General features: G+C 50.0%; 50 protein-coding genes, 1 tRNA gene and 5 pseudogenes (2 of these 56 only partly in view). 31 read left to right on the top strand and 25 right to left on the bottom strand.

The window, feature by feature from the left end; all coding sequences use genetic code 11:
* The 5 genes from cas8c to pip form a co-directional block, all read right to left on the bottom strand.
* A protein-coding gene (cas8c, locus tag FAH66_RS02875; protein ID WP_137040619.1) for a type I-C CRISPR-associated protein Cas8c/Csd1 crosses the window boundary here: on the bottom strand, positions 1–70 show its 5' end (the start). Its footprint begins 1,934 nt before the window's first position; only the first 70 of its 2,004 coding nucleotides appear in the window; its start codon is at positions 68–70; the stop codon falls past the left edge of the window.
* On the bottom strand, positions 67–804 hold the full coding sequence (gene cas5c / locus FAH66_RS02870) for a type I-C CRISPR-associated protein Cas5c (RefSeq protein WP_137040618.1): 738 nt from the start codon (positions 802–804) through the stop codon (positions 67–69). The genes cas8c and cas5c overlap by 4 nt, the downstream gene beginning before the upstream one ends.
* Before the next feature lie 7 nt (positions 805–811).
* Positions 812–3,283, bottom strand: a complete 2,472-nt coding sequence (gene cas3, locus FAH66_RS02865) for a CRISPR-associated helicase Cas3' (RefSeq protein WP_137040617.1) — start codon at positions 3,281–3,283, stop codon at positions 812–814.
* Positions 3,280–5,208 (bottom strand): CRISPR-associated helicase Cas3', encoded by a 1,929-nt coding sequence (cas3, locus tag FAH66_RS02860; protein WP_244284986.1) that lies wholly within the window; start codon positions 5,206–5,208, stop codon positions 3,280–3,282. Before cas3 (FAH66_RS02860) ends, cas3 (FAH66_RS02865) begins: the two co-directional genes overlap by 4 nt.
* Before the next feature lie 121 nt (positions 5,209–5,329).
* On the bottom strand, positions 5,330–6,259 hold the full coding sequence (gene pip / locus FAH66_RS02855) for a prolyl aminopeptidase (RefSeq protein WP_036491443.1): 930 nt from the start codon (positions 6,257–6,259) through the stop codon (positions 5,330–5,332).
* A gap of 124 nt (positions 6,260–6,383) precedes the next feature.
* Here pip and yciA point away from each other — a divergent pair, with 124 nt between their 5' ends.
* Complete coding sequence (gene yciA / locus FAH66_RS02850) at positions 6,384–6,818, top strand: acyl-CoA thioester hydrolase YciA (protein WP_003680677.1); 435 nt, start codon at positions 6,384–6,386, stop codon at positions 6,816–6,818.
* A 796-nt stretch (positions 6,819–7,614) separates the two neighbouring features.
* Positions 7,615–8,406 (top strand): annotated as a pseudogene (locus FAH66_RS02845) (formate/nitrite transporter family protein).
* Positions 8,407–8,560: 154 nt separating this feature from the next.
* Here the strand turns inward: FAH66_RS02845 and FAH66_RS02840 are convergent.
* Together FAH66_RS02840 and FAH66_RS02835 are read right to left on the bottom strand one after the other, a co-directional pair.
* Positions 8,561–8,637: transfer RNA gene (locus tag FAH66_RS02840), tRNA-Pro, on the bottom strand.
* Between the two features lie 153 nt (positions 8,638–8,790).
* Positions 8,791–10,314 carry a fumarate hydratase gene (locus tag FAH66_RS02835; protein ID WP_003746217.1) on the bottom strand — a complete coding sequence of 508 codons (1,524 nt, stop codon included), beginning with the start codon at positions 10,312–10,314 and terminating at the stop codon, positions 8,791–8,793.
* A gap of 854 nt (positions 10,315–11,168) precedes the next feature.
* Here FAH66_RS02835 and FAH66_RS02830 point away from each other — a divergent pair.
* From FAH66_RS02830 to trkA, 5 genes and pseudogenes are all read left to right on the top strand, one after another.
* The gene (locus tag FAH66_RS02830) at positions 11,169–11,807 is read left to right on the top strand and encodes a 2Fe-2S iron-sulfur cluster-binding protein (RefSeq protein WP_137040616.1); all 639 of its coding nucleotides are present in this window, start codon (positions 11,169–11,171) and stop codon (positions 11,805–11,807) included.
* Positions 11,807–13,435 carry an FAD-binding protein gene (locus FAH66_RS02825; RefSeq protein WP_137040615.1) on the top strand — a complete coding sequence of 543 codons (1,629 nt, stop codon included), beginning with the start codon at positions 11,807–11,809 and terminating at the stop codon, positions 13,433–13,435. Before FAH66_RS02830 ends, FAH66_RS02825 begins: the two co-directional genes overlap by 1 nt.
* Positions 13,432–14,685: pseudogene (locus FAH66_RS02820) on the top strand (complex I 51 kDa subunit family protein). Before FAH66_RS02825 ends, FAH66_RS02820 begins: the two are co-directional and overlap by 4 nt.
* Positions 14,686–15,143: 458 nt before the next feature.
* Positions 15,144–16,597, top strand: a pseudogene (locus FAH66_RS02815) (DASS family sodium-coupled anion symporter).
* 97 nt (positions 16,598–16,694) lie between these two features.
* A complete protein-coding gene (gene trkA, locus FAH66_RS02810) occupies positions 16,695–18,107 on the top strand; it encodes a Trk system potassium transporter TrkA (RefSeq protein WP_137040614.1) in 1,413 nt (470 codons plus the stop codon).
* A gap of 77 nt (positions 18,108–18,184) precedes the next feature.
* On the opposite strand, the gene lgt is transcribed toward trkA, so the two are convergent.
* Together lgt and FAH66_RS02800 are read right to left on the bottom strand one after the other, a co-directional pair.
* Positions 18,185–19,045: a prolipoprotein diacylglyceryl transferase gene (gene lgt, locus FAH66_RS02805; RefSeq protein ID WP_137040613.1), complete on the bottom strand. Its 861-nt coding sequence runs from the start codon at positions 19,043–19,045 to the stop codon at positions 18,185–18,187.
* 74 nt (positions 19,046–19,119) lie between these two features.
* On the bottom strand, positions 19,120–20,250 hold the full coding sequence (locus tag FAH66_RS02800; protein WP_137040612.1) for a M14 family metallopeptidase: 1,131 nt from the start codon (positions 20,248–20,250) through the stop codon (positions 19,120–19,122).
* A gap of 174 nt (positions 20,251–20,424) precedes the next feature.
* Here FAH66_RS02800 and argB point away from each other — a divergent pair, with 174 nt between their 5' ends.
* From argB to FAH66_RS02775, 5 genes are all read left to right on the top strand, one after another.
* Positions 20,425–21,312 (top strand): acetylglutamate kinase, encoded by an 888-nt coding sequence (gene argB / locus FAH66_RS02795; RefSeq protein ID WP_137040611.1) that lies wholly within the window; start codon positions 20,425–20,427, stop codon positions 21,310–21,312.
* A 261-nt stretch (positions 21,313–21,573) separates the two neighbouring features.
* Positions 21,574–22,860, top strand: coding sequence for a phosphopyruvate hydratase (gene eno, locus FAH66_RS02790; RefSeq protein WP_049328681.1), 1,287 nt, complete (start codon positions 21,574–21,576; stop codon positions 22,858–22,860).
* A 23-nt stretch (positions 22,861–22,883) separates the two neighbouring features.
* Entirely contained in the window at positions 22,884–23,159 is a 276-nt protein-coding gene (gene ftsB, locus FAH66_RS02785; protein ID WP_003679613.1) for a cell division protein FtsB, read from the top strand.
* Positions 23,160–23,260: 101 nt separating this feature from the next.
* Complete coding sequence (locus FAH66_RS02780) at positions 23,261–23,752, top strand: DUF1841 family protein (RefSeq protein WP_063068729.1); 492 nt, start codon at positions 23,261–23,263, stop codon at positions 23,750–23,752.
* Between the two features lie 112 nt (positions 23,753–23,864).
* A complete protein-coding gene (locus FAH66_RS02775) occupies positions 23,865–24,572 on the top strand; it encodes an SIMPL domain-containing protein (protein WP_137040610.1) in 708 nt (235 codons plus the stop codon).
* Positions 24,573–24,645: 73 nt separating this feature from the next.
* On the opposite strand, the gene FAH66_RS02770 is transcribed toward FAH66_RS02775, so the two are convergent.
* The 3 genes from FAH66_RS02770 to FAH66_RS02760 form a co-directional block, all read right to left on the bottom strand.
* A complete protein-coding gene (locus FAH66_RS02770; RefSeq protein ID WP_137040609.1) occupies positions 24,646–25,179 on the bottom strand; it encodes a single-stranded DNA-binding protein in 534 nt (177 codons plus the stop codon).
* A gap of 1 nt (position 25,180) precedes the next feature.
* Positions 25,181–26,563 carry an MFS transporter gene (locus FAH66_RS02765; RefSeq protein WP_003685608.1) on the bottom strand — a complete coding sequence of 461 codons (1,383 nt, stop codon included), beginning with the start codon at positions 26,561–26,563 and terminating at the stop codon, positions 25,181–25,183.
* A 201-nt stretch (positions 26,564–26,764) separates the two neighbouring features.
* Positions 26,765–27,388 (bottom strand): lytic transglycosylase domain-containing protein, encoded by a 624-nt coding sequence (locus tag FAH66_RS02760; RefSeq protein WP_039863563.1) that lies wholly within the window; start codon positions 27,386–27,388, stop codon positions 26,765–26,767.
* A 173-nt stretch (positions 27,389–27,561) separates the two neighbouring features.
* Between FAH66_RS02760 and ppx the strand changes: the two genes are divergently transcribed.
* From ppx to FAH66_RS02740, 4 genes are all read left to right on the top strand, one after another.
* Positions 27,562–29,070, top strand: coding sequence for an exopolyphosphatase (ppx, locus tag FAH66_RS02755; protein WP_137040608.1), 1,509 nt, complete (start codon positions 27,562–27,564; stop codon positions 29,068–29,070).
* 87 nt (positions 29,071–29,157) lie between these two features.
* Positions 29,158–29,529, top strand: coding sequence for a 30S ribosome-binding factor RbfA (gene rbfA / locus FAH66_RS02750; protein WP_003685554.1), 372 nt, complete (start codon positions 29,158–29,160; stop codon positions 29,527–29,529).
* A 67-nt stretch (positions 29,530–29,596) separates the two neighbouring features.
* Positions 29,597–30,511, top strand: a complete 915-nt coding sequence (truB, locus tag FAH66_RS02745; protein WP_137040607.1) for a tRNA pseudouridine(55) synthase TruB — start codon at positions 29,597–29,599, stop codon at positions 30,509–30,511.
* Positions 30,512–30,533: 22 nt separating this feature from the next.
* Positions 30,534–31,160: an NAD(P)H-hydrate epimerase gene (locus tag FAH66_RS02740; protein WP_137040606.1), complete on the top strand. Its 627-nt coding sequence runs from the start codon at positions 30,534–30,536 to the stop codon at positions 31,158–31,160.
* 49 nt (positions 31,161–31,209) lie between these two features.
* On the opposite strand, the gene FAH66_RS02735 is transcribed toward FAH66_RS02740, so the two are convergent.
* Positions 31,210–31,569: a CrcB family protein gene (locus FAH66_RS02735; protein ID WP_137040605.1), complete on the bottom strand. Its 360-nt coding sequence runs from the start codon at positions 31,567–31,569 to the stop codon at positions 31,210–31,212.
* An 81-nt stretch (positions 31,570–31,650) separates the two neighbouring features.
* Positions 31,651–32,328: an energy-coupling factor ABC transporter permease gene (locus FAH66_RS02730; protein WP_208648081.1), complete on the bottom strand. Its 678-nt coding sequence runs from the start codon at positions 32,326–32,328 to the stop codon at positions 31,651–31,653.
* Between the two features lie 164 nt (positions 32,329–32,492).
* Between FAH66_RS02730 and FAH66_RS02725 the strand changes: the two genes are divergently transcribed.
* The 4 genes from FAH66_RS02725 (at position 32,493) to FAH66_RS02710 (ending at position 37,346) form a co-directional block, all read left to right on the top strand.
* Complete coding sequence (locus FAH66_RS02725; RefSeq protein ID WP_137040603.1) at positions 32,493–35,546, top strand: DNA translocase FtsK; 3,054 nt, start codon at positions 32,493–32,495, stop codon at positions 35,544–35,546.
* Between the two features lie 373 nt (positions 35,547–35,919).
* Positions 35,920–36,612 carry an aquaporin Z gene (gene aqpZ / locus FAH66_RS02720; RefSeq protein ID WP_137040602.1) on the top strand — a complete coding sequence of 231 codons (693 nt, stop codon included), beginning with the start codon at positions 35,920–35,922 and terminating at the stop codon, positions 36,610–36,612.
* A gap of 147 nt (positions 36,613–36,759) precedes the next feature.
* On the top strand, positions 36,760–37,092 hold the full coding sequence (locus tag FAH66_RS02715; RefSeq protein ID WP_137040601.1) for a general secretion pathway protein GspG: 333 nt from the start codon (positions 36,760–36,762) through the stop codon (positions 37,090–37,092).
* Positions 37,080–37,346: an NF038104 family lipoprotein gene (locus FAH66_RS02710; RefSeq protein ID WP_137040600.1), complete on the top strand. Its 267-nt coding sequence runs from the start codon at positions 37,080–37,082 to the stop codon at positions 37,344–37,346. Before FAH66_RS02715 ends, FAH66_RS02710 begins: the two co-directional genes overlap by 13 nt.
* Positions 37,347–37,417: 71 nt before the next feature.
* Here the strand turns inward: FAH66_RS02710 and radC are convergent, their stop codons facing one another.
* Entirely contained in the window at positions 37,418–38,092 is a 675-nt protein-coding gene (gene radC / locus FAH66_RS02705) for a RadC family protein (protein WP_070633389.1), read from the bottom strand.
* A gap of 37 nt (positions 38,093–38,129) precedes the next feature.
* A complete protein-coding gene (locus FAH66_RS02700) occupies positions 38,130–38,783 on the bottom strand; it encodes an IS1595 family transposase (RefSeq protein ID WP_137040599.1) in 654 nt (217 codons plus the stop codon).
* Between the two features lie 509 nt (positions 38,784–39,292).
* Here FAH66_RS02700 and FAH66_RS02695 point away from each other — a divergent pair.
* The 5 genes from FAH66_RS02695 (at position 39,293) to trxB (ending at position 44,788) form a co-directional block, all read left to right on the top strand.
* On the top strand, positions 39,293–40,417 hold the full coding sequence (locus FAH66_RS02695; RefSeq protein WP_070823535.1) for an ABC transporter ATP-binding protein: 1,125 nt from the start codon (positions 39,293–39,295) through the stop codon (positions 40,415–40,417).
* Positions 40,418–40,432: 15 nt separating this feature from the next.
* Positions 40,433–41,398 carry an ABC transporter permease subunit gene (locus FAH66_RS02690; RefSeq protein ID WP_070592028.1) on the top strand — a complete coding sequence of 322 codons (966 nt, stop codon included), beginning with the start codon at positions 40,433–40,435 and terminating at the stop codon, positions 41,396–41,398.
* A complete protein-coding gene (locus FAH66_RS02685) occupies positions 41,398–42,285 on the top strand; it encodes an ABC transporter permease subunit (protein WP_063076460.1) in 888 nt (295 codons plus the stop codon). Before FAH66_RS02690 ends, FAH66_RS02685 begins: the two co-directional genes overlap by 1 nt.
* A gap of 148 nt (positions 42,286–42,433) precedes the next feature.
* Positions 42,434–43,729, top strand: coding sequence for an NAD(P)/FAD-dependent oxidoreductase (locus tag FAH66_RS02680; protein ID WP_137040598.1), 1,296 nt, complete (start codon positions 42,434–42,436; stop codon positions 43,727–43,729).
* A gap of 108 nt (positions 43,730–43,837) precedes the next feature.
* Entirely contained in the window at positions 43,838–44,788 is a 951-nt protein-coding gene (trxB, locus tag FAH66_RS02675) for a thioredoxin-disulfide reductase (RefSeq protein WP_137040597.1), read from the top strand.
* 209 nt (positions 44,789–44,997) lie between these two features.
* On the opposite strand, the pseudogene FAH66_RS02670 reads toward trxB, so the two are convergent.
* The 3 genes and pseudogenes from FAH66_RS02670 to FAH66_RS02655 all read right to left on the bottom strand — a co-directional run.
* Positions 44,998–45,606, bottom strand: a pseudogene (locus tag FAH66_RS02670) (IS5 family transposase); the annotation flags it as partial.
* A gap of 122 nt (positions 45,607–45,728) precedes the next feature.
* On the bottom strand, positions 45,729–47,705 hold the full coding sequence (locus FAH66_RS02660) for a transferrin-binding protein-like solute binding protein (RefSeq protein WP_167480308.1): 1,977 nt from the start codon (positions 47,703–47,705) through the stop codon (positions 45,729–45,731).
* 212 nt (positions 47,706–47,917) lie between these two features.
* Positions 47,918–48,541, bottom strand: a complete 624-nt coding sequence (locus tag FAH66_RS02655) for a biliverdin-producing heme oxygenase (RefSeq protein ID WP_137040596.1) — start codon at positions 48,539–48,541, stop codon at positions 47,918–47,920.
* A 452-nt stretch (positions 48,542–48,993) separates the two neighbouring features.
* Here FAH66_RS02655 and FAH66_RS02650 point away from each other — a divergent pair, with 452 nt between their 5' ends.
* From FAH66_RS02650 to FAH66_RS10790, 3 genes are read left to right on the top strand one after another with little or no spacing between them, the layout of a single operon-like run.
* Positions 48,994–49,521 carry a gamma carbonic anhydrase family protein gene (locus FAH66_RS02650; RefSeq protein WP_137040595.1) on the top strand — a complete coding sequence of 176 codons (528 nt, stop codon included), beginning with the start codon at positions 48,994–48,996 and terminating at the stop codon, positions 49,519–49,521.
* Positions 49,522–49,569: 48 nt separating this feature from the next.
* Positions 49,570–50,169 (top strand): Maf family protein, encoded by a 600-nt coding sequence (locus FAH66_RS02645; protein ID WP_003685469.1) that lies wholly within the window; start codon positions 49,570–49,572, stop codon positions 50,167–50,169.
* A 25-nt stretch (positions 50,170–50,194) separates the two neighbouring features.
* Positions 50,195–50,467 carry a hypothetical protein gene (locus FAH66_RS10790; protein WP_003685529.1) on the top strand — a complete coding sequence of 91 codons (273 nt, stop codon included), beginning with the start codon at positions 50,195–50,197 and terminating at the stop codon, positions 50,465–50,467.
* A gap of 62 nt (positions 50,468–50,529) precedes the next feature.
* Here the strand turns inward: FAH66_RS10790 and FAH66_RS02635 are convergent.
* Positions 50,530–51,503 (bottom strand): annotated as a pseudogene (locus FAH66_RS02635) (IS5 family transposase).
* 208 nt (positions 51,504–51,711) lie between these two features.
* On the opposite strand from FAH66_RS02635, the gene FAH66_RS02630 reads away from it, so the two are divergent.
* Positions 51,712–52,197: a DUF4189 domain-containing protein gene (locus tag FAH66_RS02630; RefSeq protein WP_137040593.1), complete on the top strand. Its 486-nt coding sequence runs from the start codon at positions 51,712–51,714 to the stop codon at positions 52,195–52,197.
* Positions 52,198–52,269: 72 nt separating this feature from the next.
* Here the strand turns inward: FAH66_RS02630 and FAH66_RS02625 are convergent, their stop codons facing one another.
* From FAH66_RS02625 to FAH66_RS02610, 4 genes are all read right to left on the bottom strand, one after another.
* Positions 52,270–52,710 (bottom strand): hypothetical protein, encoded by a 441-nt coding sequence (locus FAH66_RS02625; RefSeq protein WP_003682952.1) that lies wholly within the window; start codon positions 52,708–52,710, stop codon positions 52,270–52,272.
* A gap of 71 nt (positions 52,711–52,781) precedes the next feature.
* Positions 52,782–53,228 carry an SsrA-binding protein SmpB gene (gene smpB, locus FAH66_RS02620; RefSeq protein ID WP_003679566.1) on the bottom strand — a complete coding sequence of 149 codons (447 nt, stop codon included), beginning with the start codon at positions 53,226–53,228 and terminating at the stop codon, positions 52,782–52,784.
* 84 nt (positions 53,229–53,312) lie between these two features.
* Positions 53,313–53,528, bottom strand: coding sequence for a hypothetical protein (locus FAH66_RS02615; protein WP_003679564.1), 216 nt, complete (start codon positions 53,526–53,528; stop codon positions 53,313–53,315).
* A 75-nt stretch (positions 53,529–53,603) separates the two neighbouring features.
* On the bottom strand, positions 53,604–53,807 hold the full coding sequence (locus tag FAH66_RS02610; protein WP_002217533.1) for a cold-shock protein: 204 nt from the start codon (positions 53,805–53,807) through the stop codon (positions 53,604–53,606).
* Positions 53,808–54,064: 257 nt separating this feature from the next.
* On the opposite strand from FAH66_RS02610, the gene clpS reads away from it, so the two are divergent.
* Together clpS and clpA are read left to right on the top strand one after the other, a co-directional pair.
* Positions 54,065–54,376, top strand: a complete 312-nt coding sequence (gene clpS / locus FAH66_RS02605; RefSeq protein ID WP_137040592.1) for an ATP-dependent Clp protease adapter ClpS — start codon at positions 54,065–54,067, stop codon at positions 54,374–54,376.
* A 3-nt stretch (positions 54,377–54,379) separates the two neighbouring features.
* Complete coding sequence (clpA, locus tag FAH66_RS02600) at positions 54,380–56,659, top strand: ATP-dependent Clp protease ATP-binding subunit ClpA (RefSeq protein ID WP_003682906.1); 2,280 nt, start codon at positions 54,380–54,382, stop codon at positions 56,657–56,659.
* A 66-nt stretch (positions 56,660–56,725) separates the two neighbouring features.
* Here the strand turns inward: clpA and tkt are convergent, their stop codons facing one another.
* Positions 56,726–57,671, bottom strand: the final stretch of a protein-coding gene (gene tkt, locus FAH66_RS02595; RefSeq protein WP_137040591.1) for a transketolase. 1,034 nt of this gene lie beyond the right edge of the window; only the last 946 of its 1,980 coding nucleotides appear in the window; its start codon lies beyond the right edge, outside the window; the stop codon is at positions 56,726–56,728.

Below are 57,671 nucleotides of genomic sequence, written 5' to 3'. Positions count from 1 at the left end.
CGGCATGATCGGTAACCCCCTGTTCCAAAATGCTTTCATAAGTTCGATAAAGTTTCTGCATCCAGCTCATAATCCCAGCTCCTTGGCTTCGTCTTCCACAGGCTTGACATTTTCGCCGCGCTTGAACGGTTTTTCAGGCTGCATTTTGCGGATAAATCGGGTTTTTAGACGACCTTCTGTATCGTCGATGCTTGGAAACTCAATCCTACCCTTTTTCATATTTGCCATCCAAAAACGGCTGACCAATTCGGGCTTTCCGGTTTCTTCGGGATAGCCAAAACTGTGGAACATTAAACCAAAATCTAAGTTGTCGATTTCATCATAAAAGCCTGCTTTTCCATCTCGACTTGGGCTGCCAAACTCGCAAGGCTCGACATAGCCTTGGCAATCGCGCGTGCCGAGAAAAATATCCTGCCGCCCGCCGCGTTCCAACATTCTTCTGGCAATGGCGATATGTTTGCCGAAATTACGGTCGCCAGCCAATTCTTCCCAATGCTCGTTCCATTCAAAATGAGCTTCCACTTGGTATTCTACGTCCTGCAAAAAGGTGTAAATCGCCAAAGTGTTGCCGCCGTTCCAATCCAGCGGTTTGGTGGATTTGCTTTGGGTGCGGATGGGCTTCATTACGCGGATGCGGTCGATATGCCATATCAAAGTTGGCTTCCAGTAAATGCTTTTGACAATGCCTTTAATGGCTTCGTATGTCGGCACTTGATAGCTGAATTTTTCACCACCGATTTTGGTAACTGGGTCGGTAAACAAGGCTTGCCGCCCCCATACGCGGAAACTGATTTTGCTGTCCATATTGCTCCTATAAGTCGTAAAAAGTCATTTCGCTTGTTTCGTCCAAAGACAAGCCGAATTCATCGTTGTAATAGCGTTCATTCAGATAATAAATGCCCGAGCCTTCAATGGTTTCATGCAGGGCGTTTTCTTTTTGCAATTTACCCCAAACGTTGGGGAAGACGTTCACACTGTAACGCTGGGCTTTTTGCAAAGTGCGGTGCATTTCTTTCGGATCCCATTCGCCACAGAGTTTGGCAATGAGTTCCGCGCCTTCGCCATACGGCACAATCACGGCATGGGTCGGCGCGTCTATGGCTTGGAAAGCACGTCCTGCACTTTTGAAGGATTGCATCAGCAGCGGCAACGGTTTGCTTCTTTTATCGTTTTTTTCGCCATAAGGATTCAGCGCGTTATCGCTCAACCAATCCAGCAGAGAACCTGTTGCGCTGTTTTTAACAGAATATACCATTTCATCGCTGCGTTGGTAAAAATAGTATTCAAAATATCGCTGCATGGCGGCGGGTTGCAAAATGTCCTGCCCGGTAAAATCGCGAAATACGCGTTCGGCATGGGTTTTGCCTACCTGAATATCGGGTAATATCCGCGTAAAATCCTGTTCTTGCAAATTCAACACCCAAACCTGCCCTTTACCTTCTTTCTCGCCGTGCCGGTTGCAACGCCCCGCCGCCTGAGCAATGCTATCCAGCCCGCCCAAGGCGCGAATCACGCAAGCCATGGAAATATCCACACCGGCTTCAATCAACTGGGTGCTGATGCAGATAACGGGTTGTTTGTTTTTTAGACGAGCTTTGATGGTGTCAAAAATCGCTTTGCGGTGCGCCGCGCATTGGTTGGTACTTAAATGAAACAGGGCTTCAGGCGGTACGTTCTGTGCCTTGCAATATTGATAAAGCTCCTGCGCCCATTTTTTGGTATTGACGATAAACAGGCAGCTTGGGGTTGTCTGAAACTGTTCCAGCAAAAACGCGCCCGCTTCTTCCACATTCCAACCGCCTGCTTTTTCGTTGAATCGGATTTCCACGCGTGATAAATCAGCAAATAATCTATCTAAATCCTGATGCTTGCCCATGATTTCGGCGTTTTCAGGCAGCCTTAACAAACCGCGCGCGGCAATACTTTCCCTTTTGCCTTCAGGGAAATTCTGCAAACCCGATTCACCGAGCAAAGGCTGCGTCGCCGTACACAAAACTGCCGTGCTTTTGCCAAATGCCGTCAACCAGTTCAGCACATTGCAAAACAAATGTACGCATTTCACGGGCAGGGTTTGGATTTCATCGAAAATCAGCACCGCATTGGTCATCGGGTGGATATGGCGTGCGCCGCGCGTACCGCCGCCGAACCATGCATCCAAAAACTGCACCATCGTGGTAAACACAATGGGCTTGTCCCAGTTTTCGGATAGCAGTTTGTCCTGCCAGCTTTGTTTTTCGGGTTCCAAATTGGAATGGTGTTCCAGCACCCAATCTTCGCCGAGAATTTCGCGCACGGCTTGAGCGTTTTGGTCGATGATGGAAGTATAGGGAATGATGTAGATAATACGGTCGAGATTGTGCTTTTGCGCATGATGGAGGGCATAGCGCAGACTGGCCAATGTTTTGCCGCCACCGGTCGGCACGGTCAGCGTATAAATACCTTGAGAATCGGCTGCTCTTTTTAGGCAGTCGTCTGAAATTCGACGGCGGATTTCGTCAATGGGATAACGGTTTTCAAAACCTGCTAATTTGGCTTCCAATTTATCAATCGCCGGTTGCCAATCTGGTTTTTCGGTCAAGCGGTGGACTTCTTTTTGCGCTTCCCGCTCAAAATCCGAGCTGTTGATACGGTCGGCATCAATCAGGCAACTGAATAGGAAACGGGTCAGGCAGCCGAGATAGAATTCTTTGATTTTGCTGTTGGTCGTTTGGTCGAAAAGAATCGGCTTCACCGCTTTGAGCAGACTGCGAATCAGGTTTTCTCCTGCCAATTCACGTGCTTTCTGTTGAACGGCTTCATCGGCATTTTGCTCGCATTCTGTCAAATGCGTCAGTTCATCAGTTTTATTAAACCGCTCAATCCATTTCGGATTACCTTCTCCATCTAAACAGTCAATCAAGCCTTCGCCGTGGTGCGATGCAATGCACAACCCCAGCGTTTGCCCGAATAATTCGCCGATACCCTGCGCCACACCGAATTTTCTTAATTCACGGTAAACCCATTGTGCTCCGGCGGTGGAATGGTCTACTTTACTACCGTTCGGCGTACTTTCTTCATCATCCAAATCAGGATTAAACAAACCTGTTTCATCGTGGATATATTTTTGGAATTTTCGGGAATATTTACCGAAATCGTGCATGAGTCCGAGTAACTCGCCCGCCTGATCCAAATCCAGTTTGGCTGCCAATGATTTGGCGATCTCGGCGGTTTCAGTTAGATGCGTTTGTAAAAATTGAGGCTGCCCGTCTGCTTTGCGGACATGGGCTATATAGTTGAAATTCACATCGATTCTCCAAATTTGAAACGCGCAAAATTTAACGAACAAGCCATATAAATGGCTTGAAGTGTTAAAAAATCGAAAATCTGTGGAATGAGGTTGTCTGAAAAGCTGTCGGCGGTCAGTCGCATAACGGCGGCTTGTGCGGCAAGTTCGGGCGGGGCTTTCCATTTATCTTCGGGCGTGAATATCCAGACAAAGCTGTTTTCAGACGGCCTTTTGCCTTCGCGGTTGCAACGTCCGGCGGCCTGGGCAATGCTGTCTAAACCTGCCTCGGCGCGCATTACCAGCGGAAAATCGACATCAACGCCGGCTTCAATTAAAGAGGTGGCGATGACGCGGCAAGGTTCGCCGTTTTTCAGATGGCCTCGAATCTCATCAAGCTTTTGGCTGCGGTGTTTGGCACACATTAAGGTGGTCAGGTGGAACGTGCCGTCAAGGTGTTTGGCTTGGTCGTACAGGCTGCGGGCGTGGCGGCGATTGTTGACGATGACGAGCATTTGCGGGTGTTCGCCAAGTTTGGCGAGCAGGTCGGCGTCGGTTTGTGTGCCGATGTGCTGCACGGTGGTGCGGCGCAGTTTGTCGAAAAGTGCGGTCGGTTTTGGAGCTATTTCGCGCACGTTCTCAAAGCCGCGATAGAAGCCGTTTTCGGCTTGCACGGCTGGCTGGGTGGCGGTGCACATAACGACGCTGCAGTGGTAGTTTTGCGCCAATTCTTTGATGGCTTGCATGATGGGCAACAACAGATTGAGCGGCAGCATTTGCGCTTCGTCGAGAATGATGACGGAGCCTGCGATGTTGTGTAGCTTGCGGCAGCACGAGGAGCGGTCGGCAAAGAGGGATTCGAAGAATTGCACGGCGGTGGTCACGACAATTGGCGCGTCCCAGTTTTCCGAGGCAAGGCGCAATTTATCTTTGGTGACCTCATTTTGCAGTTTGTCGTCGAAGGTGCTGTGGTGTTCCAACACGGCTTGTTCGCCCAATTCGCCAAAGGCTTTGCGAAATTCGGCGGCGTTTTGTTCGATGATGCTGGTAAACGGGATGACGTAAATCACGCGCCGCATACCGTGCCGTTTGGCGTGTTCCAGCGCAAATGCCATGGAAGTGAAAGTTTTGCCGCCTCCGGTCGGCACGGTGAGCGTGAACAGCCCTTGCGCTTGTGCCGCTTGTTCTACGGCATGATCAAGAATTTCGCTGCGCAGGCGGTTTAAAGCGGCATTGCGTTTTTCGGCTTCGGTTTGCGCTGTAGCTTGGGCGATACGTTGTCTGAAATCGTTGATAAATTGATTGAAATTGTGTTGTAGGGCATTTAAATCGGGGGAGCTGCCGCGCTCGACGGCTTTGTTTTCTAGCTTTAGATAAAAGGCTTCGGTGTCGAGATAATCGGCATCCACCAAGCAGGAATAGAGCATTCGTGTGAAGAAGGCGTAGGAGAAAAAAGGATGATGTGCGTCGGCCTTGAGTGATGGTGCGGACAGGTTTTGAGGGAGCTTGATTTCTTGTTGCCACAGATTATCGAGGGCAGGAATATCTGCGCCGAATTGTAACGCCAAACGCTGCTTTAACGTGCGGCGGTTATCACCTTCACCACTCCCGTTGGCTAGCCCTGCATGATGCCCTGCAATGCAAAACGCCATCAGCTTGCCGATCACATTTCCCCAGCGTTCTACCGCAATCTTTGCTCCGGCAGTAGCATGATCGACTGATGGGCCACCATGCAATCGGTGATTAAAGGGTTCCGAATATTTCCCCGCGTCATGGAGTTGCCCCGTTTGACAGGCAATTTCCTGCGCACCAAATACCCGAGCAAACTCCGCCGCCATTTCACCAACATTGACCGAATGGCTTTGTAAGGTTTGCCAATGTTCGTAAGGCAAGAGATTGCCGAGTTTGTCTTGGGTGGAATGGGCGTAGTAAATTAGAGGTTTCATATTGAAATTCTAAAAAATTCAAACTGATATCATGCAATGATAATATGATATTAAATTTAATATGTAAATAGAAAAAATGCCGTCTGAAACTTTTTCAGACGGCATTATCATTTATTAACCTTTATAACTTGCTTCTAATATCCTCCACTGCTTTCACCAAAGCCTCGGAAAGCGAAGGATCAAAAGAAGAGTGGCCTGCTTGGACGATTCTCAATTCCGCTTCAGGGAAGGCTTGCGAGAGTTCCCACGCGCTTTGCATCGGAGTGCATAGGTCGTAGCGGCCTTGAACGATGATGGTTGGGATATGGCGGATTTTATCGATGTTTGCCAAAATGGCTTTATCGCCCTGTAACCAGCCTTCGTTCACGAAGTAATGATTTTCCATTCTTGCGATGGCAAGGGAGGCTTGCGGGTCTTCATCTACGTCTTTAGGTTCAAACTGAATAAGATAGCTTTCCCAGTCTGCCCATGATTTAGCTGCTTTGAGGCGTGTGGCTTCATCTTCGCTGAACAGCATTTCATGGTAGGCTTTAATTAGGGCTTGGCGTTTGTTTTCGGCCACGGGGGCAATGAATTTTTGCCATTGGGCCGGATAAATTTGGCTGACGCCGCCTGCTTCGTTCAACCATGCCATTTCAGACGGCCTACACAGGAAAATACCGCGCAAAACTAAGCCGCTGACGCGATCGGGATGAGTTTCGGCATAAGTCAGCGACAAGGTACTGCCCCATGAGCCGCCGAAGACTAACCATTTTTGAATACCGAGCATTTCGCGTACTTTTTCAATATCGGCAACCAAATCCCATGTAGTGTTGTCTTCGATACAGGCATAGGGTTTGGAACGTCCGCAACCGCGTTGGTCGATGATGACGATGCGGAAATGCTCTGGATTGAAAAAGCCGCGACAGGCAGGTGATGCCCCTGCTCCGGGGCCGCCATGCAGGAAAATCACGGGGTGGCCATCAGGATTGCCTGATTCTTCCCAGTAGATTTCGTGAATGTCGGATACGCGCAAAAGGCCGCTATTTCTTGGTTCTTGAATCGGATGCATGAACTTTCTCCTTTGTCTGATGAATATGTTGATTGTAACACTTTGCCTGCTGATTTTTCAGACGGCCTACATAGGTTTATTGCTACAAATGGCGTAAAATAGCACTTTTTTGACAGGATTATTTATGTCTGACAACAAACAAACACATGCTGCACCCGAAGGACAACTTTTATTGCGTACGGTAGCCATGCCGCGCGATACCAATCCTAATCAGGATATCTTCGGCGGCTGGATTATGTCGCAAATGGATCTGGGCGGCGGTATTTTGGCGGCAGAAATCGCACAGGGACGAATTGTAACCGTGGCCGTTCAAGAAATGAATTTCATCAGACCAGTAAAGGTCGGCAACGTCGTATGCTGCTACGGTCATTGCGTCCGCGTAGGCAATACTTCTTTGCAACTGAAAATCGAAGTGTGGGTGAAGACTTTGATGAACGATATGGTAACGGAAGACCGCCAACTGGTCACCGAAGCCGTATTCACTTACGTCGCCATCGATTCACAAGGCAATCCGCGCCCTATTCCTCGCGAAGGCAATGCAAAGCTGGCACATTTGTAAGTTTAAAAATTCAAAACAAGGCCGTCTGAAACCTCAACGTTCAGACGGCCTTTTTTAATACAGAAGCAAAATGTAATAATATTTCTTTTGAGCTAAAGCAGGGCGACGTATCTGTTTTTTAGATTTAATTCAGGCTGATTGGTAAAACAAAGACCGTACACCGGCTCCTTATTGACAAACCAAACCATATCGCTGGTCAGTTTTGACATTTTTTTGGCGGTTAAGTTAAATTAACGTATTTGTTGAGAAGAGTAAATTTAAAGTGCGGTTAGTTTTTGAGAGGTTTTAAAACCCTTTGAAAATTGACCGCACTTTATAGATTTCCGCTATCTTTAAAAAGAAATCCACATACCATTTTAATGATATTTTTGGCACTATCATTTTTTCATGGTGTGCATACAATCCATAACTTTCAAACTTATGACCTCTCGTTCCTCATTTGTCTTATCAGGAAGATTTTTATATTTCTCATAACATGATTCAAAAATTTTTTGTTCCTCATATGGCCTTTCAGGTATCACATCCCCATTCCAGAACCGAACAAAATAACTATTAGAAGAAACACACGAGGTTAAAATAAAGCACAAAAATAAAATGGATATATTATTCATTATTCCCTCTTTGAATATTAACTGATTTAGGTAGAGATAAATTTCGATTAGTGTCTCCCCAAATTTTATCAAAATCTAGGAAATATTTATTCTTTGCTTGATTAGCTTTATAACACTGCCCTACCGCGACAGTTTGCGCCACTTTTGAAACGGCGTTCCCTCCTCAACCCACTTTAAGGAACATCATGGCTTCGCGCGATTTATACCCACAGGAAATTTTACAGGTTGTTCTCGACAAAAGCTGCGCCAAAGCACAATCCAGCATTCCCACACTGGCAATCTTGAGCGTTTTAGCCGGCGGATACATCGGCTTTGGATATCTTGCCTATTTAAAAGTAGTCAGCGGCATACCTCATGAATGGAGTGGTTTTGCCACTTTACTCGGCGCAGCCGTGTTCCCTATCGCCTTGATTTGTATCCTACTTGGCGGCGGCGAGCTGGTAACCAGTAACATGATGATCATGTCTTTAGGCAGATTGGCCGGACGGATTTCCTCCAAAATGCTGCTGCGCAACTAGGTTATCGTCTGCATGGGCAATTTGGTGGGTACGCTGGCGATGGCGTTTTTCCTCGGATACTATGTCGGCATGATTGAAGGCAGCGTAGCAGAAAAAACCATTGTCGTCGCGGAAGCAAAAGTCCATATGGATTTCGGTCGCGCTTTTGTATCGGCGGTCGCATGTAACTGGATGGTCTGCATGAGCGCGTGGCTGCACTTTGCTGCTAAAAACACAACCGGACGAATGCTGGCCATTTGGTTCCCCGTCATGATTTTCGTATTAAACGGCTTCCAACACCTTGTCGCCAATATGTTCGTTATCCCCGCAGGTATTTTGGCAGGCGCAAACATCACATGGGGACAATTTTTCTTCAATATGATTCCCGTATTTCTGGGCAATGTCGTCGGTGGCGCATCATTTGTTGGTGCATCTTATCTTTATACTTATCGAGACACGCTGAAAGATAGTACCGAATAGCCTGCTCTATAAACAACAAAACCTGCTTTTGAGAAAGCAGGTTTTGTTTCAGACAGCATTGGTATCAAGTTTTAAAATCCATTCGGACACATTATTCAGATAAATCATCCAAACAAAAAAAGAGCCGTTTTTAAAACGGCTCTTTCCAATTCTTTGGTCGGAGTGAAAGGATTCGAACCTTCGACCCCTTGCACCCCATGCAAGTGCGCTACCAGACTGCGCCACACTCCGACTCGATAAGCCGTGAATTTTAGTTTCAAACGCTGATTTTGACAAGTGCTTTTTAGAAAGGGAAATTTACTTGTTTGAAAACATTTGAATTATTTGCAAGCAAAAAAGGCCGTCTGAAATCGTTCAGACGGCCTTTGATTATTCAGTCAAATATCAAGCTTCAACCGGAATAATACCGATTTTGGCCTGCCATTGTTTTGGCGCAATGGCGTGAACCGATTCGCCGTTGCTATCCACCGCAACAGTCACAGGCATGTCTTTGACTTCAAATTCGTAAATCGCTTCCATACCTAATTCTGGGAACGCCAAGACTTTAGATGCTTTAATGGCTTTGGCAACCAAATATGCCGCGCCGCCGACAGCCATCAGGTAAACAGCTTTGTTATCGGCAATGGCTTGACAAGTCGCTGCGCCGCGTTCGGATTTACCGATCATACCCAGGAGGCCGGTTTGTTCCAGCATTTGGCGGGTAAATTTATCCATACGAGTGGAAGTAGTCGGACCGGCCGGGCCAACAACTTCGTCACGGACTGGATCAACCGGGCCGACGTAGTAAATCAGTTTGTTGGTGAAATCTACCGGCAATTCTTCGCCTTTATTGAGCATATCAACCAAACGTTTGTGCGCGGCATCGCGGCCGGTCAGGATTTTACCGTTTAGCAACAATACGTCGCCGGTTTTCCATGTGGCCACTTCTTCTTTGGTCAGGTTGTTGACATCGACTCGTTTGCCGTTGTCAGGGCTGTAAGTCAGATCCGGCCAGTCTTCCAAAGACGGGGCTTCCAATTTGGCCGGGCCTGAGCCGTCCAATTCAAATTCGATGTGGCGAGTAGCCGCGCAGTTTGGAATCATGGCAATCGGTTTGGAAGCCGCGTGGGTTGGGTAGTCAAGGATTTTGACATCCAGCACGGTGCTCAAACCGCCCAAACCTTGTGCGCCGATGCCCAAGGCATTTACTTTTTTGTAAAGTTCCAAGCGCAGGGCTTCGGTAGTAGACAATTCTGCACCGGAATCGGCTTTTTCTTTAAGCTCCTGAATATCGATATGGCTCATCAGGCTTTCTTTGGCCATCAACACTGCTTTTTCAGGCGTACCGCCGATGCCGATACCCAAAATGCCCGGAGGACACCAGCCTGCACCCATTTGAGGGACGGTTTTCAAAACCCAATCAACGATATTGTCTGAAGGGTTGAGCATGGCAACTTTGGTTTTGTTTTCAGAACCGCCGCCTTTGGCTGCGCAAGTGACTTCGACTTTGTCGCCTTTTACGATTTCCATGTGTACAACGGCAGGGGTGTTGTCTTTGGTATTTTGACGTTTGCCAGCCGGGTCGGCCAATACAGAGGCACGCAGTTTGTTGTCAGGATAGGTGTATGCACGGCGTACGCCTTCGTTAACCATTTCCTGTACGCTCATCTCGGCATCCCACTGTACATCCATACCCACTTTCAAGAATACGGTTGCAATACCGGTATCCTGACAAATCGGACGATGGCCTTCAGCACACATACGGCTATTGACCAAAATTTGCGCCATCGCATCTTTGGCCGCAGGGTTTTCTTCTTTTTGATAAGCCTTATACAAAGCCTGAATGTAGTCTTTAGGATGGTAGTAGCTGATGAATTGGAAAGCGTCAAAAATACTTTGGATAAAGTCTTCTTGCTTGATAACGGTCATGATTGTGTTCCTTTTCGGAGTCATGGTAGGGAGGATTTGTTTATTTCTTTAAGAGACCGATTTTTTCAGACGGCCTTCAATAGTGTAATAGTGCTTTCAAATGAATGACCCAGACAATATCATTTTCATACCTTATTGATTTAAATGAAATTTAATATCGCATTAAATTACTTGGTTATTGATAATCTATATCCACTAGCCATTCACTTAAATAGAAGTAAAATTACATTGTTTTTAAATGATAATTTTATTGCAAGGCCGTCTGAAAATATTTGCCTTAAGTATCTGAGAAAGAAATTTAGTAGCTTGTATTTAAAAGGAAACTACCAAAATTTCAGACAGCCTTTCTTATTTTCCAATACAATACACAATTGTAAAATCCGTATCATTTTCTCCCTCAATCTTCTTGACTGATATCAAACTTGTTTGATTTTCTGAAATTTTATAACAGTCTTTTCACTTGCTTACGCAACAAAATATTATTCAATATATACAACAATCTATGCAAAATTATCTAATATATAACAATGATTTTTACTAGCAAATAGACGAATATTTTAAAATTTATATTAAAAAAGTAATTTTATTTTATATTTAAAATCAAATAATTGAAATGAATTTGTCTAAATAATAGGCATATTTTGTTTATAATCATTCCTCTATAAAACCTTAGGTTATCCCTATCATCAAAACCACTAAATTCTAATACACTTCGACTCATACAGATAAATATTGATTTTAAAAGAATTTCTGAGTAAATAACTTGGATATTTCCTCACACGCAATAAATGTAATAAAAATACAATTAATTAAATTATCCACTATTCCAACTTCCAATTTCACAGGAACAAACCATGAGTGAAAACTTGTTAACCCTGACCATAGACGGCCATGAAGTCAAAGCCTCCGCCGACTCGTCAATCATTCAGGCCTATGCCCGTTCCGGCAGCGCGATTACCGCCAACGTCGGCTGCATGGGGCAAGGCGTGTGCGGTTCGTGCCGCTGCATGATCCGCAAGGAAGGCGAGCGCGAGGTAACGACTGCGTTGGCGTGTGAAACCAAAGTCGAAGAAGGGATGCAGGTCAGCTTCTTGGACTACTTTATCCCCGAGCATATCCAATATTACGACGTGAGCGAGGTCGGCGACGGCTGGAACTGGCTGGACGACACCGCCAAAGCCTTCCCCGAAGCGCAACACTGCCGTCATTGCGGCGGCTGCAACCGCGCCTGCCCCAAAGGTTTGGAAGTGGAAAACGGCGTGGCGCAAGTGGTATCGGGCGATTTCGGCGCGGCTGCGCTGACCTTCGACCAATGCGTGATGTGCAACCTCTGCACCCTTTCCTGCCCCGAACACATCCGTCCGAACCACTTAGGCTTGTTCGCCCGCCGTATGAAAGCGGCGCGCACGCTGCGTCCGGTGGATTTGATGCGCCGCCTGCAAGAAATCGACAGCGGCAAAATGAAAGTCGAATTTGAAGAGGAGGCAATGTGATGGCGAACAAAATCCAAGGCATAGACTACGAAACCGCCCTTGCCAACCTGCGCGCTTCCTCATTGGAACTGCGCGGCGACTTGCCGGAAAAAAACGAATTGTTGAGTCAGTTTCACCCCGACTATCAGGCAAATGCGCGTGTCAAACTGCCCATCGGTCCGAACACGGGCGATTACTGCCATCCTGATTTGGCAAAACTGCTGATCAGTCATCCCCTGATTGACGACTATGATTTGTCAGGCGAGGAACATTTGAACACCGACGTACTGGTTATCGGTGGCGGCGGTGCGGGTGCGGCGGCAGCGTTATCTGCGACCGAAGCAGGCGCGCGCGTGATTATGGCGAACAAGCTGCGTATCGGCGACAGCAATACCGTAATGGCAGAAGGCGGCATTCAGGCGGCGGTTGGCGCGGAAGACAGCTTGCAGCAGCACTTTGACGACACCATCAAAGGCGGCCACAACGCAGGCAAGAAAGAATTGGTGGCGCAAATGGTTACCGACGCGCCGTCCGCCATCCGCTGGCTGATCGGTTTGGGCATGACTTTCGACCTTGCCAAAGGCGCGGACAGCAACGGCATGTTGAGCCGCAAACGTGCAGGCGGTACGACCGTGCCGCGCATCCTGAGCTACCGCGACTTTACCGGCCTCGAAATGATGCGCGTGCTGCGCGAGGCGGTCGAACTCGACGAAAATATTATCCAGCTCAACCGCCACCCCGCCATCGAATTATTGTCGGACGAACACGGCCGCTGCGTCGGCGCGATTTTGTACGATTTGGAAAAACGCTCTTTGGTATTGGTTCACGCCAAAGCCGTGGTCTTGGCAACCGGCGGCAGCGGACGGCTGCATTTGCAGGGTTTCGCCACTTCCAACCACTACGGCGCAACCGCCGACGGTCTGGTGATGGCATACCGCATCGGCGCGAAACTGCGCGACATCGATTCCTTCCAATACCATCCGACCGGCGTCGCCCATCCGCCGCACTTGGCAGGCGCGCTGATTTCCGAAGCCGTGCGTTCCGCAGGCACCAAACTGGTCAACGGCTTGGGCGAACGTTTCGTTGACGAATTGCAGCCGCGCGACGTCGTTGCCGCCGCCATTTTGCGCGAGTGCCGCGAAGGCCGCGGCGTAGTACGTGATGGTCAAGTCGGCGTATTCCTCGACACCCCGCGCCTGATTGCTAACGACCCTGACGTATTGAACCGTTTGGTAACACTCGGCCACGTTGCCCACAAATGCGGCCTCGACCCTGCTGTTGAACCGGTCATGATTCATCCGACCCTGCACTACCAAAACGGCGGCGTCGAAATCAACGGCGACGGAGCAACCTGCGTCGAAGGCCTCTATTGCGCCGGCGAAGTAACCGGCGGTATTCACGGCCGCAACCGCCTGATGGGTAATGCGCTTTTGGACATCATCAGCTTCGGCCGCCGTGCCGGTAAAGCCGCCGCCAATTGCGGCCTGCCGCTGAAAAAAGTACGCGGCGGTGTCGGACACGTCCACGACCTGCAACGCGAAATGACCCGCGCCGGTCTGACCAGCGACATCAAAACCCCCGTTTTATATCCCGACTACGGCAAATTCGATTTGCGCGAACACGCCGGTTTGCAGGAGCAACAATCATGAACCAAGCCAATCAAAACTTACTGCACCCGTCCCGCCAAGTCGGCGCGGATTTGGCCGCGTGGCGCAAAGTCGGCGGCGGCGAAGGCCTGTTGGCGGCGCTTGCCGATCCTCAAAGCATCGTTTCCAAGCTGCAAGATGCCAACCTCTGCGGCATGGGCGGCGCAGGTTTCCCGACCTGGCGCAAATGGGAGGTGGCTGTCGCCGCCTAAAGCAAACACGGCGACAAATACGTCGTCTGCAATGCCAACGAAGACGAACCGGGTACGTTCAAAGACCGCGTGTTGCTGGCGAAAACGCCGCACCAAGTCATCGAGGGCGTACTGATTGCCGCCGTCGCCTGCCGCGCCAACAAAACGATTATGTATGTCAACCCGCACCAGACCGAATCCGTCGCCTCCATCGTACCCGCCATTGAGCAGTGGAAAAAAAGCGATTTGTTCATCCGCATCGAAAACTATCTGGGCAAACCTTTAGACCTGAAATTGGTCGAAACTTCAGGCCGCTACATCGGCGGCGAAGAAACCGCCGTGATTTCATGGTTGGAAGGCGGTTTCCCGTTTCCGCGCCGCAAGCCGCCGTTCCCTGCCGAAAGCGGCGTAGCAGGCGAACCGACCTTAATCAACAACACCGAAACTTTCGCCAACATTCCGCAAATCCTTGCCAAAGGCGCGGAATGGTACAAATCGCTGGGCCTGGGCGATGCCGCAGGCACGAAACTCTACTCGCTCTCCGGCGACGTATTGAATCCGGGTCTGTACGAACTGCCGATGGGCACGACCTTGCAATCGCTGATTTTCGACCACGGCGGCGGTATGCTTGAAGGGCGTACGTTTAAAGCCGTCTTCACCGGCGGCCCGTCGAACACACTCCTGACCGTCAAAGATTTGGACGTGCCTTTGGACTTCGTATCCGTACGCGAACGCAAATCCAGCCTCGGCACGGGCGCGATGATTGTGATTTCCGAAGGCACCAGCGTGGTGCGTAAAGTGGCCGAATATGTGGAATTTTTTGCCTCCAACTCATGCGGTCAATGTCCGCCTTGTAAAGGCGGTACATTCCAGCTTTCCCGCCTGCTCAACCGTGTGGACACCGGCATCGGTACTTCCGACGACCTGCGCGCCTTGCAAAGCCTGTGCCAACTGCTGCCACGAAGCGGCCGTTGCGGTTTGATCGATGGCGCGGTTACCGTGTTGCAAAGCTCGCTGCGCACCTTCCCCGAAGAATACGGCCTGCCGCAAGAACAGGAGTAAAACAGCGTTGTTTTCAGACGGCCTTTTCTATATAGGAGGTCGTCTGAAAAATACCTGTAGTATTTGTTAGGTTTCACAACCGAACTTTCCCAAACTACTTACTAGATGCTTCGCCAGCAGAAAAAACGATACGGTGTATCTTGAGGTTTTACCCTCTCCCTAACCCTCTCCCACGGGGAGAGGGGACAGATTACAGGAAATCCGATAATAGTTGATTTCAGCGCCATTATCCCCTCTCCCCGTGGGAGAGGGTTAGGGAGAGGGCAAAACGTAAAAGCTCAAGAAAACGTCGTCTGAAAAAGATGGCAACACAAAAATACGCATTACCCAAACACCCCAAAAGAAAAACATAAAAATAACCACACCCAAATACGTTTCAGACGACCTCTCCCCGCCAAAATCAGGCACACGTCGTCTGAAATCCGATTTCCCTGATACCTCAAACTAGGAGACTCAACATGGGCTTCAAGCCAATTCCTGCTGCGGTTGCGCTCGTGCTGACGCTGATTATCTGGTTCGTCATACCCGTGCCGCAGGGCGTATCGCCCGACGCATGGCACCTTTTGGCGTTGTTCGTCGGTATTATCGCCTGCATCATCGGCAAAGCCATGCCTATCGGCGCAATGGCGATTTTGGGCATTACCTTGGTCGCGCTGATCGGCATGACCAACGAAAAAGCCGCCGACGCAACCAAAGACGCTCTGAGCAGCCTCAACAACTCGTTAATCTGGATGATCGGTATCGCCATCATCATCTCGCGCGGCCTGTTGAAAACCGGCTTGGGGATGCGTATCGGCTACCTTCTGATTTCCCTTTTCGGCAAACGCACGCTGGGCGTAGGTTACAGCTTGGCTTTGGCGGACTTGGTCATCGGTCCAGTTACGCCGAGCAACACCGCGCGCGGCGGTGCGATTGTGCACCCGATTATGCGTTCCATCGCCCTGAGTTTCGATTCCGACCCTGAAAAAGGCACTGAGGGCAAAATCGGTAAATACCTCGCACTGGTGAACTACCACGCCAACATCATCACCTGCTGTATCTTCATTACCGCGACCGCGCCCAACCCGCTGGTCGTCGAATTGGTTGCCAAAGCCACCAATTCGGAAATCCACCTCTCTTGGGGCACATGGTTCGCCGCCATGGTCGTACCCGGCCTGATCGCCATGTTCCTGATGCCGCTGGTGCGCTGTATTTCCTGTATCCGCCGGAAATCAAACAAACGCCTAACGCGACCGCCCTTGCCAAAGAAAAACTGAAAGAAATGGGCGCGATGAAGCGCGACGAAAAAATCATGCTCGGCATTTTCGTGATTCTGCTGCTTTTGTGGGCGGGTATTCCCGAGATGCTGTTCGGCGTAAAAGTTGATGCTACCGCCACCACCTTCCTTGGCCTCTCCCTGTGTCTCTTGACCGGCGTACTGACTTGGGACGACGCGCTGAAAGAAAAAGGCGCGTGGGACACCATCGTCTGGTTTGCCGCCTTGGTCATGATGGCGAACTTCCTCAACAAACTGGGACTGATTGCATGGCTGTCCGAATCCATGCAGGGTGGCATCTCCCATCTCGGCTTGGGTTGGGAAGCCGGTTGCGCCTTGTTGATGCTTGCCTATCTCTACGCCCACTACGTTTTCGCCAGCGGCACGGCACACGTTACCGCCATGTTCGGCGCATTCTACGGCGCAGGCTTAGCCTTGGGTGCACCGCCCATGCTGTTCGCCCTGGTTATGGCATCCGCTACCGGCATCATGATGTCACTGACCCACTACGCCACTGGTTCCGCTCCTGTCATTTACGGCTCCAACTATGTGACCATGACCGAATGGTGGAAAGCCAGCTTCATCATGAGTGTGCTTGAAATCCTGATATTCTGCACTGTCGGTATCTTGTGGTGGAAAGTTTTGGGCTACTGGTAACTCTTTAGCTGATTAAGAAAATTCAGGCCGTCTGAAAACTCCAATTTCAGACGGCCTTTTGTTACAATTTCATTTTTACCGAACACACTCAATTACCGTGAAAATACTCATCCTCGGCAGCGGCCAAGTCGGCTCGACCGTCGCCCAAAACCTTGCCTCCGTTCCCAGCAACGACGTCACTATTATCGACATCGACGAAAAAGCGCTCAACCGTATCAGCAGCCGCCTTGATGTCCAAACCATCGTCGGCAACGGCGCATCGCCCTTTACCCTCGAACAGGCAGGTGCGGCGGACTCCGACCTCCTGCTTGCCCTGACCCGCAGCGACGAAACCAACATCGTTGCCTCCAAAATCGCCGCCGACCTGTTCAACATCCCCAGCCGTATTGCACGCGTACGCTCAAGCGAATACCTCGAATATCCGGTTGCCGGCAGCGACAAACCCGAAGAAGGCAGCCTCAACATCTTCGGCATTACCGAAACCATCAGCCCCGAACAGCTAGTTACCGAACAACTCGTCGGCCTGCTCAACTACACCAGCTCATTGCAGGTACTCAGTTTCGCCAACGATAAAGTGCGCATGGTGATTGTTCAAGCCCGCAAAGGCGGGTTGCTGATCGGGCGTGAAATTGCCGACATCAACCAGCACCTGCTCGAAGGCGTTGACTGCCAAATCTGCGCCATCTACCGCAACAACCGCCTGATCGTCCCCACCCCGCAAACCGTCATCATCGAAGGCGATGAAGTCCTGTTTGCCGCCGACATCAACAGCGTTGAAGCCATCATGCGCGAATTGCGTCCGAAAGAAGCGCGTACCCGCCGCATCATGATCGCCGGCGGTGGCAACATCGGCTACCGCCTCGCCAAGCAGCTCGAGTCCAAATACGACATCAAAATCATCGAATACAAACCCCAGCGCGCCGAATGGTTGGCCGAGAATCTGGACAACACCCTCGTCCTGCAAGGTTCAGCCACCGACGAAACCCTGCTGGACGAAGAATACATCGACGAAATCGACGTCTTCTGCGCGCTGACCAACGATGACGAAAACAACATCATGTCCAGCCTGTTGGCGAAAAACCTTGGTGCCAAACGCGTAATTACCATCGTCAACCGCTCAAGCTACGTTGATTTGCTCGAGGGCAACAAAATCGACATCGTTGTTTCTCCCCATCTGATTACCATCGGCTCCATTCTGGCCCACATCCGCCGCGGCGACATCGTTGCCGTCCATCCTTTGCGCCGCGGTACGGCCGAAGCCATCGAAGTGGTGGTACACGGCGATAAAAACACTTCCTCCATCGTCGGCCGCCGCATCAGCGGCATCAAATGGCCGAGCGACTGCTACATCGCCGCCATCGTCCGCGGCGAAACCGGCGAAGTCATCATGGGACACCACACCGAAACCATCCTGCAAGACGGCGACCACATTATCTTCTTCGTCTCACGCCGCCGCGTCCTGCCGGAGTTGGAAAAACTCATTCAAGTCAAAATGGGCTTTTTCGGTTAAACCTGAAATCCGTTTGCTTGAAGCCATAAAAAGGCCGTCTGAAAAGGTTTTCAGACGGCCTTTATTTATTGTTTTATTTATGCTTTGGCAATGCTGTTTTTACGGCCAAACCAAACAAAACCAATCACGCCCAATACAATCATCGGTACGCTCAACCATTGACCCATGGACAAACCCAAAGTCAACAGGCCGAGATAGTCGTCAGGTTGACGAGCAAATTCGGCAATAAAGCGGAACAAACCGTAACCGCCCAAGAACAATGCCGCCGTTTGACCGACCGGGCGCGGTTTTTTCGAGAAAATCCAAACGATGATAAACAGACAAATACCTTCAAGGGCAAACTGGTAAAGCTGAGACGGATGGCGCGGCAACATACCGTATTGTTGCAGCCATTCGGCCAACAAAGGATTGTGCGCCGCAGCTTCCGCATCTTCGTAACGCGCTTGCGGGAAACCCATCGCCCAGAAAGCATTGAGTTCGGTCACGCGCCCCCAAAGTTCGCCGTTGATAAAGTTGCCGATACGGCCGGAAGCCAAGCCCAGCGGTACGAGCGGCGCAACGGTATCCATCAATTTCAAGATATTGATGTTGTGCTTGCGGCCAAACAGCCACATAGCAACGACCACGCCCAAGAAGCCGCCGTGAAACGACATACCGCCTTCCCAAACTTTGAAAATATCCAACGGGTTGGCAAGATAATCGGAAAATTTATAAAACAAAACATAGCCGATACGGCCGCCCAAGATTACGCCCAAGATACCCCAAGTCAGGAAATCGTCGAGTGTTTCTTTGGTAAACACAGAATTGCCCTGTGCGATACGGCGGCGGCCCAAAATCGTAAACAGGATAAAGCCGACGATATAGCTCAAGGCATACCAGCGGATGGCAAGCGGGCCGATGCTGATCAGCACCGGATCAAACTGGGGATGTATTATCATGATGTGTGTTCCTTATCTCAAAGGCCGTCTGAAAGCCTGAACTTTCAGACGGCCTGTATGCGGTGTCGGATGGTTTAACGCAAATCGCCAACCACATTCAAAATCGCAGACAACATTGCCTCGCCCAAGCGCAGCGAGCGTTGGCCGTTCCAGCCGAAATCGTCGTCCGGCAGGTTGGCATTGTCTTTAAACGGCATTTCCAAAGTATAGGCAAGGCAGTTGAAATGATTGCCGACCCAGTTGGTCGCCAAAGTCATGTTTGCCTGACCAGGCGCATCTTTGTCATAGCCGTAATCGTCTTGGAAATCGGGGCTGACATTGAGCAGCGCAAGTTTGAATTGGTCTTCTAAAGCTTCGATGCGCTCGTTGTAGTTCGGCACACCTTCGGTACCGGCCACAAAGACAAACGGCAGGCCTTCATCGCCGTGAATATCCAAGAATAAATCCACGCCGGTTTCCAGCATTTTTTCGCGGACGGCAAAGACTTCGGGGCTTCGCTCCAAAGTCGGGTTTTCCCATTCGCGGTTGAGGTTGGCGCCGGCGGCATTTGTGCGCAGATTACCCAAAACCGAACCGTCCGGATTCATATTCGGCACAATGTAAAAAGTCGCACGGTCAAGTAGCATGCGCGCGGTCGGATCTTGCGGATCAAGCAGGCGGCCCAGCAAACCTTCGACAAACCATTCCGCCATGGTTTCGCCCGGATGCTGACGGGCGATAATCCAGACTTTCATGTCGCTTTCGACTTGGTTACCGATGGTCAGAAGATTGATATCACGGCCTTGAACGGTACTGCCCAAATCGTCGATACGGCACAAGCCGCTGCCCTGCGCATCGCCCAAAAGGTTCAAATGCTGCTCGTGGGAATAAGGCTCGAAATAAGCGTAGTAAACGCTGTTGGACAAAGGCGTATGGTTGATGGTCAACACGCCGTTTTCATAGCTTGTCGGCACGCGGAACCAATTTTGGCGGTCGTAAGAGGCGCAAGCCTGATAGTCCTCCCAGCCCAAAGGATACGCAGCGTCCGCCGCATTTTCAAAATGCATCACGCAGTTTTGATAGGCCGCACCCTGCAACCGGAAGTAAAACCATTGGGCAAACTCCGAAGCATTGTCGGGACGCAGGGCGAGACGGATATCGGCAGGGTTGCTCAAGTCTTTGACAACGACCGAACCGGCATCGAATTGGGTGCTGATTTTCATCATGGGTATCCTTAGTAATCGGCGAAGAGGCCGAAGTAAACTGTCATTTTACCGTTTGCATGAGGCTGGTTTCAACCATTTAACTGATTTAACAGGATTTCAAGCGCTTGGAAATATTGTTTCAGACGGCCTTTGGGATTAAGATAAAGGCAGAAATCATGAAACAAGGTTGAAACCATGACCCAGCAACAATCTGTCTCCCCTGCCATCAAAGCGCGCGTCCTTGCCGAATCTTTACCTTATATCCGCCGTTTTTCCGGCTCCATCATCGTCATCAAATACGGCGGCAACGCCATGACCGAACCTGCCTTAAAAGAGGGTTTCGCACGCGATGTCGTCCTGCTCAAACTGATCGGCCTGCATCCCGTCATCGTTCACGGCGGCGGCCCGCAAATTAATGAAATGTTGGAAAAAATCGGCAAAAAAGGAGAGTTTGTTCAAGGCATGCGCGTGACCGATAGCGAAACCATGGACATTGTAGAAATGGTTTTGGGCGGACACGTCAATAAAGAAATCGTTTCCATGATTACCACCTTCGGCGGTCGCGCCGTCGGCATTACCGGCCGAGACAACCACTTCATCAAAGCGGAAAAACTCCTGATCGACACGCCCGAACAAAAAGGTGTGGACATCGGCCAAGTCGGCACAGTAGCCGACATCGATACCCGTTTGGTGGAAGGCTTGGTCGAACGCGGCTGCATTCCGGTCATCGCACCCATCGGCGTAGGTCAAAACGGCGAAGCGTTCAACATCAATGCCGACTTGGTTGCCGGCAAACTGGCGGAAAAACTTCAAGCCGAAAAACTGCTGATGATGACCAATATCCCCGGCGTACTGGATAAAGAAGGCAAATTACTGACTACCCTGACGCCAAGCCGCATTGACGAACTGATTGAAGACGGCACGCTGTACGGCGGTATGCTGCCTAAAATTGCCTCTGCCGTCGAAGCTGCCAAAAGCGGCGTCAAAGCCACGCATATCATAGACGGTCGCGTTCCCAACGCCCTGCTTTTGGAAGTGCTGACCGATGACGGCGTAGGTTCGATGATTTTAGGCGAAGGCTAATCCGCTATTCAGACGGCCTTATGCCTTATTTAATCAGCTTTTCACCCTAAAAAGGGTAAAAAATGTTACACTATACGGCTTATGTTTGTTTGAGCGATATTGACGTGAAACAAACTTACAGTCAGTTTCATACCGACTCCGATACCATACTTGGCAAAGACGGTATAATGTCTGCATTCATCAGACTTTGGCAATCATCCTTAAGGCCGTCTGAAACGTAACAAAGCTACTTTTCTTTTACCATCCTATTTGGAGATATTCATGAGCGCAATCGTTGATATTTTTGCACGCGAAATTTTGGACTCCCGCGGCAACCCTACCGTAGAGTGTGACGTATTGTTGGAATCCGGCGTCATGGGACGCGCAGCCGTACCTAGCGGCGCATCAACCGGCCAAAAAGAAGCTTTGGAACTGCGTGACGGCGACAAATCCCGTTACTTGGGCAAAGGCGTATTGAAAGCCGTTGACCACGTCAACAACCAAATCGCGCAAGCCCTCATCGGTATCGATGCCAACGAACAATCTTATATCGACCAAATCATGATCGAATTGGACGGTACTGAAAACAAAGGCAACTTGGGTGCCAACGCTACTTTGGCCGTTTCTATGGCCGTAGCACGCGCAGCTGCTGAAGATGCAGGCCTGCCTCTATATCGCTACTTGGGCGGCGCAGGCCCAATGGCTCTGCCTGTTCCGATGATGAACGTTATCAACGGCGGCGAACATGCCAACAACAGCCTGAACATCCAAGAATTCATGATCATGCCTGTCGGCGCAAAATCTTTCCGCGAAGCCCTGCGTTGCGGCGCCGAAATTTTCCACGCACTGAAAAAACTGTGTGATGCCAAAGGCTTCCCAACTACCGTGGGCGACGAAGGCGGTTTCGCACCTAACCTGAACAGCCACAAAGAAGCCCTGCAACTGATCGTCGAAGCAACCGAAGCCGCAGGCTACAAAGCAGGCGAAGACGTATTGTTCGCCCTGGACTGCGCATCCAGCGAGTTCTACAAAGACGGCCAATACCATCTGGAAGCCGAAGGCCGCTCTTACACCAGCGCAGAATTTGCCGAATACTTGGAAGGCCTGGTTAACGAATTCCCAATCGTTTCCATCGAAGACGGCATGGACGAAAACGACTGGGAAGGCTGGAAACTGTTGACCGAAAAATTGGGCGGCCGAGTTCAATTGGTCGGCGACGACTTGTTCGTAACCAATCCAAAAATCTTGGCTGAAGGCATCGAAAAAGGCGTGGCAAACGCGTTGCTGGTTAAAGTAAACCAAATCGGTACTTTGAGCGAAACCCTGAAAGCCGTTGACTTGGCAAAACGCAACCGCTACACCAGCGTAATGAGCCACCGTTCCGGCGAAACCGAAGACAGCACCATTGCCGACTTGGCAGTTGCCACCAACTGTATGCAAATCAAAACCGGCTCCCTGTCCCGTTCTGACCGCATGGCGAAATACAACCAATTGTTGCGCATTGAAGAAGAATTGGCCGAAGCCGCTTACTACCCTGGCAAAGCCGCATTCTACCAACTGGGCAAATAAGCAGAATATAGGATATTGATTGTATGAAGTGGGTGACTTTTGTTTTAACCTTCGCACTTTTGTGCTGTCAGTACAGCCTTTGGTTTGGCAAAGGCAGCGTCGGGCATACGGAAGAATTGCAGGAGCAGCTCGTCCGTCAGGAGGAAAAAAACCAAACGCTCACTTTACGCAACAATTTCCTCAATGCGGAAGTTGAAGATTTGGCACACGGACAAGAGGCCATCGCCGAAATTGCCCGCGTCGAATTGGGCTATGTCCAAGACGGCGAAGTGTATTACCGAATCATCGACCGCCGCTAAAGCCTGCAAAACAAAGGCCGTCTGAAAACATATTTTTCAGACGGCCTTTTTTATCGCAATCGCTATATAATCACATATCCCAAAATCAAATCACACCCATCATGTATGACGTAAACACCCACGATGTCCGCCGATTCTTTGCCCACGTTTGGCAACACAGACTCGCACCACTCCAATTAGACGGCCTGCAACAAAAAGCTTTACGCATCATCGAAGCCCATCCCGAATACGGACATTATCTAGAAGACATCGAACAATATTTAGATAAAGAATGGTTGCCCGAAGACGGCGAAAGCAACCCATTCCTGCATATGTCGCTACACCTTTCTCTACAAGAACAAAGCGCCATCGACCAGCCCCCAGGCATCCGTGCCATCCACCAACAACTGTGCGCCCGTTACAACGGCGACTGGGTCAAAGCCGAACACGATATGATGGAAGCCTTGGCAGAAACCATCTGGGAAGCACAACGCTACGGACGGGGCCTTGATGTCAACGCCTACATGACCCGCTTGCGGAAATTGGTCGGCTTAGGCCAAGAAGAAAAAGCCCGCCTCAATCCCCATGAAGTCGGCTTGATGGATACAAAGTAACTTCTTTTCAGACGGCCTCAACCCATAAAAATCCTTACGCTTGCCAAAGCCAATGTTTCCATCTTTCATGCTAAATTACTTTTTTAAAATCCGCATTACAAGGAAAAGCAAAATGCGCCGCCCAGCCCTCACCGCCCTACTCCTAGCCGCCTCCCTGCCCGTTGCAGCAGAAAGCCTCAACTACAACATCGTTGAATTTTCCGAATCCGCAAATATGGAAGTGCCACGGGATACCATGACCGCGCATTTCAACGTCAACGCAGAAGGCAAAGACCGTCAAGCCGTCAACCAAGCCTTCATGAAGAAATTCAACCAGTTCAACAAAATCTCCCAAAACAGCAAATTTAAAGCCGAGCTAATGGAGCGCAACTCATCCCCGCGCTATCAATACACCAACGGCAAGCGCACCCAAACCGGCTGGGAAGAACACGCCTACTTCAAAGTAGAAAGCAAAGACTTTGAAGCACTCAACCGCCTGATTACCAACAGCATCAATATCGCCGTTTTGGAAAGCTCCTCATTTTCCGTATCCAAAGAAAAACGCGAAGAAACCGTCGGCCAACTGAGCAAGGCCGTCATCCTGCGCTTCAAAGACCGCGCCCAAAACCTCGCCCAAACACTCGGCTTCTCCAGCTACAAAATCGTTAAACTCAACTTGGGCCATATCGGCAACCGCCAAGTCGGCGGCGATTTTGCACACGCCAAAATGCTGCGGGCAGCCCCCGTCGCAGAGATGGCTGCAGGAATAGAAGATGGCATACCTGCCTCCCCAGGTTCAGAAGAAATCAGCCTGACCGTCAGCGGCTCGGTGCAAATGTAGGATTTTCTTTTCAATCATTTTAAAGGCCGTCTGAAAGTATATTTTTCAGACGGCCTTTTTATTTGCTCAATAATTAGAACGGAATATCGTCGTCGATATCATCAACCGGAGCGGTCGGTTGTGCCGGGGCAGGACGACGGGCTGGGGCGGCTGGGGGCTCTTGAGCCGGAGCAGATTGGTATTGCTGTTGTGGTGCTTGTTGGTAGCTGCTTTGGCTTGAATGACCGCCTTGGCCTTGGTTGTAGCCGTCATCGTATGGTGCGCCGCCGCTGTTGTCGTTACGGCTGCCGAGCATTTTCATCTCATTGGCAATGATGTCGTAAGCGGTGCGCTCGATGCCGTCTTTGCCTTGGTATTTGCGGCTTTGGATACGGCCTTCCAGGTACACTTGGCTGCCTTTACGCAGGTATTGACCGGCGATTTCGGCGAGTTTGCGGTACATGGTGATGTTGTGCCATTCGGTACGTTCTACGCGTTGGCCGTTGCGGTCGTTCCACGTTTCGCTGGTGGCAATGCTGAAGTTACAGACGGCCTCGCCGTTGGGCATATAGCGGACTTCCGGGTCGCGGCCGAGACGGCCGATGAGGATAACTTTATTCAATGACATTTTACACTCCTGTGATAATTTTTTCGGCGGCCTCTTGGTCAAATCCTTTTTGCAAGGCCTTGATATAAATGGTTTGTTTGTCTGCGCTAAAGCTAATGCTTTCAACGCCTTCAATTTCGGTCAATTTTTGGTAGAGCAAATCCGGATTTTGTTGCCATTCGGCGTTAAGCGGATAGCTGAGGTTTTTGACAGGTTTCGGTGCCGGCGAAATGACTGCCAATACCAGCCACAGCAACATCAATACGCTACAAAAGGCAAATACGCCTACAAAACCGTATTTTTGGAATAATAAACCACCGGTTGCGCCGCCGACAAACAAACCGACCGACTGCATGGTGTTATACACGCCCATCGCGGTGCCTTTCAAATCGGACGGAGCGATTTTCGACACCATAGACGGCAGGCTGGCTTCCAATACATTGAAACCAATAAAGTAAACAATCAGATAAGCGGTAATCAACCATACCGAGTGCATTCCAAACAGCAAACCGATTTGCGCCGCGGCAATGCAGACAATACCCAGGATAAACACTTGTTTGAGTTTGTTGCGCGTTTCGCCGACGATAATCAGCGGCACCATAATAATCAGGCCGGTAATGGTTGACGGCAGATAGACTTGCCAGTGATGGATTTTTTCCAAACCCAACTGCGTCATGGCAAACGGCAATGCGGTAAATAAAGCCATTTGCGCCGCATGCAAGGCAAAAATACCGAAGTCGAGATTGAGCAGTTGGCGGTTTTTCAATACCTCACCCATACGCGAAGGCTGCGCCTGCGTGTCTTCGTGCATTTTTGACACTTCGGGATCAGGGGTCATCCAAGCAACCACGCCGATACTGATTACAGTCAGAATACCGGTCAGCGCAAACAGGCCGGATACGCCGATAAAGCTGGCAATCATCGGCGCAAGCACAAGGCTGACGGAGAAGGTCAAGCCGATACTCAGGCCGATCATCGCCATCGCACGCGTCCGCACTTCATTACGGGTCAAATCCGCCAGCAAAGCCGTTACCGCCGCACTGACGGCACCCGCGCCTTGAATGGCACGCGCGGCAACCAACATCTGCAGGCTGTCGGCAACTGCGGCCAAAAAACTACCCGCCGCAAACACAATCAAGCCGGCATAAATCACTTTTTTACGGCCGAACTTATCGGAAGCCATGCCCAAAGGCAGCTGCAGCAAAGCCTGTGTCAGCCCGTAAATACCCATCGCCATACCGACCAGCGCTTTATTGTTTTCTGCGCCAGGCAACGAAGCGGCATACATCGCCAAAACAGGCAACACCAAAAACATCCCCAACATACGCAGTGCGTAAACGCCGGAAAGTGTGGTACTGGCACGCCATTCGTGCGGAAACATTTGAATGCGGTTATCTCTTGCCATAAATAATGTTTCAGACGGCCTCAAGTTTGCGCAAGGCCGTCTGAAAGTGTGAATTAACAGATTTTCTGATTATACAGGATTCAAAGGAATTGCATGGGGTCAAATCGCAAGCCATTTATCGCAAACCTGCTTCATCTATATAAAACGGTTCCAACAAAAAACAACGTCACGCAAGATCTGCCCTATCCCATTTATCCCGAATCAACCCCACTGCCATCTATTTCGCCACGCGCCTAACACGGCATTCGGATATTTGTTACTACCCAAACTGCCGTTAAACCTTGCCAAAGCGCGGACAATATTGCCTTTTTCGATATTGTTGTAATGGCGCAGAATGGTGCAACCATAGCGCAGATTGGTGCGGATATCGAAAAGGTTGTGCGACGGATTGCCGATATAGTTTTTCCAAAACGGCATCACCTGCATCAAACCGCGCGCGCCCACGCCGCTAATGGCATATTGGCGAAACGCGCTTTCCACTTCAATCAAACCCAAAATCACTTGAGTATTGAGTCCGGCACGACTGCTTTCGTATTGAATATTAACCAACAAACGGCGGCGCTCGCCCTCATCGGGAATAAAGCGTGCCAATCGGGAAGACATCGCCGCCAACCAACGCTCCCCTTCCCTCGAATCGGCAAACACCAGCCGCGCAGGGCTGGCGCTATTAATCGAACTGCGCATCACGGAAGCCACATCATCGGCCAGCGTTTCTTCACGTTGCGCCCCCGCCCATGCGGTCGCAGGCGTCAAAAGCATGGCTCCGCCGACTTGCAACAGACGGCGGCGCGATAAAAATAAGGAATCTTGGTTTTCCGATTTCATGTGTTTTCTCTTTTTAGGCCGTCTGAAAAGTTCAGACGGCCTTTGATATACTTGCTTAAAATCAGCATTATAAAATACATCTATGAGCAGAATCAAAGAGCTGTATACCTTTTATTGTCAAGTGATACCGCCTCAAGTAACATTTAGGTTTTTCTAATCAACCGGTATTTTTTATGACCACCACTCCCGCCAACGTTTTAGCTTCCGTCGACTTGGGTTCCAACAGTTTCCGCCTGCAAATTTGTGAAAACAACAACGGCCAGCTGAAAGTCATCGACTCGTTCAAACAAATGGTTCGCTTTGCCGCCGGCTTGGACGAACAAAAAAACCTGAGCGAAGCCTCTCAAGAACAAGCCTTGGAATGTTTGGCAAAATTTGGCGAACGCCTGCGCGGATTCCAACCTGAAAACGTGCGCGTGGTGGCCACCAATACTTTCCGCGTCGCCAAAAACATCGCCCAATTCCTGCCCCGTGCCGAAGCGGCGCTGGGTTTCCCCATCGAAGTCATTGCCGGCCGCGAAGAAGCGCGTCTGATTTACACCGGCGTAGTGCATACCCTGCCACCTAAAGGCGACAAAATGCTGGTTATCGACATTGGCGGCGGCTCGACCGAATTTGTCATCGGCTCGGATTTGCAACCACTGACCACAGAAAGCCTGCCTTTGGGCTGCGTAACGTACAGCATGCGCTTCTTCCAAAACAAAGTGACCGCCAAAGATTTCCAAGCCGCCGTTTCCGCCGCGCGTATCGAAATCCAGCGCATCAGCAAACTGATGAAGCGTACCGGTTGGGATTTCGCCATCGGCACGTCCGGTTCAGCCAAATCCATACGCGACGTTTTGGCGGCCGAATTGCCACAAGAAGCCGACATTACCGCCCAAGGCATGCGTTATCTTGCCGATAGGATTATCGAGGCCGGTTCGGTTAAAAAAGCCAAATTTGAAAACCTCAAACCCGAACGCATCGAAGTTTTTGCGGGCGGATTGGCCGTGATGATGGCCGCTTTTGAAGAACTCTCGCTGACCAAAATGACCGTTATCGAAGCCGCCCTCCGCGACGGTGTGTTCTACGACTTAATCGGCCGCAGCCTCAATGTCGATATGCGCGAACAGACAACGGCAGAGTTCCAAAAACGCTACCACGTCAGCCTCAACCAAGCCAAACGCGTTGCTGATACCGCACAAGCCTTCATGAACAGCCTGTGCCACGCCAAAAACGTAACCGTTCAAGAACTTGCCCTGTGGAACCAATACCTCAGCCGCGCAGGTCGTTTGCATGAAATCGGCTTGGATATTGCCCATACCGGTTATCACAAACACTCCGCCTATATTCTCGAAAACGCCGATATGCCGGGCTTCTCACGCAAAGAGCAAACCATTTTAGCGCAACTGGTTATCGGCCATCGCGGCGACCTCAAGAAAATGGCGGACATTATCGGCAACAACGAAATCATGTGGTGTGCTGTATTGTCCCTGCGCCTGGCCGCCCTCTTCTGCCGTTCGCGCCTGCCGCTTGATTTGCCGCCGCAAACCCAGCTTCGCGTCGATGAAAACAACCACAGCTTTATCTTGCGCATCAACGCCCAATGGCTGGAGCAACACCCCCTCATCGCCGATGCGCTGGACTACGAAAGCGCGCAATGGCAAAAAATCGATATGCCTTTCTCGGTTCAAGCACAATAAACCGCGCTCCGTTATAATAGGCAGCTTTTCAAAATCCAAACCGCAGGCCATCTGAAAACGACAGCCTGCCATACATCAAGGAAAACCATGAGAAAACCACAACGCGGCTACGCCCGCCAAGACCGTGTCAAAGAACAAATCATGCGCGAGCTTGCCGAACTCGTCCGCACCGGCCTGAAAGATCCGCGTGCAGGCTTCATCACCATCAACGAAGTCGAAGTCACCCGCGATTACAGCCACGCAACCGTGTTTTACACCGTCCTTGACGACAGCACACGCGACATTACCGAAGAAGCTTTGGAACACGCCAAAGGCCATTTGCGCAGCGAATTGGCCAAACGCATCAAACTCTTCAAAACGCCTGAGCTGCACTTCAAATACGACGAATCACTCGAACGCGGCATGAGCATTTCCAGCCTGATCGACCAAGTGGCAGCGGAAAAACCGGTTGAAGACTGATTGATTAAAACACGCAGGCCGTCTGAACCCTTTCAGACGGCCTGAACATTAATATTCCCTAATTAATATGACCAATAAACCCACCAAACGCCCGATCAACGGCGTTCTTCTTCTCGATAAACCTGAAGGTCTTTCCAGCAACACCACCCTGCAAAAAGCACGACGCTTGTTCCGTGCCGAAAAAGCCGGGCATACCGGCGTACTCGATCCTTTGGCCACAGGGCTTTTGCCTGTTTGTTTCGGAGAAGCGACCAAGTTCGCCCAATATCTGATTGATGCCGACAAAGCCTATACGGCCACGCTGAAACTGGGCGAAGCCAGCAGTACGGGCGATGCAGAAGGTGAAATCGTTGCTACCGCACGCGCCGATATTTCATTGTCCGAATTTCAGACGGCCTGCCAAGCCTTAACGGGCGATATCCGCCAAGTGCCTCCCATGTTTTCCGCCCTCAAGCACGAAGGCAAACCGCTGTACGAATACGCACGCAAAGGCATCGTTATCGAACGCAAAGCGCGCGACATCACTATTTACTCCATTGATATTACTGAATTTGATGCACCCAAAGCTGTGATAGACGTACGTTGCAGCAAGGGCACTTACATCCGTACCCTCAGCGAAGACATCGCCAAACACATCGGCACATTCGCCCACCTGACCGCCCTGCGCCGTACCGAAACCGCAGGCTTTACCATTGCCCAAAGCCACACGCTCGAAGCCTTGGCAGAATTGGACGAAGCCGAACGGGATGCCCTGCTGCTGCCTTGCGATGTCTTGGTACAACATTTCCCCAAACTTGAGTTAAACGACTACGCTGTTACCATGCTCAAACACGGCCAACGTCCCCAGTTTACCGAAGACATTTCCGCCGAGCAGCCCTTCTGTGTGTACAGCCGAGACGGCACATTTATCGGACTGGTGGAATATCAAAAAGAAATAGGCCGTCTGAAAGCCTTGCGCCTGATGAATACCGCCGACAAATAACTTCCTGCAAAGAGAGCCGATCATGAAAGTCTATACCGCCGCCCAAATGCGCGAACGCGAGCAAGCAGCCGTCGATAAAGGCACAAGCTTCTACCAACTGATGGAAAATGCCGGCAGCTCTGCCGCCCGAGACCTCATGCAGCGTCATCCTCAAGCCGGACGCGCCCTGATTGTTTGCGGCAAAGGCAACAACGGCGGCGACGGCCTAGTCATGGCAAGATATATGCAGGCGCAAGGATGGCACATCGACATTCTGTTTTCACTCGGGGAAAACCTCTCCCCCTTGGCTCAAACTAATCGCGAACGCCTCAACAGTTTGCCCCATATTGAATTGATATCCGTACAAGAACTGGCAGGCCGTCTGAAAAAAGGTTACGACATCATTATCGAAGGCATATTCGGCACAGGCTTCAGCGGCGCCCTTCCAACCGAAATCGCCGCTCTCTGCCGCCAACTCAATCATTCAGACGGCCTGAAAGTCGCCCTTGATATCCCCACCGGCCTCAACTGCGACACCGCCGAAGCCGATCCCGATACATTCCGCGCAGACCTGACCTACACCTTTGCCGCCTACAAACCGGCACACTTAAGCGAATCCGGCAAAACCTATTGTCAAGAAACCGTCTGTTTGCCTATTGGCATTGATTAAATACCTATAGAAAATAACGGGGTGCAAAATTGCACCCTGTTATTTTTGCTTACTTCCAAATCTGCGCCAATTTAATCCCCAGCGCCGTCAAACCAAACGAACCGAAAACATGCAGACAGCTTGCCATCGCAGCCATACCCCAACGTTGCGCCTGCATCAAACCCACCATCTCCACTGAAAAACCTGAAAATGTGGTTAAGCTGCCGAGAAAGCCGGTAATCCAAAGCAAACGCCATTGCGGATCGGTTAAGAGTTCCGCCAATACGCCGATCAGCAGCGCGCCCAGCCAGTTTGCCGCCAATGTACCGATAGAAAAAGGCGCAGAAGACACCAGCACCAAGCCAAACAGCCAACGCAATACAGCCCCGACAGCGGCACCGCAAACAATGGGAAAAATATAAGCAAACATAACAAGTTAAACATTCAATTCAAAAAACAGGCCATCCGGTCATTAGGCCGTCTGAAAACCAAGCAAGGATGCCTTCATATCTTATTGCCAAATCTTAGGCGCGGATTTCAAATACCTGTCGTCATCAAAAGTACAAATCCATTGCGGCTTGAGCGCGATAAAAATAGCTGTTGAAATACCGCTCAAAAATGCCTCTGCCCAAGCGATTAAGAAGAAAACAGGAAAAGCGGTTTTCCATAATACCGCCGTATCAAACACATCTACCCAGTCCAACAAACCAACCAAAATTACGCCGGTAAACACCATGCCGACCGCCGCAGCCCAAAAACCATTCAGAAAAATAAAGATAAAGATATTGGCAGGCAAACGCAATACCCAATGGCGGAAACCCAAGTTTACCAACAAAGGCGGAAGCAATACGGACAAGGCATTAATGGGGAACATATGCCAATCGCCCCAAAGCCACAAATACGGAAAAAACAGTAAAACGCCAAGGCAGAACGCGGCAGAGGTGCCCAGCATTAAAGCCGCCAGGTTTAAAGCAAGCAGATGATAGCTCATGCCGGCCAGTTGTCCGCTTTCCGGGGAAGCATTCAAACTCCAAGCCAGCGGCAACATCACGGCAGCCACCAAGAATGCGGAACGATGCTGCGATACCGACACCCATGCCTGCTTTGCACACAAAGCAAAAATCACCAGCAACACAGGCCATGCCGCCATCACGACACCAACGGGAAACCATCCGTTTTGAAAAATCATCATCTCATCCGCAAAATGTTCAGACGGCCTATTATACGCGTCTCAAGCCACAGCTTTGACAATCCTGTTTGCCTTTGCCGTTAAAGCTTGTTTCGGCTGGTTTTGTTTACCCGAAAAAAGCGTTAGAATAACGGACTTTGCCGTTTAATTAAGGGGATGGACGCATGCTTTGGACAATATTGGCTTTAATTCTGCTGGCTGTCATAGCCGGCTTGTTCTGGTGGCGCCAGAAACAAGAGCAAAAGTGGCGCCATGAATTGGCCCGACTCAGTGGCGACGAACAAGAAATAAACGAAGAAGACAGCCCGGTCGGTTTTTTCGACCAACTGGACAGCCTGAAACGTTTGTTCAGCATGAACAAGCGCACTGCCGACAACCATAAAATTGCCCGCATCCGCCTGCTTTACGCGCTCGAACACAATAAAATGCAACGCGCCGAAACAAACGAAGAGCACGCAGCAGAGTCGTTTTCCGAAGAGCCGGAACACATCGCAGCTACCGAAGAAGAAATCAAAGTTGCGCCTAAAACCCGCAAACCTGCCAAACCAGAACGTATTCCTAAAATCACGCCGTTTGCACAAATGGAAACGCCCGAATACAGCCCATCTTTGGTGCAAAACAGCAATTTTGAAGAAATCACATTAGAAGAAGCCACACGTTCCCTGCATGAAGCAGCGGTTGAAGAATGGAACGAGCATTTGGCCGAAAAAAATGCGCCAATTTACAAAGACGAAGTCGAAACCCCATTATTGCGCGCTTCATCCCTGCCGATGACCGGCATGGAAATCATCGACTATAATGACCCTATCTTGCGCCGCACACGCGAACGTGCCTTGGCGCGTGCCAATAATGTCCGCGTGGCAGAAGCCAATGCGCCGCATATCGAAACCGTTCAGACGGCCTTAAGAACTGCCGAAAAAGAAGCCATCCTCCCCTATACTTCCATGCAGGCATTCCCTTCTGAAATCCAAGCGGAAGATATTCACAACAACCTTGCCCGCCGCACCGCCGCCCGCCACAAACTGGCCGAGGCCGTCGCCCCATTACGCGGCTACTCTCCGCGCACCATCGAAAATGACGAAATTTTGGCCAACTTGGGACAAATCAGCCGTCCTGCCAGCTTGCGCCGTCAAGTTCGCTATACCGAAGCGGCCGCCGAAAGATGGGCGCGTAAACAAGCTGCCACGGAAGCTGTTGCACCACGACCTGCCGCACCGGCAACGCCGTCCCGTCCGAAACCGGCTGCGCCTGTTAAAAAATCCCCTTATATCTCCCGACCTGCCACGCCAAACGCAACCGTAGTCGAGCCGCCTGCCGTACCGGTTGTCCCTATGGCTAAAACCGATATTCCCGAGCCGCCTGTTTTCCAAACCTCAATCGCGCCAATTGATATCCCCGAGCCGCCTGCTTTTGAACATAAAATCCAAGTACCGATTTTTGATGCACAAGTCAATGCGCATGTCAGCAATCAGCCTGAACGCAGTATCCACGATTATTTAATCAGCGAATCTGCCGTCGAAGAAACGGAATTCGATAGTGAGCCGGAAGCAACTGTACAACCGGAAGCAGAAGCTATTCAAGCGGTTGAAGCTATTGAACCCGTTGAATCTGTTGAAACAATCTCAAGGCCGTCTGAATATACACAGACAGCCGTTGAAACGCCTGTTCAAACCGTAGAACCAAGCGTTCAAGAGAGTACGCCAAGCGTAGTTCATCCAACTTCGGCAACACTTACCGATGCACGCCTGCCGACTACCGCCCTGCTTCTGCCGCCGCAATTTGACCCAAGCGCATCGCAAACTGAAGAACAGTTGTTGGAAAACAGCATTACCATCGAAGAAAAACTGGCGGAGTTCAAAGTCAAAGTCAAAGTGATGGATTCCTATTCCGGCCCGGTCATTACGCGCTACGAAATCGAGCCTGATGTCGGCGTGCGCGGCAGTGCCGTTTTAAACCTCGAAAAAGACTTGGCGCGCTCGCTTGGCGTGGCTTCCATCCGCGTGGTGGAAACCATCCCCGGCAAAACCTGCATGGGCTTGGAATTACCCAATCCGAAACGCCAAATGATCCGCCTGAGCGAAATCTTCAATTCGCCTGCGTTTACCGAATCTAAATCCAAACTGACTCTCGCTCTCGGCCAAGACATTACCGGCCAGCCTGTTGTGACAGACTTGGCCAAAGCGCCGCATCTGCTGGTTGCCGGTACGACCGGTTCGGGTAAATCCGTAGGTGTGAACGCCATGATTCTGTCCATGCTCTTCAAAGCAACGCCTGAAGACGTGCGCATGATTATGATTGACCCGAAAATGCTGGAGCTGAGCATTTACGAAGGCATTCCGCACCTGCTCGCCCCCGTCGTGACCGATATGAAGCTGGCAGCAAACGCCCTGGACTGGTGCGTCAACGAAATGGAAAAACGCTACCGCCTGATGAGCTTTATGGGCGTGCGCAACCTTGCCGGTTTCAACCAAAAAATTGCCGAAGCCGTCGCGCGTGGCGAAAAAATCGGCAGCCCGTTCAGCCTCACGCCTGAAAACCCTGAGCCATTGGAGAAACTGCCGTTTATCGTGGTCGTGGTAGATGAGTTTGCCGATCTGATGATGACTGCAGGCAAGAAAATTGAAGAACTGATTGCCCGTCTTGCCCAAAAAGCGCGTGCAGCCGGCATCCATTTAATTCTTGCCACCCAACGCCCAAGCGTGGATGTCATTACCGGCCTGATTAAAGCCAATATTCCGACACGCATTGCCTTCCAAGTGTCCAGCAAAATCGACAGCCGCACGATTCTTGACCAAATGGGCGCAGAAAACCTGCTCGGCCAAGGCGATATGTTGTTCCTGCCACCCGGCACCGGTTATCCGCAACGTGTACACGGCGCGTTTGCTTCCGACAACGAAGTACACCGCGTAGTGGAATATCTGAAACAATTCGGTGCGCCTGACTATATCGACGATATTTTAAGCAGCGGTTCGACCGAGGACTTTACCGGCACCAGCCGTAGCAACGACAGCGACCTTGACCCCATGTATGACGAAGCCGTTTCCGTTGTCTTAAAATCGCGTAAGGCCAGCATTTCCAATATCCAACGCCAACTGCGCATTGGCTACAACCGTGCCGCTCGCTTGATTGACCAAATGGAAGCCGACGGCATTGTTTCACCGGCGGAAAACAACGGCAACCGCACCATCTTGGCGCAAAGCAGCGACCATCTGGATTAATTTATCCTTGTTTAAAATTAAGGCCGTCTGAAAACTTTTCAGACGGCCTTTTTAAATCAGATAATGGGTTCAGAGATTCCAATTAAATAAGCAAGCAAATAAGTAATCTGTAAACGGCATTTCTTACAAAACCAAATGCTTTTGCATTAACGGTATTTGCTTCTCTATCAAATAAACTCAGCCTCAATAAACAAAATTCGACCTGCAAGATATATCCCTCTATCCATTCGTCGCCATTTTCAAACGGCCTTTTGTCAAGACCGGAAAAAACAGGTAAATCCGTTTTTCGATTAGAAACAATATTATCGATTAGAAACAATATTATTATGATTCATGCCTTCGGCAACACCCCACCCTTTACGAGGAAAAACAAATGAAAAAATATTTTGCAGAATTTTTCGGCACTTTCTGGCTGGTATTCGGCGGCTGCGGCAGCGCAGTTTTGGCAGCAGCCTACCCAGAACTTGGCATTGGCTTTGCCGGTGTCGCTTTAGCATTCGGTTTGACCGTACTGACCATGGCTTACGCCGTTGGCCACATTTCCGGCGGCCACTTCAACCCTGCCGTTTCCGTCGGCCTTTTCATCGGCGGCCGTTTCAACGGTAAAAACTTGTTGCCTTACATCGTATCCCAAGTTATCGGTGCGATTGCCGCTGCGGGCGTTCTGTATCTGATTGCTTCCGGTAAAACCGGTTTTGATGCTGTTGCTTCCGGCTTTGCCAGTAACGGTTTCAGCGAGCACTCTCCTAACGGTTACGACATGATGGCCGCTTTGCTGATCGAATTCGTACTGACCGCATTCTTCCTGATCATCATGGGTTCTACCGACAAACTGGCTCCAGCCGGCTTTGCCCCTATCACCATCGGCCTGGGTCTGACCCTGATTCACTTGATCAGCATTCCTGTAACCAATACTTCCGTTAACCCTGCACGTTCTACCGGTGTTGCCTTGTTTCAAGGCGGCTGGGCTGTTGAACAGCTGTGGTTGTTCTGGTTGGCTCCTATTGCCGGCGCAGCAGTTGGCGCAGCTATTTACCGCTTCGTTTTGGCTAACGACGACAAATAATCTTGACGGAATGACATTCCCGGTGCGGCTGACACTCTAAACTGACCGCACCCAAGTTGCAGAGACACAAACGCACCGCTTGACTCAGACGGTGCGTTTGTTTTTGCCATGTTACAATACTTTCTTTTCTCACATTCTCAAACCATAATGCAAACCTTACCTTTTCAAACCGATATCGCCGCCAGAATGCTGGTCAATACCGAAAACGAAACCATCCATCCCGATGCCGTATTCGTACAAACGCAAAACGGCTATTGGATTGCTTGGCACAACCAACAGGCCGCCCTGCTTGCCCCCGACACACCACCCGATATCCCCTGCTTTTGGGTAGAAGGCGCAGAAAGCCTGGAAGAGCTGGTAAGCATGGTAGAAAACGGTGAATTTGACGAAGTTGAAGAATTTGACGGCGATGATGATGCTTGGCAAGAAGCACTCGGATGCGGCCATCATCACGAAAGACACTGCGGATGCAGTCATTGAGATGCACAAAACGCCTGATTCCGGCATTTGCCCTTTGCCTGACGCTTAACGGCTGCGTTGTAGGCGCGGCTGTCGATTTGGCCGCCACAACCGTTCTGACTACCGGAAAATTGGTTGTCAAAGGAACGGGGGCAGTGATTGATGCCGCCATTCCCGACGGTAAAAAAGACAAGGATAAAGAAAAAGAGAAGGAAAAGAGCAAAGAAAAGCCAAAATCGGAAGAAATCATCTATAAGGAAGAGTCCTCCAACTAAGTAACGCAATAATCCTTCAGACGGCCTCAGTAAGGTAACCAATCCTACTGAGGCCGTCTGAACATTCATCCTTACATATAGCCCTGTTCGCGCAAAGAGCAGGTTTCTTTTGCCGTCACGATAAAATGGTCCAACAGCGTAATATCGACCAAACTTAAAGCCTGTTTCAAACGCTCTGTAAACTGTACATCAGATTCAGACGGCCTTGCCGAACCGCCCGGATGGTTGTGTGCCAAAATCAAACTGTCGGCATATTCATCCAATGCCAATTTGACAATTTCACGGATATAAACCGTATTTTCCGCCACCGTACCGCGCGACAATTCCCGTACCGCAATCAATTGATTTTGACGATTGAGCAGCAAAGCAACACTGACCTCGATTTTTTCATGCCCAAGGTGCAGGCGCAGATAATCCGCAACCGATTTCGGGTTTGACAAAACAATCTGCTCCTGCAAATCTTCACCCAAAATCCGCCGCCCGATTTCTTTGACCACTGCAAACTGAGTATAACTCGCCAAGCCCATGCCCTTATAAGCAGAAAGTGTTTTGGCATCCGCACTCATCAGCTTCCCCAAGCTGCCAAACTCACTCAACAAATAACGCGCTAAATCGACCGCGCTCATACCGCGCGTTCCAACACGCAATAAAATTGCCAGCAACTCCGCATCACTCAACGCCGCCGCACCATGCGCCAAGAGCTTCTCGCGCGGCCGCTCCCCCTCGGGCCATTCTTTGATACTCATATTTTCCCTTTTATTTTGGGGCTGACGTAGATTAGCCCTAAATTCCACACCATTTTTGCAGGATTTTAAGCTGTTGAGACGGTGTGCCGAAATTAAATCGAAATTCGCATTCTTTCAAGAACAGCGGGAAAGATTTGCGATCGATTCCGTTGTATTTGCGCAAGACGCGTTTTGCCTGATTCCAAAAATTTTCAATGCCGTTAATGTGGTTCTGACGGTCTGCAAATTCCTTGGAATGGTTGATGCGGTAATGAATAAAACCGCTTACGTCCAACTTGTCGTAGCTGCTCAGGCTATCCGTGTAAACAATGCTGTCCGGCATGATTTTCTTTTTAATGACAGGGAGTAACGTTTCAGACTTGGCATTATCCACCACAACGGTATAGACCCGTCCATTGCGTTTCAGAATGCCGAAGACAACCACTTTTCCTGCCGCACCGCGACCGCGTCTGCCTTTGCGCCGTCCGCCGAAATAGCTTTCGTCCAATTCAATAGAGCCCTCAAAAACCTCATCGGCAACCAAGGCCAGATAATGGCTGATAACCATACGAATTTTGCGGTAGAACAGAATAGCGGAGTTGGGCTGAATGCCCAAAATATCGGCAGCGGAGCGGGAGGTAACTTGGAGTACAAAAAATTCAAGTAGTTTCTTTTGAACTCTCTTTCTTAATTTACAATTGGTTATCTGCATTTTCGTATGCCTAGCATAACTGCTAATCTATGTCAGTCCCTTTATTTTTTATATAGCGGATTTAGTTTCAATTTTGAGCAAACCGCCCCGCCCGATATAAAACGTAATCCATTATGGTTTTAGTAAATAAATGCAATTTGCGTATTTTATTCTATTTTGAATAATTATTTAAGACATATAAATAACAATTAAGCCACTTTGTGCAGAAAAACAACGTTACCCATTTTTACTATCGTGTTTCCCTGCCTGCCTTTCCTTTCATATTTGTTTCAAATCAGCCGATACAAGCAATTTCATATTGCCCCTATGAGGCTTAGGCTAATATAATATCGAGTTTGCCGAGAGCAAAAGCTTAGGCTTAAACTGCTTTCTATCCACGCTGCCCGTGCGCTTTACAAGAGTTTCAGACGGCCTCCGTCCGACTCCCGCCAGCAATCAAACAGCTTTTTATCACCCATTCGAAAATCCGTTTTGCCGGTACTCGTCTTTCTTTTTGGAGTATTGCCATTATGACCGCAACCACTGCGTCTTCAGCCAAACCTTATCTGCAAATCCAAGGCTTGGTGAAAAAGTTTGGTGACAATTACGCTGTCGATAACATCGACTTGGACATTTACCAACATGAAATCTTTGCCCTTTTGGGCAGCTCAGGCAGTGGCAAATCCACGCTGCTGCGCATGTTGGCAGGCATGGAAAGCCCAAATCAGGGCAAAATCATTCTCGACGGCCAAGACATTACCAAGCTTGCTCCGTACGAGCGCCCAATCAACATGATGTTCCAAAGCTATGCTCTGTTCCCACACATGAGCGTTGAGCAAAACATCGCTTTCGGTCTGAAACAAGACAAAATGCCTAAAGGCGAAATCGACGCCCGAGTGGAAGAAATGTTGCGCCTAGTGCAAATGACCAAATACGCCAAACGCAAGCCGCACCAACTATCCGGCGGTCAGCAACAACGTATCGCTTTGGCACGCAGCCTGGCGAAACGTCCTAAAATCCTGCTGCTTGACGAACCTTTGGGCGCACTCGATAAAAAACTGCGCCAACAAACCCAACTGGAATTGGTCAACACGCTGGAACAAGTCGGCGTAACCTGCATCATGGTTACCCACGACCAAGAAGAAGCGATGACCATGGCGACCCGTATCGCCATTATGTCTGACGGCCAATTGCGCCAAGTCGGTACGCCTAGCGACGTATACGATTATCCTAATAGCCGCTTTACTGCCGAATTTATCGGCGAAACCAATATTTTTGACGGCGTCGTTGTTGATGACCGCGCCGATTTCTCCATCGTCAAATGTGACGGCTTGGAAAACCACGTCCGCATCGACCACGGCTTGGGCGTTCCGAACGACCATGAAATTTGGATCAGCATCCGCCCTGAAGACATTGATTTGCACAAAGAAAAACCAGAACACTTAGGCGCGCACAACTGGGCTCAAGGCACAGTCAAAGAGATTGCCTACCTGGGCAGCTTTGCGATTTACCACATCAAACTCGCCAACGGCCGTGTCGTTAAGAGCCAAGTTCCCGCACCTTATTGGTATGTGCGCAACATTACGCCGCCGACTTGGGACGAGACCGTCTATATCAGCTGGCCTGAAAACCAACCGACACCTCTGTACAGTTAATTTGAGGGAAATGCAATGGACCTTAAAAAACTGAAAAAGAAACTGTTTCGCCGCCCTGGACAGCGTGCAGTTATTGCCGTGCCGTATATCTGGCTCTTGGTGCTGTTTCTGATTCCGTTCGCCATCGTATTGAAAATCAGCTTTGCCGAACAAGAAATCTCCATTCCGCCATTTACGCCGTTGACAACGATTGATGAAGATTTAGGCCGTCTGAACATTGCCATCAGCTATCAGAACTACGCCGACATCTTCCAAAATTTTTGGAATACGCTCAATCCGTTTGGCGACAGTGAAAACAGCAATATCTATCTGATGACCTACTGGTCTTCGATTAAGACTGCGCTGACAACGACTATCATCTGCCTGCTGATTGGTTATCCGACCGCTTATGCCATTTCACGCGCCAATCCGGCTGCGCGTAACGGCCTGCTATTGGCAATCATGCTGCCTTTCTGGACCTCTTTCCTGTTGCGTGTTTACGCATGGATGGGCTTATTGGGACACAACGGCATCATCAATAATTTCTTAATCAAATATGGAATCATCAGCGAGCCTTTAGACCTGTTCTACAATGCTTTCTCGCTGAATTTGGTGATGGTTTACGCCTATCTGCCGTTTATGATTTTACCGCTGTACACACAACTGGTAAAACTGGACAACCGTCTGCTCGAAGCCGCTTCCGACTTGGGCGCAGGTCCGATCAAATCGTTCTTTACCATTACCCTACCTTTATCCAAAACAGGCATCATCGCAGGCTCCATGCTGGTCTTCGTTCCAGCCGTCGGCGAATTTGTGATTCCTGAATTGGTGGGTGGTTCTGAAAACCTGATGATCGGTAAAGTATTGTGGCAGGCATTCTTCGACCAAAACAACTGGCCGCTGGCTTCTGCAGTCGCCGTCGTCATGGTTGCCCTGCTGGTTGTACCGATTGCCCTGTTCCAGCACTATGAAAACCGCGAATTGGAAGAAGGAGGCAAATAATGCAAAAAACCAAATTATCCTGGTTCTTGAAACTGATGCTCCTGCTCTCGCTGGCATTCCTCTATATTCCGCTGGTGGTTTTGGTCGTCTATTCTTTCAATGAATCCAAACTGGTTACCGTTTGGGGCGGTTTCTCAACCAAATGGTACGGCGCATTGATGGAAAACGACACCATCTTGGAAGCGGCCTGGCTGTCATTGCGTATCGCCATCGTTTCCTCGCTTGCCGCCGTAGCACTCGGCACATTGGCTGGTTACGCCATGGCGCGTATCAAGCGCTTCCGCGGCAGCACCCTGTTTGCCGGTATGATTTCCGCACCTATGGTAATGCCTGACGTGATTACCGGTTTGTCCATGCTGCTGTTGATTATTCAGGTGCAAATGTTCCTGCAAGGCAGTGAATTGCTGCAATCGCTCTACTTCGATCGCGGCTTCTTCACCATCTTCCTCGGCCACACCACGCTTTGCATGGCGTACATTACCGTCGTTATCCGCTCGCGCTTGGTGGAATTGGATCAATCCTTGGAAGAGGCTGCAATGGACTTGGGTGCCCGTCCGCTGAAGATTTTCTTCGTGATTACCCTGCCGCTGATTGCCCCTGCGATTGCTTCCGGCTTCCTTTTGGGCATTACCCTGTCTTTGGACGACTTGGTGATTACCTCCTTCCTGTCAGGCCCGGGTTCATCGACATTGCCGCAAGTGATTTTCTCCAAAATCAAACTCGGTCTTGACCCTCAGATGAACGTTTTGGCAACCATCCTGATCGGTATCATCGGTACGCTGGTTATTGTTGTTAACTACTGGATGATGCGTCAAGCAACCAAACGGGAACGCGAGGCTGCCGAAGCCTACCGCCAAGAAAAATTGGCAGCCGAGAAAGCCGCCTAATATGCAGACAGGCTGTCCGATAAAGCGTCGGAACAGCCTGTTTTATTAACTGCATCTTATCCTTTCAGATGGCCTGAACCCAAACCCACATTCCAGGTCGTCTGAAAACCAATTTCAATGAAGTGAAAACTAACCTAAAGCTCAAATCATGATCAATCCCAGCTTCAAAGAATACCTTCCCTCCTACTATGTCAGCACGGCCAATCCCCATCCGTCTTATCCGACGCTTGAAGGCCGTCTGAAAACTGAAACCTGCGTTATCGGCGGCGGCCTGTCCGGCTTATGCACCGCCCTACCGCTTGCTGAAAACGGCCATGAAGTCATCGTACTTGAAGCCGCCCGTATCGGTTTCGGCGCATCAGGCCGCAGCGGCGGACAAGTCATCAGCGACTTTGCTTGCGGCATGGAAGAAATCGAAAAGCAAATCGGTTTGGAACAGGCACAATGGTTCTGGCAGCAATCTCTGCAAGCCGTTGAACTGGTTGACTCGCGCATTCAAAAACACAACATCCAATGCGATTGGCAACGCGGCTACGCTACCGTCGCCGTCCGTCCTCAGCATTGGGAAGAATTGCAACAATGGCACGAACACGCCCAAAAACATTATGGTGCAAGCCATTACCAGCTTTGGGATAAAGCCACGCTGAAGCAGCAACTTGCCAGCGATATGTATCAAGGCGCGCAATTTGATCCTTTATCAGGCCACTTACACCCGCTCAATTACACCCTGGGCATTGCTAAAGCGGCAGCCGATGCAGGCGCACAACTTTTTGAGCAATCCCCGATGACGCGTATCGAGCCATGCGATAACGGCTGGCTGGTTCATACGCCCAATGGCAGCGTTGAATGCAAAAACCTCGTTTATGCCGTCAACACTTATGCAGGCTTACACCCGAAATTCAAAGTATTGGAACAAAAAGCCATTGCAGTCAGCACCTTTATCATCGCCACCGAGCCTCTGGGTGAGCGTGCCAAAGACCTGATCCGCAACAATATGGCCATCTGCGACAACCGCCACGTCCTCGACTACTACCGCCTCAGCGCCGACGGCCGCCTGCTCTTCGGCGGCAAAGACAACGAGTTTATCGACGATCCTGACCGCATGACCGAACTCGTCCGCCAAGACATGCTGAAAGTTTTCCCGCAACTTGCCGATATCAGAATCGAGCATTCTTGGGGCGGCGAATGCGACATCACGCGCAATCTCGCCCCACATTTCGGCCGCCTCGCCCCTACTGTTTTCTACGCCCAAGGCTATTCCGGACACGGTATGGCGATTACCGGCATTGCCGGTTTGGCGATTGCCGAAGCCATCATGGGCGATGAGGGCCGTCTGAAACCTTTTGAGCAACTGCGCCACAGCAATATCATTACCCAGCCTTTCCTGCGCAAACTCGGCTCTTTCCTCGGCTCAAAATACTATCAATGGAAAGACAGCCACTAAACCCAAGCAACAAACATATTTCAGACGGCGGCAGATTCAAGTAAAATTCAGGCCGTCTGAAAGCTTAGATACGACAAAATTCAATCATTCATCAGCAAGGAAACCATCATGAGCAACCATCACAAACTCATCATCCTCGGCTCCGGACCTGCCGGCTATACTGCCGCCGTCTATGCCGCCCGTGCCAACCTCAACCCTGTGATCATTACCGGCGTTGAGCAAGGCGGACAACTGATGACCACCACCGAAGTGGACAACTGGCCTGCCGATGCAGGAGGCGTACAAGGTCCGGAACTGATGGCCCGTTTCCAAGCCCATGCCGAACGTTTCGGTACTGAAATGATTTTCGACCAAATCCACACCGTTGATTTGCAAAACTGTCCGTTTACCCTCAAAGGCGATATGGGCGAATACACCTGTGATGCGCTCATCGTTGCTACCGGCGCATCCGCCAAATATTTAGGTTTGCCAAGCGAAGAAGCCTTTGCAGGCAAAGGTGTTTCCGCCTGCGCAACTTGTGATGGCTTCTTCTATAAAAAACAAGATGTTGCCGTAGTAGGCGGTGGCAATACCGCTGTGGAAGAAGCCCTCTACCTTGCCAATATCGCCAACACCGTTACCCTGATTCACCGCCGCGACAGCTTCCGTGCTGAAAAAATCATGGTGGACAAACTGATGCAACGCGTCGAAGAAGGCAAAATCATCCTCAAGCTCAACAGCTCGGTTGATGAAATCTTGGGCGACGAAAGCGGCGTTACCGGTGCACGCCTGAAACACAATGACGGCAGCACTGAAGAAATCGCTGTAAAAGGCGTTTTCATCGCCATCGGCCACAAACCCAACACTGATATCTTCAAAGGCCAACTCGATATGGATGAAACCGGCTACCTGAAAACCAAAGGCGGTACCGGTGACAATGTCGGCGCAACCAATATCGAAGGCGTATGGGCGGCAGGCGACGTCAAAGACCATACCTACCGTCAAGCCATCACCAGCGCAGCTTCCGGCTGCCAAGCCGCGCTTGATGCCGAACGTTGGCTCGACCGCCACGGCGTATGAGCCTCTAAGCTACGCCCTATTCTTTAAAACATAATCAAAAGGCCGTCTGAAATTTCAGACAGCCTGAGACCTTTGCAAAATTCCTTCCCCCAACAGCCGAAACCTAAACACAGGTTTTCGGCTGTTTTTGTTTCAAATATCCACTGATTCTACTCAGACACCCCCTTAATCCCCCTTGGATACCTGATAATCAGGCATCCGGCTGCCTTTTAGGCAGCAATAGGCGCACTTAGCCTGTTGGCGGCCTTCAACAGGTTCAAACACATCGCCTTCAGATGGCTTTGCGCACTCACTTTAATCAGCCCGAAATAGGCTGCCTGGGCATAGCGGAATTTACGGTGTAGTGTACCGAAGCTTTGTTCGACCACATAATGGGTCTTCGACAAATACCGGTTACGTTTGGTTTGCGCTTCCGTCAGCGGACAGTTGCGGTGGGCTTTGCGCATAATGCCGTCCTGCAGCCGACGCTCTTCTAGATGTTATCGGTTTTCCTCACTGTCATAGCCTTTGTCGGCATAGACGGTCGTACCTTTGGGTAATCCTTCCAACAAAGGCGATAGGTGTTTGCACTCATGGGTATTGGCGGGGGTAATGTGCAGTTTCTCGATATAGCCTTCCGCATCGGTACGGGTATGTTGTTTGTAACCGAGTTTGTAGAGGCCGTTTTTCTTTGTCCAACGGGCATCTTTGTCTTTGCTTGGTGTGGTTTGGCCGCTGACTTGTCCTTCTTCATCGACTTCTATGGCCTGACGCTGTTTGCTGCCGGCGGTCTGAATAATGGTGGCGTCAATGACGGCGGCGGATGCTTTCTCTATTTGAGACCTTTTAGCGGGTAAATTGCTCTCTAGATTGTTGTTACCGTAAAAGGTCGTCTGAAAATCCTACCCACTCAAAAACAAACCGCCTTTTCAGGCGGTTTGTTTTCAGCTTAAACAGACGGTTATTGTTTTTTACCGCCGAATACACCGAAGGCATTGTTACTTTTATCTTCTTTGTCATGATAACTGTATCGCCCAGCCATTTCGGCAGCTTTGTCACCGTAGAATCCGCCGGTTACAGAGCCTTGTGCATCTGAAGTCCATTTACCATTAAAGCTGCTACCTGTAATACCTGCGGTAAAGGCTCGTTCATTCATGAACCATCTGTCACCACTATTGATTTTACCTGCGATAGTCTTGGTATCGAAGTTGACATCTGCGGTAAACGAACCGGTGGTACGGTAGGTGTTGCCGGCATCCACCCAGTTTTCCCTATCATCCAAGTTGCGGGCACGGAAATTCAACACCTCGCCTGCGTATTTAGCCGTACCGGACGGTAGAGAGGTACTCATTACCCCCTGAACAAACAAGGAGTAGGCATTATCGGCAAGTTTTGCCGCACCGAAGACAACATTGCTCAAATTGCCTGAAGCAACAAACGATTTGTAGTCCGAACCCAATTCAGTTTGATGGAGCTTGTTGGTAACAGGTGCCAAAGCGATTGCCGTACCGTTGATAATGACTTTGGTCAAGTCCGCGATATTCGATAAGATATATTGCTCGCCTGTTTCACCTTTTTTCAATTCGGCCGCAGCGGCATCACCTTTAGGTTTGGTTACGGGCGTATCGGGTTTGGCAACCGGCACATCAGGCTGTCCGCCTGCTTGAGCTGCCGCATCTTGGCGTTTTGCACCAAACACACCGCGCGCCACTACGTCTTCATCACGTTGGTTTTTGCCTGCCGCACTATATGTGCCGGCAAGTTGGTCTGCCTTCGCGCCAAAGAATCCGCCTTGCATCGTACCTTGCTTGTTGGAGAAGGTGTTGCCGTGCAAATCGCCATTGAAAGACAGATTTTCCGCCATATCGCGCGCATTGGACTTGACGACACCTGCAATTCTGTTGCCACCACTACCACCGCCAACCGTTTGATCGGAATAGCGGTTGATGCTGACATTGATGGTTTTTTGGTCGAAATTGACTTTTGCGGTAACATCGGTTGCTTTGGCGGCAGGATACAGATTGGCCAGCTTGGCTTGCGAACCGGTTTCAAAAATTTCTTGCAGATCTCTTGTATTGATCGGCAGTCCGTTTTGGAAATGCAGGCCGATGCCTTTATAGGTTGCATCCCCTCTTTGGGCTGCAACGGTATCACTGCCTGACGGCGTGCCTTGGACAAACAACGCCTGTTTCACATCACGCAGATCGCTGACATCGGCAACACCGCCGTAACGAACGTCAGGCAACAGGTCGCCGCTGTGTACCGCATATTGTGCTGCATCGGCTTTACCGCCGTTCATACTTTTTTCGCCCAACGTAAACTCACCCGCTTTAACGTCTTTGGTATTAATGGCGACACCATCAAGTACGACGCTGTTTTTATCCGAGGCAGTCGGAGCTTCGGTTTTGGCATATTCCAAATCGCCGGTTTCACGTTTTTTCGCTACCAAGACACCGCCATCCAAAGCCTTGCCCATTACTTTGCCTTCGCCGCCAAAACCTTGACCTGAATTGGCCTCATTGGCTTTCTTAGCGTCTTCAGCTTTCTTGGCTTCTTCAGCTTTCTTAGCTTCTTCAGCTTTCTTGGCTTCTTCAGCTTTCTTGGCTTCTTCAGCTTTCTTGGCTTCTTCAGCTTTCTTGGCTTCTTCAGCTTTCTTGGCTTCTTCAGCTTTCTTGGCTTCTTCAGCTTTCTTGGCTTCTTCGGCTTTCTTGGCTTCTTCGGCTTTCTTGGCTTCTTCGGCTTTCTTAGCTTCTTCGGCTTTCTTAGCGTCTTCAGTTTGTTTTGAATCACCTCCTCCGCCCGAGCCGGAATTATTGCCCGGCTGTTGCGGGGTCGGTGCAGACTGTGCAGACGGCGTGCCACCACCGCTTGAACCGCATGCACTCAATGCGATGCTGCAGGCAATCGCCAACATGCTTAATTTAAATGATTCCTTCATGGTCAAACTCCTGAATGTGATAATGGTATTTTGGAATGATGGTGATAAAATATTTGATAATTATTTACATCAAACCAATTAAAATATACCGCAAATGCGGATAACCAAACGGTACTAAACTTGCATCAGTATGAAGGTCGTCTGAAAACGGAATTTATGAATCCGTGCATACAGATGTGTTTCAGACGACCTCTACTTATATCGTCAAACCATTAATGACGATGCGGAACAAAGCCTTCCGGAGCTTCCGCACCTGCAGGCAGGTCAAATGTTTCGCGCAGAACGACTTTGTAGAACGCAAATGCGTCTTTTGCACCTTGAATCGCTTCGGCTTCAGCTTCAGGGCTTAAACCCAAAGCATTCAGATGCTCGACAAAAGCACGCCAATGTTTGCCGCGGCCGTTCGAATGGGGAGCGAGGTGGCGCGCGCCGTGTTCGCCGGTGTAATCCAGCTTTTGCGCGTGTTTAAACAAAAATGCCGCGCCCAAATTGGAACCTTCGGCGCAATACAGCCAACCGATGGCTTTATTGCCGGTTTCATGCGGCAGCGGTTTGCCGTATTCGTAAGGTTTGTCGCCCAAATCCGCCAAGTCTTGCGTTACCGCATCGTAACGCGCCATGTATTCCAGCTCAGGAATGGCTTTGTTCAACTCGGAGTCTTTATAAATATGATCGACCGCTTTGTGGAACACGGATTGCAGTTTCAAAAATTTGATGTAATTCTCTTTGTTGGTAAACGGCTCGACAGACATAACTAAGTTGTCCACGCTATCGTGAATAGTTGTAGTCTGCTCTTTCAGCCGTTTGGCAAAAGTCAGCTCTTGTGTTTCGCTCATGTGAATATCCCTCATACAGTTTCAAACAACCTTCCGGCCGCCTTTATTTAAACAAGGTGGATTAGATAGATTTGAAAACGGATATGGGATGGAAGCCAAGGTTTGTGAGATTGGAAACCCACCAAACCTGTTTGAAAACAAACCATCGGGTTTCGTTATTTTATGAAATATTTTTTTAAAATATATATCATTCCAATTCAAATGGCAAGAGAATGATTTGCAGCTACTTGTAACTACAAGATAATAACGGACAATTTTCCACCTTCGGTAAACAAGAGATGCAGGCCTAACGGAAAATGGTTCTATAACCATAAAAAATATTGTTTACAAAGACATGACGACATCTCGGGAGACACCGCCCTTGCCTCACCTGCGTCAAAACGGCATACTTTCGCCATACCGAGCCGCAGGTCGTCTGAAACCTGCCACACTATCAAAAAGAAAGAAACAACATGAATCCTATCCGCCCCTTCTTAGACCATACTCCCCAAATCCACGAATCCTGCCTCATCGACGAGACCTCCGTCATCATCGGCGAAGTATTGCTTGCCGAAGACGTATCCGTTTGGCCGTATGCCGTGTTGCGCGGCGACGTGAACAGCATCAGCATCGGCGCGCGCAGCAATGTACAGGACGGCAGTGTCTTGCACGTTTCGCACAAAAACGCGGAAAAGCCTGAAGGTTCGCCCCTTATCATCGGCGAAGACGTAACCGTCGGACACAAAGTCATGCTGCACGGCTGCCGCATCGGCGATCGTGTGTTGATCGGGATGGGTACAATTATTCTGGACGATACCGTCATTGAAGACGACGTGATGATAGGCGCAGGCAGCTTGGTGCCGCCACGCAAACGTTTGGAAAGCGGCTATCTCTATGTCGGCTCGCCCGTCAAACAAGTCCGCCCGCTGACCGAAAAAGAAAAAGAATTTTTGAAATATTCTTCTGCGCATTATGTGCGCCTGTCCGGCCAACACAAATAGTCAAAATAATTTTCAGACGACCTTATATCCCCTAAAAAAGAAAGTTTTATGCACACACTCTACCTAGCCTCCGGCAGCCCGCGCCGCCGCGAAATTCTGGAAAACTTAAGATTCAAAGTTATCCGTATCCCTGTCGACATCGACGAAACGCCGCATTCCGACGAAAAAGCCGCCGATTATGTGCAACGTATGGCGCAGGAAAAAAATGCCGCCGCTGTCGAGCAATGGTTAGCCACACACGACGCGTCGCCCGAATATCCGATTCTGACCGCCGACACTACGGTCGCCTATCAAAACCACATTCTCGGCAAACCGGAAACCGAAGCCCAAGCAGCCGAAATACTCGCACGGCTTTCAGGGCAGACGCATCAGGTGCTGACTGCCGTATGCGTATATTGGCAAGGGAAAACGCACGGCGTTTTGCAAACCAGCGATGTACGTTTCAAAACCTTGTCTGCCGAAGAAATATCCGCCTATATCCGAAGTGGCGAACCGATGGACAAAGCGGGCGCGTATGGCATTCAGGGTTTGGGCGGCGTGTTTGTCGAGCATTTGCAAGGCAGCTTTACAGGCGTGATGGGCCTGCCCGTTTACGAAACGGTCGGCTTGTTGGAACAATTCGGATTGAGTATTCCCCCATTTGCCTGATTTTAAATACCTTTAAACAAACATTATGAAAACATACGTCTTCCCCTTTTTATCCGCAGTATTCCTTCTCGCTGGCTGCACCACTTTTTCAGACGACGGTACACCCGCCATCCGCAAAGGCAACGACAGCATCCTCTCTTTCGGGAAGCTTGGCTCCGCTATAGAAGATGCATCCGCAGGCGGCTGGGTCATGCTCGACGATCAATACACCTATGAGACCTTTGCAAAAAAGTCCTTCCCCCGACAGCCGAAACCCAAACACAGTTTTTCGGCTGTTTTCGCCCCAAATCACTCCTGATTTTACCCAAATGCCCCCTTAATCCTCCCCAGATACCTGATAATCAGGCATCCGGCCGCCTTTTAGGCGGCAACAGGCGCACTTAGCCTGTTGGCGGCTTTCAAAAGGTTCAAACACATCGCCTTCAGATGGCTTTGCGCACTTACTTTGAGCAGCCCGAAATAGGCTGCCCGGGCATAGTGGAATTTACGGTGCAGCGTACCGAAGCTTTGTTCGACCACATAACGGGTCTTCGACAAATATCGGTTGCGTTTGGTTTGCGCTTCCGTCAGCGGATGGTTGCGGCAGGCTTTGCGCATAATGCCGTCTAACAACTGATGCTCTTTCAGATGTTGCCGGTTTTCCTTACTGTCGTAGCCTTTGTCGGCATAGACGGTCGTACCTTTGGATAGTCCTTCCAACAAAGGCGACAGGTGGTTGCACTCATGGGCATTGGCGGGGGTAATGTGCAGTTTCTCGATATAGCCTTCCGCATCTGTACGGGTATGTTGTTTGTAACCGAGTTTGTAGATGCCGTTTTTCTTTGTCCAACGGGCATCTTTGTCCTTACTCGGTGTGGTTTGTCCGCTGACTTGTCCTTCTTCATCGACTTCTATGGCCTGACGCTGTTTGCTGCCGGCGGTCTGAATAATGGTGGCGTCAACGACGGCGGCGGATGCTTTCTCTATTTTTAGGCCTTTTTCGGTCAGTTGGCAGTTAATCAGTTTTAGCAATTCGGACAGGGTGTCGTCTTGCGCCAGCCAATTGCGGTAGCGGCATAAGGTGCTGTAATCGGGGTTACTCAGTTCGTCAAAACGGCAAAACAGGTTGAAATCGATGCGGGTGATGAGGCTGTGTTCGAGTTCGGGATCGGAGAGGCTGTGCCATTGTCCGAGCAGGACGGCTTTGAACATGGATAACAGGGGATAGGCGGGACGACCGCGATGGCCTCTGAGGTAACGGTTTTTTGACGATTCAGGTATTGTTCGATCGGTTGCCAATCAATCACTTGATCCAGCTACAATAGTGGGAAGCGGTCGATGTGTTTGGCAATCATGGCTTGTGCGGTTTGTTAGAAGAAGGTGCTCATGAGAAATCCCCTAAATGTCTTGGTGGGAATTTAGGGGATTTTGGGAGGATTTTGCAAAGGTCTCGGCCTATAATCTATCTGCCACACTTAAATATTCATTTTAAAAGCAAATTTATATCAAATGAGTACTTTTGCTTTATAATAACGACAAATACCCAACAAACAGGGAACAAACATGAAAAAAACACTAACGACACTTATCCTTTGCGCACTGACTCCTGCCGCCCTGGCTGCCGATACTTACGGCTACCTGGCGATGTGGCAAAATCCTGCCGACAGCAATGAAGTGCTGCAAATCAAAACCACCAAAGAAAATGCCACGCAACTGGATGCGACAGCCGAACTCGAAACATTCTGCAAAGGCCAAGATGCCTTAGCCGGTATCGGCGCAGGCCAAGCAACAGGCTGTAAAACAGTTGTCCCTCTGCACAACACCTGTATCGCTGTTGCCTACCCTAAAGCCATGGGCAAATTGACTGCGCAAAACGTTGTGGCCATTACCTCCCCTCGTTTCAAAACCGTGCATCAAATTGCCTTGAACCAATGTATCAAAAAATACGGCTCACAAGGACAATGTGCTTTAGAAACAGTCTATTGCACTTCCGAAACCTACTATCAAGGTACGGTCAAAACCCTTTGGGAAAAAATCAAATCCATTTAAGGCCGTCTGAAAATAAAACCGGCTTGCCCGATATTCTCCATATCACGGCAAGCCGGTTTTTTATTCTGGCTTTTATTTGCTGTTTTTTTCCAACAATTTGGCCACAACACCTTCAGCCTGTTTCACCAAATCAGGGTTGGTTCGGAAGTGGTTTTCATCATTCAAAGAATAGCTGACAGTCGAAACCGCATACTTGGTGCTTCTCAACACAAATACACCTTTACGCAAGATTTCATTATTGCCTTTGGTTTTATAACGCAGATTATACGGGCAAGAAGAATCATACAGTTTGCCACGGTTATCCGCTGTCACAATCGTGCTGCCGATACCGCGTTTTGCTAAAGCTTTAGACAAAGCACGATCCAAATCATGCGGCCTTACTTTTGCATTTTGAATGATGCAGACATGTTTGATGCTGGTCAGCTCTTCAGGTTTCAATACTCGTTGTTCCGTAGTGGAACACGCGCCCAACAACAATACGGCAGAAGCCGCCGCTAAAATCATAGTTTTCATCTGTTTTCCTTTTTAAAATTTTCAAACAATAAATATTCAGACGGCCTTTATAAAAAGGCCGTCTGAAAAAATCAACGTACGTTTTTCATTAAACGCTGTTTCTCACGCTTCCAATCCGCTTCTTTCAGGCTTTGGCGTTTGTCATGCTGTTTCTTACCCTTAGCCAAACCGATTTCCACTTTGATTCTACCGCGGGTGTAATGCAGGTTTAAGGGCACAATCGTATAACCGGCACGTTCGGTTTTGCCGATTAACTTGTTGATTTCCGATTGTTTCAACAACAACTTACGCGGACGGACAGGATCGGGTTTGACGTGTGTCGAGGCAGTGGGCAATGCGGTAATGTGGCACCCCACCAAATAGAATGCGTCTTTTTTCCAGTAGATATAGCTTTCTTTTAATTGAACGCGTGCAGCGCGGATGGCTTTGACTTCCCATCCCTCCAATACTATACCGGCTTCGATTTGGTCTTCGATAAAGAAATCGTGAAAGGCTTTTTTATTATTGGCAATACTCATTGTGCTGATTCTTTACAAACTTTTCAGACGGCCTATTTTATCAGGCATGCTTAAAAAATAAAACGGCAAACGGTTTTGAAACGTTTATTCGCTTAAAACATGGCGGCGGTAAAAGCGGTCGATATCAGCAATCGCTTTTTCATCTTCAGGGCGCAAATCCAGTTTCAAATCGGCAAGGCGGATCAAGATTTGGTCTTCACGCTCGGCAACGGCGCAGCTGACCTCGCCTTCGCTGCGAAAATGACGGATAAGCTCGTCCAACTGGTTTAAAGCATTTTGATAAGATGAATTTTGATTCATAATTTTTGACCCGAACGCCCATAAAAAATGGCGGGAAACCCCGCCATGATTTTACGGCTTACGCCGCGCATTTGATTAAGCAGCTTGAATGTTAGCAGCTTGTTTGCCTTTAGGGCCGGTGGTTACGTCGAAAGACACGCGTTGGCCTTCTTTCAGGGTTTTGAAACCTTCCATGTTGATCGCTGAGAAGTGAGCGAACAAATCTTCGCCACCTTCATCAGGAGTGATGAAACCAAAACCTTTAGCGTCGTTAAACCATTTTACGATACCGGTTGCCATTAGAAACTTCCTATACTTAAAAATTAACAAAATCAGCAAAACAAGGCATACAGCAAACTAAAACGTTCAGCGTTTCTCCCACGTATTACATACGCAGTCGAGTGCCAACTTCTGCTTAACCGTCTTTTTACATTTGTTAAGACAAAACGTCAAGCTATGTTTTCAAAAAAGTGGGAAAATAGAAAAAAATTGCCGAAATACAACAGAAAACGGTTTGCACTCTAAAACAGGCCGTCTGAAAACTGAAACCTAAGATTATGAACCATCCGAATACCGACCACCAATCCGATACCCTGCTCAGCGATATCAACACACAGCCGCCGAAACGTTACGGCGTATTTTTATTGAACGACGATTACACCACCATGGAATTTGTCGTAGAAATCCTGACCGAAGTCTTTATGCTTGCACAGGAACAGGCAGTGGCCGTTATGCTGCTGGTGCACCACGAAGGCAAAGGCCTGTGCGGCGCCTACACGCGCGATATTGCGCAGACCAAGCAACATCAAGTTATGGAACGTGCCAAAGCTGAAGGGCATCCGCTCAAATGTATAGTCGAAGAGGTTTAAATCATGCTTTCACCCGAATTGGAACACATCCTGCAACTGCTCTATCGTGAAGCACGCAACGCTCGTTATGAGTTTATCAGCTTGGAACACCTGCTTTTGGTGCTGATAGAAGAAGATGCAGCTGTGCCGAACGTCTTGAAACTATGTGGTGCGGATTTAAAAGTCCTGTCCGAGCAGCTTGCGGCCAGCGTTGCAGAAAATACGCCGCAAATTCCCGATCATCTTCTGGATACGGTCGAAACCCAGCCGACATTGGGCTTCCAACGCGTCATCCAACGGGCGATGGTGCATACCCAGTCTGCCGGCAAAGCCGCAGTAGAGCCTTTAGATATTTTGGTTGCCATGATGAGCGAATCTGAAAGCCATGCCGTTTATTTCCTCAAATTGCAATCCATTACGCGCTTTGAAGTCTTGCGTTGCATTGCCCATGGCTCGCCCGATGACGAGGATGGCAATGATTCAGACGGCCTGGGACGCGAGGGCGAGGAAGCGGAACAGAAAACCGGCTCCCTTTCCGACTACACCGTCAACCTCAACGCCGAAGTCAAAGCCGGCCGTATCGACCCTTTGATTGGTCGCAAACACGAAATGGAACGACTGGTGCAAATCCTGTGCCGCCGCCGTAAAAACAATCCGCTTTTGGTCGGCGAGGCAGGCGTGGGCAAAACCGCGCTGGCAGAAGGCTTGGCGCATCAAATCGTCAACGGCGACATTCCCGACGCGCTGAAAGAAGCCGAAGTGTACGCGCTGGATATGGGTTCGCTTTTGGCGGGCACGAAATACCGCGGCGACTTTGAAGCGCGGGTCAAGTCCGTCTTAAAGCAGCTCGAAAAAATCCCGCACGCCATTTTGTTTATCGACGAAATCCACACTATCATCGGCGCGGGTAGCACCAGCGGCGGCACGATGGACGCGTCCAACCTGCTCAAACCTGCATTGGCGAAAGGCTCATTGCGCTGCATCGGCGCGACCACCTACGACGAATACCGCACCATTTTCGACAAAGACCACGCCTTAAGCCGCCGCTTCCAAAAAATCGACGTGGTCGAACCCACCGTCGCCGAAACCGTGCAAATCCTGCGCGGCTTGAAATCGATGTTTGAAGATTTCCACCAAGTCCGCTATACGCAAGGTGCACTTGAAGCCGCTGCCGAACTCTCTGCCCGCTACATCAACGAACGTTTCCTGCCCGACAAAGCCATCGACGTAATGGACGAAGCAGGCGCTGCGCAACGGATTTTGCCCAAATCCAAACAGAAAAAAGTCATCGGCAAAGCGCAAATCGAAACCGTCATCGCCAAAGTCGCGCGGATTCCTGAAAAAACCGTGTCGCACGACGACAAACAAGTGCTGCAATTCCTCGGCCGCGATTTGAAAAACATGGTTTACGGTCAGGAAAACGCCATCGATGCGCTGGTTGCCGCCGTCAAAATGTCGCGTTCCGGCCTTGCCCTGCCCGACAAACCGATAGGCAGTTTCCTCTTCTCCGGCCCGACCGGCGTCGGCAAAACCGAAGTCGCCAAACAGCTTGCCTACTCGATGGGCGTACCGCTGCAACGCTTTGATATGTCCGAATACATGGAACGCCATGCCGTATCGCGCCTCATCGGTGCGCCGCCGGGCTATGTCGGCTTTGAACAAGGCGGCCTTTTGACCGAAGCCGTCAACAAGCAGCCGCATTGCGTGTTGCTCTTGGACGAAATCGAAAAAGCCCACCCCGACATTTTCAACGTCCTCCTGCAAGTCATGGACGCAGGCAAACTGACCGACAACAACGGTAAGAGTGCCGACTTCCGCAACGTCATTCTGATTATGACCACCAACGCAGGCGCAGAAAGCCTCAGCCGCCCCAGCCTCGGCTTTACCGCCAAACGCGAGCGCGGCGACGAAATGCAGGCAATCAACAAACTCTTCACGCCCGAGTTCCGCAATCGCTTGGACGCGATTATCCCGTTTGCGCCCTTGTCCGAACCCATCATCGTCAAAGTCGTGGACAAATTCCTGCTCCAGCTCGAACACCAGCTCCTCGACAAAAAAGTCGAAGCCGAATTCATGCCGGCATTGCGCAAATATCTGGCGGAAAAAGGTTTCGACCCGCAAATGGGCGCACGCCCGATGCACCGCCTGATTCAGGAAAAAATCCGCAAACCGCTCGCCGACGAACTCCTGTTCGGCAAACTCGCCGAAGGTGGCTTTGTGCTGATAGACTGGGATGCAACTAAAGAAGAAGCCGTGTTGAAGTTTAAGAAAAGCAAGGTCAAACCTGAAGCAGAAACTGTTTAACCGGTTAAAAAATAAAAGGCCGTCTGAAATTTCAGACGGCCTTTTTATCTCAATCAAAAATCTGATTTACAAAACGGATTTAACAGTGGCAACCACATTGTCTACGGTAAAGCCGAATTCTTTAAACAGCAAGTCAGCAGGTGCAGACTCGCCGAAGCGGTTGATACCGACCACTGCACCGTTCAAACCGACGTATTTATACCAACCGTCAGCATGTCCGGCTTCTACGGCTACGCGTGGCAAGCCTTCCGGCAGAACCGCGGCTTTATAGGCGGCATCTTGGCGGTCGAATACATTGGTAGAAGGCATGGAAACAACGCGCACGGCAATACCTTGTTCTGCCAATACCTTTTGCGCTTCCAGAGCCAATTCAACTTCAGAACCGGTAGCAATTACAACAGCTTGCGCATTGCCTTGAGCTTCGCTGATTACATAAGCACCGCGTTTAATGTCGTTCAACTGTTGCTCATCACGCGCTTGGAATTTCAGGTTTTGACGGCTGAAAATCAGGCTGGACGGATGATCGACCGCTTTAACGGCTTCAGACCACGCTACCAAAGATTCAACGGTATCGCATGGACGCCATACATCCATATTCGGAATAAGGCGCAGAGTGGCGGTTTGCTCGATGGGTTGGTGGGTCGGGCCGTCTTCGCCGAGACCGATGGAGTCGTGGGTGAAGACGAAGACGGGGTTGATTTTCATCAGTGCCGCCATGCGCAAGGCGTTGCGTTCGTATTCGCTGAACATCAGGAAAGTCGCGCCAAATGGTTTCACACCGCCATGCAGGGTAAGGCCGTTCATGATTGCGCCCATGCCGAACTCGCGCACGCCGTAGTGAATATAGTTGCCGCCGTGTTCGCGGGTAACGGAAACGCTGTTTGACCAGTCAGTCAGGTTGGACGGGGTCAAGTCGGCAGAACCGCCCACCAATTCAGGCAGCTCTTTTGCGAGGATTTCAATGCTATTTTGGCTGGCTTTACGGGTGGCGATGGTTTCTGCTTTGGCACAC

This window comes from Neisseria subflava (genome assembly GCF_005221305.1).
GTDB classification, from domain to species: domain Bacteria; phylum Pseudomonadota; class Gammaproteobacteria; order Burkholderiales; family Neisseriaceae; genus Neisseria; species Neisseria subflava.
Note: the sequence above shows the minus strand (reverse complement) of the source record. Positions and strands in the feature narration are given on the sequence as shown.

What these genes read in the sequence shown, in the direction of transcription:
- smpB (WP_003679566.1), bottom strand. Translation starts at nt 53,228, where the DNA reads ATGAGTATTGCCAATAATAAAAAAGCCTTTCACGATTTCTTTATCGAA.
- FAH66_RS02650 (WP_137040595.1), top strand. Translation starts at nt 48,994, where the DNA reads ATGAATCCTATCCGCCCCTTCTTAGACCATACTCCCCAAATCCACGAA.
- clpA (WP_003682906.1), top strand. Translation starts at nt 54,380, where the DNA reads ATGCTTTCACCCGAATTGGAACACATCCTGCAACTGCTCTATCGTGAA.
- cas3 (WP_244284986.1), bottom strand. Translation starts at nt 5,208, where the DNA reads ATGAAACCTCTAATTTACTACGCCCATTCCACCCAAGACAAACTCGGC.
- FAH66_RS02615 (WP_003679564.1), bottom strand. Translation starts at nt 53,528, where the DNA reads ATGAATCAAAATTCATCTTATCAAAATGCTTTAAACCAGTTGGACGAG.
- ftsB (WP_003679613.1), top strand. Translation starts at nt 22,884, where the DNA reads ATGAAGTGGGTGACTTTTGTTTTAACCTTCGCACTTTTGTGCTGTCAG.
- trxB (WP_137040597.1), top strand. Translation starts at nt 43,838, where the DNA reads ATGAGCAACCATCACAAACTCATCATCCTCGGCTCCGGACCTGCCGGC.
- ppx (WP_137040608.1), top strand. Translation starts at nt 27,562, where the DNA reads ATGACCACCACTCCCGCCAACGTTTTAGCTTCCGTCGACTTGGGTTCC.
- FAH66_RS02800 (WP_137040612.1), bottom strand. Translation starts at nt 20,250, where the DNA reads ATGATGAAAATCAGCACCCAATTCGATGCCGGTTCGGTCGTTGTCAAA.
- cas5c (WP_137040618.1), bottom strand. Translation starts at nt 804, where the DNA reads ATGGACAGCAAAATCAGTTTCCGCGTATGGGGGCGGCAAGCCTTGTTT.
- FAH66_RS02770 (WP_137040609.1), bottom strand. Translation starts at nt 25,179, where the DNA reads ATGTCATTGAATAAAGTTATCCTCATCGGCCGTCTCGGCCGCGACCCG.
- FAH66_RS02695 (WP_070823535.1), top strand. Translation starts at nt 39,293, where the DNA reads ATGACCGCAACCACTGCGTCTTCAGCCAAACCTTATCTGCAAATCCAA.
- lgt (WP_137040613.1), bottom strand. Translation starts at nt 19,045, where the DNA reads ATGATAATACATCCCCAGTTTGATCCGGTGCTGATCAGCATCGGCCCG.
- FAH66_RS02680 (WP_137040598.1), top strand. Translation starts at nt 42,434, where the DNA reads ATGATCAATCCCAGCTTCAAAGAATACCTTCCCTCCTACTATGTCAGC.
- FAH66_RS02610 (WP_002217533.1), bottom strand. Translation starts at nt 53,807, where the DNA reads ATGGCAACCGGTATCGTAAAATGGTTTAACGACGCTAAAGGTTTTGGT.
- FAH66_RS02735 (WP_137040605.1), bottom strand. Translation starts at nt 31,569, where the DNA reads ATGTTTGCTTATATTTTTCCCATTGTTTGCGGTGCCGCTGTCGGGGCT.
- FAH66_RS02740 (WP_137040606.1), top strand. Translation starts at nt 30,534, where the DNA reads ATGAAAGTCTATACCGCCGCCCAAATGCGCGAACGCGAGCAAGCAGCC.
- aqpZ (WP_137040602.1), top strand. Translation starts at nt 35,920, where the DNA reads ATGAAAAAATATTTTGCAGAATTTTTCGGCACTTTCTGGCTGGTATTC.
- FAH66_RS02715 (WP_137040601.1), top strand. Translation starts at nt 36,760, where the DNA reads ATGCAAACCTTACCTTTTCAAACCGATATCGCCGCCAGAATGCTGGTC.
- FAH66_RS02780 (WP_063068729.1), top strand. Translation starts at nt 23,261, where the DNA reads ATGTATGACGTAAACACCCACGATGTCCGCCGATTCTTTGCCCACGTT.
- FAH66_RS02830 (WP_137040616.1), top strand. Translation starts at nt 11,169, where the DNA reads ATGAGTGAAAACTTGTTAACCCTGACCATAGACGGCCATGAAGTCAAA.
- FAH66_RS02760 (WP_039863563.1), bottom strand. Translation starts at nt 27,388, where the DNA reads ATGAAATCGGAAAACCAAGATTCCTTATTTTTATCGCGCCGCCGTCTG.
- FAH66_RS02775 (WP_137040610.1), top strand. Translation starts at nt 23,865, where the DNA reads ATGCGCCGCCCAGCCCTCACCGCCCTACTCCTAGCCGCCTCCCTGCCC.
- clpS (WP_137040592.1), top strand. Translation starts at nt 54,065, where the DNA reads ATGAACCATCCGAATACCGACCACCAATCCGATACCCTGCTCAGCGAT.
- FAH66_RS02730 (WP_208648081.1), bottom strand. Translation starts at nt 32,328, where the DNA reads ATGATTTTTCAAAACGGATGGTTTCCCGTTGGTGTCGTGATGGCGGCA.
- FAH66_RS02655 (WP_137040596.1), bottom strand. Translation starts at nt 48,541, where the DNA reads ATGAGCGAAACACAAGAGCTGACTTTTGCCAAACGGCTGAAAGAGCAG.
- FAH66_RS02725 (WP_137040603.1), top strand. Translation starts at nt 32,493, where the DNA reads ATGCTTTGGACAATATTGGCTTTAATTCTGCTGGCTGTCATAGCCGGC.
- FAH66_RS02710 (WP_137040600.1), top strand. Translation starts at nt 37,080, where the DNA reads ATGCAGTCATTGAGATGCACAAAACGCCTGATTCCGGCATTTGCCCTT.
- FAH66_RS02625 (WP_003682952.1), bottom strand. Translation starts at nt 52,710, where the DNA reads ATGAAAACTATGATTTTAGCGGCGGCTTCTGCCGTATTGTTGTTGGGC.
- FAH66_RS02825 (WP_137040615.1), top strand. Translation starts at nt 11,807, where the DNA reads ATGGCGAACAAAATCCAAGGCATAGACTACGAAACCGCCCTTGCCAAC.
- FAH66_RS02685 (WP_063076460.1), top strand. Translation starts at nt 41,398, where the DNA reads ATGCAAAAAACCAAATTATCCTGGTTCTTGAAACTGATGCTCCTGCTC.
- eno (WP_049328681.1), top strand. Translation starts at nt 21,574, where the DNA reads ATGAGCGCAATCGTTGATATTTTTGCACGCGAAATTTTGGACTCCCGC.
- pip (WP_036491443.1), bottom strand. Translation starts at nt 6,259, where the DNA reads ATGCATCCGATTCAAGAACCAAGAAATAGCGGCCTTTTGCGCGTATCC.
- FAH66_RS02645 (WP_003685469.1), top strand. Translation starts at nt 49,570, where the DNA reads ATGCACACACTCTACCTAGCCTCCGGCAGCCCGCGCCGCCGCGAAATT.
- FAH66_RS02700 (WP_137040599.1), bottom strand. Translation starts at nt 38,783, where the DNA reads ATGCAGATAACCAATTGTAAATTAAGAAAGAGAGTTCAAAAGAAACTA.
- FAH66_RS02835 (WP_003746217.1), bottom strand. Translation starts at nt 10,314, where the DNA reads ATGACCGTTATCAAGCAAGAAGACTTTATCCAAAGTATTTTTGACGCT.
- FAH66_RS02690 (WP_070592028.1), top strand. Translation starts at nt 40,433, where the DNA reads ATGGACCTTAAAAAACTGAAAAAGAAACTGTTTCGCCGCCCTGGACAG.
- FAH66_RS10790 (WP_003685529.1), top strand. Translation starts at nt 50,195, where the DNA reads ATGAAAACATACGTCTTCCCCTTTTTATCCGCAGTATTCCTTCTCGCT.
- truB (WP_137040607.1), top strand. Translation starts at nt 29,597, where the DNA reads ATGACCAATAAACCCACCAAACGCCCGATCAACGGCGTTCTTCTTCTC.
- radC (WP_070633389.1), bottom strand. Translation starts at nt 38,092, where the DNA reads ATGAGTATCAAAGAATGGCCCGAGGGGGAGCGGCCGCGCGAGAAGCTC.
- FAH66_RS02630 (WP_137040593.1), top strand. Translation starts at nt 51,712, where the DNA reads ATGAAAAAAACACTAACGACACTTATCCTTTGCGCACTGACTCCTGCC.
- argB (WP_137040611.1), top strand. Translation starts at nt 20,425, where the DNA reads ATGACCCAGCAACAATCTGTCTCCCCTGCCATCAAAGCGCGCGTCCTT.
- yciA (WP_003680677.1), top strand. Translation starts at nt 6,384, where the DNA reads ATGTCTGACAACAAACAAACACATGCTGCACCCGAAGGACAACTTTTA.
- FAH66_RS02660 (WP_167480308.1), bottom strand. Translation starts at nt 47,705, where the DNA reads ATGAAGGAATCATTTAAATTAAGCATGTTGGCGATTGCCTGCAGCATC.
- FAH66_RS02765 (WP_003685608.1), bottom strand. Translation starts at nt 26,563, where the DNA reads ATGGCAAGAGATAACCGCATTCAAATGTTTCCGCACGAATGGCGTGCC.
- rbfA (WP_003685554.1), top strand. Translation starts at nt 29,158, where the DNA reads ATGAGAAAACCACAACGCGGCTACGCCCGCCAAGACCGTGTCAAAGAA.